General features: G+C 39.7%; 54 protein-coding genes (2 of these 54 only partly in view). 7 read left to right on the plus strand and 47 right to left on the minus strand.

Annotation, left to right across the window (positions count from 1 at the left end; all coding sequences use genetic code 11):
* From secA to NST59_RS16470, 22 genes are all read right to left on the minus strand, one after another.
* Positions 1-1,506: the 5' portion of a preprotein translocase subunit SecA gene (secA, locus tag NST59_RS16365; protein WP_034281086.1), read on the minus strand. Its footprint begins 1,020 nt before the window's first position; only the first 1,506 of its 2,526 coding nucleotides appear in the window; it begins with the start codon at positions 1,504-1,506; its stop codon lies beyond the left edge, outside the window.
* Positions 1,507-1,704: 198 nt separating this feature from the next.
* Positions 1,705-2,268, minus strand: coding sequence for a ribosome hibernation-promoting factor, HPF/YfiA family (hpf, locus tag NST59_RS16370; RefSeq protein ID WP_024423608.1), 564 nt, complete (start codon positions 2,266-2,268; stop codon positions 1,705-1,707).
* 188 nt (positions 2,269-2,456) lie between these two features.
* The gene (locus NST59_RS16375) at positions 2,457-4,142 is read right to left on the minus strand and encodes a methyl-accepting chemotaxis protein (protein WP_341040824.1); all 1,686 of its coding nucleotides are present in this window, start codon (positions 4,140-4,142) and stop codon (positions 2,457-2,459) included.
* A gap of 33 nt (positions 4,143-4,175) precedes the next feature.
* Positions 4,176-4,556 carry a hypothetical protein gene (locus tag NST59_RS16380; RefSeq protein ID WP_039181775.1) on the minus strand — a complete coding sequence of 127 codons (381 nt, stop codon included), beginning with the start codon at positions 4,554-4,556 and terminating at the stop codon, positions 4,176-4,178.
* Positions 4,557-4,569: 13 nt separating this feature from the next.
* A complete protein-coding gene (locus NST59_RS16385; protein WP_126682362.1) occupies positions 4,570-4,911 on the minus strand; it encodes a flagellar protein FliT in 342 nt (113 codons plus the stop codon).
* Positions 4,908-5,312 (minus strand): flagellar export chaperone FliS, encoded by a 405-nt coding sequence (fliS, locus tag NST59_RS16390; RefSeq protein ID WP_024423612.1) that lies wholly within the window; start codon positions 5,310-5,312, stop codon positions 4,908-4,910. Before fliS ends, NST59_RS16385 begins: the two co-directional genes overlap by 4 nt.
* A 17-nt stretch (positions 5,313-5,329) precedes the next feature.
* On the minus strand, positions 5,330-6,859 hold the full coding sequence (locus NST59_RS16395; RefSeq protein ID WP_126682363.1) for a flagellar hook-associated protein 2: 1,530 nt from the start codon (positions 6,857-6,859) through the stop codon (positions 5,330-5,332).
* 20 nt (positions 6,860-6,879) lie between these two features.
* On the minus strand, positions 6,880-7,221 hold the full coding sequence (flaG, locus tag NST59_RS16400; RefSeq protein ID WP_039181788.1) for a flagellar protein FlaG: 342 nt from the start codon (positions 7,219-7,221) through the stop codon (positions 6,880-6,882).
* A 161-nt stretch (positions 7,222-7,382) separates the two neighbouring features.
* On the minus strand, positions 7,383-7,607 hold the full coding sequence (gene csrA, locus NST59_RS16405; protein ID WP_008360181.1) for a carbon storage regulator CsrA: 225 nt from the start codon (positions 7,605-7,607) through the stop codon (positions 7,383-7,385).
* Positions 7,601-8,035: a flagellar assembly protein FliW gene (gene fliW / locus NST59_RS16410; protein WP_041088051.1), complete on the minus strand. Its 435-nt coding sequence runs from the start codon at positions 8,033-8,035 to the stop codon at positions 7,601-7,603. The genes csrA and fliW overlap by 7 nt, the downstream gene beginning before the upstream one ends.
* Positions 8,036-8,062: 27 nt before the next feature.
* A complete protein-coding gene (locus NST59_RS16415) occupies positions 8,063-8,641 on the minus strand; it encodes a DUF6470 family protein (protein WP_095409672.1) in 579 nt (192 codons plus the stop codon).
* A gap of 46 nt (positions 8,642-8,687) precedes the next feature.
* Complete coding sequence (gene flgL, locus NST59_RS16420) at positions 8,688-9,596, minus strand: flagellar hook-associated protein FlgL (RefSeq protein WP_041088047.1); 909 nt, start codon at positions 9,594-9,596, stop codon at positions 8,688-8,690.
* A gap of 9 nt (positions 9,597-9,605) precedes the next feature.
* The gene (gene flgK, locus NST59_RS16425) at positions 9,606-11,126 is read right to left on the minus strand and encodes a flagellar hook-associated protein FlgK (RefSeq protein WP_126682364.1); all 1,521 of its coding nucleotides are present in this window, start codon (positions 11,124-11,126) and stop codon (positions 9,606-9,608) included.
* 15 nt (positions 11,127-11,141) lie between these two features.
* Positions 11,142-11,624, minus strand: a complete 483-nt coding sequence (locus tag NST59_RS16430) for a flagellar protein FlgN (protein WP_024423619.1) — start codon at positions 11,622-11,624, stop codon at positions 11,142-11,144.
* A gap of 18 nt (positions 11,625-11,642) precedes the next feature.
* Positions 11,643-11,906, minus strand: coding sequence for a flagellar biosynthesis anti-sigma factor FlgM (gene flgM, locus NST59_RS16435; protein WP_024423620.1), 264 nt, complete (start codon positions 11,904-11,906; stop codon positions 11,643-11,645).
* Positions 11,907-11,985: 79 nt separating this feature from the next.
* A complete protein-coding gene (locus tag NST59_RS16440) occupies positions 11,986-12,405 on the minus strand; it encodes a TIGR03826 family flagellar region protein (RefSeq protein ID WP_039181808.1) in 420 nt (139 codons plus the stop codon).
* 56 nt (positions 12,406-12,461) lie between these two features.
* Positions 12,462-13,148, minus strand: coding sequence for a ComF family protein (locus NST59_RS16445; RefSeq protein WP_064497978.1), 687 nt, complete (start codon positions 13,146-13,148; stop codon positions 12,462-12,464).
* Complete coding sequence (locus NST59_RS16450; RefSeq protein ID WP_039181811.1) at positions 13,145-13,438, minus strand: late competence development ComFB family protein; 294 nt, start codon at positions 13,436-13,438, stop codon at positions 13,145-13,147. The genes NST59_RS16445 and NST59_RS16450 overlap by 4 nt, the downstream gene beginning before the upstream one ends.
* Positions 13,439-13,487: 49 nt before the next feature.
* Positions 13,488-14,885 carry a DEAD/DEAH box helicase gene (locus NST59_RS16455; RefSeq protein ID WP_143252282.1) on the minus strand — a complete coding sequence of 466 codons (1,398 nt, stop codon included), beginning with the start codon at positions 14,883-14,885 and terminating at the stop codon, positions 13,488-13,490.
* Positions 14,886-15,005: 120 nt separating this feature from the next.
* Positions 15,006-15,848, minus strand: a complete 843-nt coding sequence (locus tag NST59_RS16460; protein WP_039181815.1) for a DegV family protein — start codon at positions 15,846-15,848, stop codon at positions 15,006-15,008.
* 216 nt (positions 15,849-16,064) lie between these two features.
* Positions 16,065-16,754 (minus strand): two-component system response regulator DegU, encoded by a 690-nt coding sequence (degU, locus tag NST59_RS16465; protein ID WP_008348273.1) that lies wholly within the window; start codon positions 16,752-16,754, stop codon positions 16,065-16,067.
* 64 nt (positions 16,755-16,818) lie between these two features.
* Positions 16,819-17,994: a sensor histidine kinase gene (locus NST59_RS16470; protein WP_003213166.1), complete on the minus strand. Its 1,176-nt coding sequence runs from the start codon at positions 17,992-17,994 to the stop codon at positions 16,819-16,821.
* 221 nt (positions 17,995-18,215) lie between these two features.
* Between NST59_RS16470 and NST59_RS16475 the strand changes: the two genes are divergently transcribed.
* On the plus strand, positions 18,216-18,884 hold the full coding sequence (locus tag NST59_RS16475) for a YigZ family protein (protein ID WP_012011434.1): 669 nt from the start codon (positions 18,216-18,218) through the stop codon (positions 18,882-18,884).
* Complete coding sequence (locus NST59_RS16480; protein WP_034623744.1) at positions 18,869-19,960, plus strand: LCP family protein; 1,092 nt, start codon at positions 18,869-18,871, stop codon at positions 19,958-19,960. Before NST59_RS16475 ends, NST59_RS16480 begins: the two co-directional genes overlap by 16 nt.
* 35 nt (positions 19,961-19,995) lie before the next feature.
* Here the strand turns inward: NST59_RS16480 and NST59_RS16485 are convergent, their stop codons facing one another.
* From NST59_RS16485 to NST59_RS16550, 14 genes are all read right to left on the minus strand, one after another.
* Complete coding sequence (locus NST59_RS16485; protein WP_034660156.1) at positions 19,996-21,063, minus strand: glycosyltransferase family 4 protein; 1,068 nt, start codon at positions 21,061-21,063, stop codon at positions 19,996-19,998.
* A 134-nt stretch (positions 21,064-21,197) separates the two neighbouring features.
* On the minus strand, positions 21,198-22,397 hold the full coding sequence (gene tuaH / locus NST59_RS16490) for a teichuronic acid biosynthesis protein TuaH (RefSeq protein WP_126682366.1): 1,200 nt from the start codon (positions 22,395-22,397) through the stop codon (positions 21,198-21,200).
* A gap of 17 nt (positions 22,398-22,414) precedes the next feature.
* The gene (gene tuaG / locus NST59_RS16495) at positions 22,415-23,170 is read right to left on the minus strand and encodes a teichuronic acid biosynthesis protein TuaG (RefSeq protein WP_047201879.1); all 756 of its coding nucleotides are present in this window, start codon (positions 23,168-23,170) and stop codon (positions 22,415-22,417) included.
* A 24-nt stretch (positions 23,171-23,194) separates the two neighbouring features.
* Positions 23,195-23,872, minus strand: coding sequence for a teichuronic acid biosynthesis protein TuaF (gene tuaF, locus NST59_RS16500; protein ID WP_047201880.1), 678 nt, complete (start codon positions 23,870-23,872; stop codon positions 23,195-23,197).
* Between the two features lie 72 nt (positions 23,873-23,944).
* Complete coding sequence (gene tuaE / locus NST59_RS16505) at positions 23,945-25,402, minus strand: teichuronic acid biosynthesis protein TuaE (RefSeq protein ID WP_341040826.1); 1,458 nt, start codon at positions 25,400-25,402, stop codon at positions 23,945-23,947.
* A gap of 39 nt (positions 25,403-25,441) precedes the next feature.
* Complete coding sequence (locus NST59_RS16510; protein ID WP_126682369.1) at positions 25,442-26,371, minus strand: NAD-dependent epimerase/dehydratase family protein; 930 nt, start codon at positions 26,369-26,371, stop codon at positions 25,442-25,444.
* Between the two features lie 14 nt (positions 26,372-26,385).
* Entirely contained in the window at positions 26,386-27,723 is a 1,338-nt protein-coding gene (tuaD, locus tag NST59_RS16515) for a UDP-glucose 6-dehydrogenase TuaD (protein ID WP_126682370.1), read from the minus strand.
* Between the two features lie 79 nt (positions 27,724-27,802).
* A complete protein-coding gene (gene tuaC, locus NST59_RS16520; protein ID WP_126682371.1) occupies positions 27,803-28,987 on the minus strand; it encodes a teichuronic acid biosynthesis protein TuaC in 1,185 nt (394 codons plus the stop codon).
* Complete coding sequence (gene tuaB, locus NST59_RS16525) at positions 28,984-30,435, minus strand: teichuronic acid biosynthesis protein TuaB (RefSeq protein WP_341040827.1); 1,452 nt, start codon at positions 30,433-30,435, stop codon at positions 28,984-28,986. The genes tuaC and tuaB overlap by 4 nt, the downstream gene beginning before the upstream one ends.
* An 18-nt stretch (positions 30,436-30,453) precedes the next feature.
* Positions 30,454-31,113, minus strand: a complete 660-nt coding sequence (locus NST59_RS16530) for a sugar transferase (RefSeq protein ID WP_034281119.1) — start codon at positions 31,111-31,113, stop codon at positions 30,454-30,456.
* 199 nt (positions 31,114-31,312) lie between these two features.
* Complete coding sequence (locus NST59_RS16535) at positions 31,313-31,912, minus strand: hypothetical protein (RefSeq protein WP_228280141.1); 600 nt, start codon at positions 31,910-31,912, stop codon at positions 31,313-31,315.
* 202 nt (positions 31,913-32,114) lie between these two features.
* Complete coding sequence (locus NST59_RS16540; RefSeq protein ID WP_039181847.1) at positions 32,115-33,605, minus strand: N-acetylmuramoyl-L-alanine amidase; 1,491 nt, start codon at positions 33,603-33,605, stop codon at positions 32,115-32,117.
* 23 nt (positions 33,606-33,628) lie between these two features.
* Positions 33,629-35,737 carry a SpoIID/LytB domain-containing protein gene (locus NST59_RS16545; protein WP_126682374.1) on the minus strand — a complete coding sequence of 703 codons (2,109 nt, stop codon included), beginning with the start codon at positions 35,735-35,737 and terminating at the stop codon, positions 33,629-33,631.
* 24 nt (positions 35,738-35,761) lie between these two features.
* Positions 35,762-36,085 carry a hypothetical protein gene (locus NST59_RS16550; protein ID WP_039181853.1) on the minus strand — a complete coding sequence of 108 codons (324 nt, stop codon included), beginning with the start codon at positions 36,083-36,085 and terminating at the stop codon, positions 35,762-35,764.
* 182 nt (positions 36,086-36,267) lie between these two features.
* Here NST59_RS16550 and tagU point away from each other — a divergent pair, with 182 nt between their 5' ends.
* Positions 36,268-37,188, plus strand: a complete 921-nt coding sequence (gene tagU / locus NST59_RS16555) for a polyisoprenyl-teichoic acid--peptidoglycan teichoic acid transferase TagU (protein WP_341040828.1) — start codon at positions 36,268-36,270, stop codon at positions 37,186-37,188.
* Positions 37,189-37,220: 32 nt separating this feature from the next.
* Here tagU and wecB read toward each other — a convergent pair whose 3' ends face one another.
* On the minus strand, positions 37,221-38,360 hold the full coding sequence (wecB, locus tag NST59_RS16560) for a non-hydrolyzing UDP-N-acetylglucosamine 2-epimerase (RefSeq protein WP_228280134.1): 1,140 nt from the start codon (positions 38,358-38,360) through the stop codon (positions 37,221-37,223).
* A 269-nt stretch (positions 38,361-38,629) separates the two neighbouring features.
* Between wecB and galU the strand changes: the two genes are divergently transcribed.
* Positions 38,630-39,511, plus strand: coding sequence for a UTP--glucose-1-phosphate uridylyltransferase GalU (gene galU / locus NST59_RS16565; RefSeq protein ID WP_008343198.1), 882 nt, complete (start codon positions 38,630-38,632; stop codon positions 39,509-39,511).
* 26 nt (positions 39,512-39,537) lie between these two features.
* Here galU and tagH read toward each other — a convergent pair whose 3' ends face one another.
* Both tagH and NST59_RS16575 read right to left on the minus strand, forming a co-directional pair.
* Positions 39,538-41,139, minus strand: coding sequence for a teichoic acids export ABC transporter ATP-binding subunit TagH (gene tagH / locus NST59_RS16570; protein ID WP_144491543.1), 1,602 nt, complete (start codon positions 41,137-41,139; stop codon positions 39,538-39,540).
* A 19-nt stretch (positions 41,140-41,158) separates the two neighbouring features.
* A complete protein-coding gene (locus NST59_RS16575) occupies positions 41,159-41,986 on the minus strand; it encodes an ABC transporter permease (RefSeq protein WP_034281130.1) in 828 nt (275 codons plus the stop codon).
* Positions 41,987-42,278: 292 nt separating this feature from the next.
* Between NST59_RS16575 and NST59_RS16580 the strand changes: the two genes are divergently transcribed.
* Entirely contained in the window at positions 42,279-44,816 is a 2,538-nt protein-coding gene (locus NST59_RS16580; RefSeq protein ID WP_144491544.1) for a glycosyltransferase, read from the plus strand.
* Positions 44,817-44,924: 108 nt separating this feature from the next.
* On the opposite strand, the gene NST59_RS16585 is transcribed toward NST59_RS16580, so the two are convergent.
* From NST59_RS16585 to tagD, 3 genes are all read right to left on the minus strand, one after another.
* A complete protein-coding gene (locus NST59_RS16585; protein ID WP_144491545.1) occupies positions 44,925-47,204 on the minus strand; it encodes a CDP-glycerol glycerophosphotransferase family protein in 2,280 nt (759 codons plus the stop codon).
* Positions 47,205-47,247: 43 nt separating this feature from the next.
* Complete coding sequence (locus NST59_RS16590; protein WP_126682378.1) at positions 47,248-48,714, minus strand: alpha-glucosyltransferase N-terminal domain-containing protein; 1,467 nt, start codon at positions 48,712-48,714, stop codon at positions 47,248-47,250.
* A 95-nt stretch (positions 48,715-48,809) separates the two neighbouring features.
* Entirely contained in the window at positions 48,810-49,199 is a 390-nt protein-coding gene (tagD, locus tag NST59_RS16595) for a glycerol-3-phosphate cytidylyltransferase (RefSeq protein ID WP_034281137.1), read from the minus strand.
* A 368-nt stretch (positions 49,200-49,567) separates the two neighbouring features.
* Here tagD and NST59_RS16600 point away from each other — a divergent pair, with 368 nt between their 5' ends.
* Together NST59_RS16600 and NST59_RS16605 are read left to right on the plus strand one after the other, a co-directional pair.
* On the plus strand, positions 49,568-50,338 hold the full coding sequence (locus NST59_RS16600; protein WP_039181899.1) for a WecB/TagA/CpsF family glycosyltransferase: 771 nt from the start codon (positions 49,568-49,570) through the stop codon (positions 50,336-50,338).
* 11 nt (positions 50,339-50,349) lie between these two features.
* Complete coding sequence (locus NST59_RS16605) at positions 50,350-51,540, plus strand: CDP-glycerol glycerophosphotransferase family protein (protein ID WP_281733646.1); 1,191 nt, start codon at positions 50,350-50,352, stop codon at positions 51,538-51,540.
* 17 nt (positions 51,541-51,557) lie between these two features.
* Here the strand turns inward: NST59_RS16605 and NST59_RS16610 are convergent, their stop codons facing one another.
* From NST59_RS16610 to NST59_RS16630, 5 genes are all read right to left on the minus strand, one after another.
* Positions 51,558-54,188: a glucosaminidase domain-containing protein gene (locus tag NST59_RS16610; protein ID WP_151284865.1), complete on the minus strand. Its 2,631-nt coding sequence runs from the start codon at positions 54,186-54,188 to the stop codon at positions 51,558-51,560.
* Between the two features lie 124 nt (positions 54,189-54,312).
* Complete coding sequence (gene manA / locus NST59_RS16615; RefSeq protein ID WP_058837516.1) at positions 54,313-55,263, minus strand: mannose-6-phosphate isomerase, class I; 951 nt, start codon at positions 55,261-55,263, stop codon at positions 54,313-54,315.
* 147 nt (positions 55,264-55,410) lie between these two features.
* Complete coding sequence (locus NST59_RS16620; RefSeq protein WP_041087976.1) at positions 55,411-56,232, minus strand: carbohydrate ABC transporter permease; 822 nt, start codon at positions 56,230-56,232, stop codon at positions 55,411-55,413.
* Positions 56,229-57,200: a carbohydrate ABC transporter permease gene (locus tag NST59_RS16625; RefSeq protein ID WP_180272448.1), complete on the minus strand. Its 972-nt coding sequence runs from the start codon at positions 57,198-57,200 to the stop codon at positions 56,229-56,231. Before NST59_RS16625 ends, NST59_RS16620 begins: the two co-directional genes overlap by 4 nt.
* Positions 57,201-57,255: 55 nt before the next feature.
* A protein-coding gene (locus tag NST59_RS16630) for an ABC transporter substrate-binding protein (RefSeq protein WP_039181911.1) crosses the window boundary here: on the minus strand, positions 57,256-57,671 show its final stretch. Its footprint extends 850 nt past the window's final position; 416 of the gene's 1,266 nt are visible here — the last part of the coding sequence; its start codon lies beyond the right edge, outside the window; it ends in the stop codon at positions 57,256-57,258.

A 57,671-nucleotide genomic window follows, 5' to 3' on the forward strand; every position in this document is an offset into this window, starting at 1 on the left:
AAGTTCTTTTACACCTTCTCCAAGCTTGATGTCAGTACCACGTCCTGCCATGTTTGTCGCAATGGTCACAGCACCTTTTTGACCAGCCTCTTCAATAATTTGTGCTTCACGCTCATGGTTTTTCGCGTTTAACACTTGATGAGGAATGCCTTTATTTTTAAGCAGCTTAGAAATAAGCTCAGATGTCTCAACTGCTACTGTTCCGACAAGAACTGGCTGTCCTGTCATATAGCGCTGCGCAACATCTTCAGCCACTGCTTTAAATTTACCATCCATTGTGCGGTAAATTAAATCAGGTCTGTCATCACGAACTACTGGTTGATTGGTCGGGATTGACACAACCTGCATGTTGTAAATGTTACGGAATTCTTCTTCTTCCGTTTTTGCTGTACCAGTCATACCAGATAACTTTTCATACATACGGAAGTAGTTCTGGAACGTAATTGTTGCTAGTGTCATGCTTTCGTTCTGCACTTCAAGACCTTCTTTTGCTTCGATGGCTTGATGCAGACCTTCACTATAACGGCGTCCTTTCATTAAACGTCCTGTGAAGGAGTCTACGATGACTACTTGGCCTTCTTCTACCACATAATCCACGTCTTTTTGCATCGCAACATGTGCTTTCAGTGCCTGAGCGATGTGATGGTTCAGCGCGACATGTTTAACATCAAACAGGTTCTCGATGCCAAATGCTTTTTCCGCCTTCGTCATTCCGCTTTCAGTCAGCTGCACACTTTTTGTTTTAATATCATACGTGAAATCATCTTCGATTTTTAATGTGCGGACAAATGCATTGGCTTGTACGTAAAGCTTTGTTGATTTCGCAGCTTGTCCAGAAATAATAAGAGGTGTTCTCGCTTCATCAATTAAAATGGAGTCAACCTCATCGATCACAGCATAATGAAGTGGTCTCTGAACCATCTGCTCTTTATAAAGCACCATGTTATCTCGTAAATAGTCAAAGCCGAGTTCATTGTTTGTTGAATACGTGATATCAGCGGCGTACGCTTCTCTTTTTTCATCTTTGTCTAAGCTGTTTAAGTTTAAGCCGACCGTTAAACCAAGGAATTCAAAAATTTTGCCCATTTCCTGCGCATCACGGCTTGCCAAATATTCGTTGACTGTCACGATGTGGACGCCTTTTCCAGAAAGAGCATTTAAGTAAACAGGCATTGTGGATGTCAATGTTTTCCCTTCACCTGTTTTCATTTCAGCGATGTTGCCTTCGTGAAGTGCGATCCCCCCCATAAGCTGCACCTTAAATGGGAACATTCCTGTTACGCGGCGGGAAGCCTCGCGAACCGTAGCAAATGCTTCAACCAACAGGTCATCCACGGATTGTCCTTTTTCAAGTTTTTCTTTAAATTCAATCGTTTTATTTCGTAAAGCCTCGTCAGATAATTTTTCAAAATCTTGAGCGAGAGCTTCGATTTCATTTGCCTTTTTTTCATATCGGCTGATCGTACGTTTCGTAGGATCAAACACTTTGTTTAAGATTCCAAGCATATAATAACGCTCCTCTATTTCATGCAATTTTTCGGCATGTCCAAAAGTTTGACAGGTCCATATTTACCTGCATTTATCATACCATACCTTCTTTCATTTCCAAAGAATTTGCCATAATTTCGCACAAAAAACCCGCCCCTTATGAAAGGAACGGGCTTACTTTATTTAGGTTGTTTTTGAATCAGCATCAACTGATATTTAAGCGTTTGGCTCAATGAGTCCATATTTACCGTCATTTCGGCGATAAACCACATTGGTCAAATTTGTCTCAGCATTTGTGAAAACGAAGAAACTATGACCTAACATGTTCATTTGGAGAATGGCCTCTTCGCTATCCATCGGCTTTAAGTTGAAACGTTTTTGTCTGACGATTTCTGTTTCATCAATCTCTTCGTCATCTTGAACTGCTACTTCAGCCGTACCATTTCCTCCAGCAAATAAGTGCTTTTTGGCACCTTGCTCGCGGAATTTACGGTTTACTTTTGTTTTGTGCTTTCTAATTTGACGTTCTAATTTACTGGCTGCTAGGTCTACTGCATTGTACATATCCTCATTATGCACCTCAGCTCGAAGTGCTAGATCAGTCATTGGAATGGTAACCTCAACTTTAGATTCTTGATCGTTGTAAAACTTCAAGTTCACGTTGACTGAAGCATCAACATCTGTCTCAAAATAACGCTCCAGCTTTCCAATTTTTTTCTCGACATGATCTCTTAGTGCAGGTGTTACGTCGATGTTTTCTCCTCTGACATTGTAATTCATGTAAAGAACGCCTCCTTTAAAATTAAGGATATGTAAACCTATTTCTACTTTTCCCTCCTTTTCTCCTGCTCAAACGTAAAAAAAATGTGAATATTTATTGAAATTTGTCGAATTTTGCGGTGCTTCAACTGTTTCTTGATAGGTGATGAATATATATTCGGCTGATTCTTGAAAAAGACCAGCGCACATTAAATGGTAAAAGATGAAATCGATGTTTTCAGCGATTGAGACAAGGATTTTAAATCCTCCGCAGCGGCTTTCATCTCTTCATTGGCCGCTAATGATTCTTCAACAGCAGCAGACATATACTCCGTCTCTTCTGAGTTCCGTTTCGCACCTTCTTCAATGACACCAACCGTTTGAGAAATTTCCTCTGTACTAGCAGAAATTTGTTCTGCAGTGGCTGACAGTTCTTCGGCTTTCATTGAAATATCACGAATAGATTCCAGGATTTCATGGAAGCTCTGTTCAGATAATTGTGATACTTTTACACCCTCTGCTACATCCCGCTCAACCTTCGTCATCGATTGCGATGACCTTTCTGTATCTTTGTTCACGTTCTCGAGTAATTGACTAATTTGATCTGTCAGTTGACTAGATTCTTCTGCCAGCTTCCTCACTTCATCTGCTACAACTGCAAAACCTCTTCCATGTTCTCCCGCTCTTGCTGCTTCTATGGCTGCGTTTAAAGCAAGTAAATTCGTCTGGTCAGCAATGGCATGGATATGACCTAACAGACCTTGAATGCCTGTAAACTGCGCTTGTACATTGGCCATTGTGGAATGGTGTTCATTCACAGACTCTTTAATAGAACTCATTTGTTTCACAAATTGTTGAATAAGAGCGGCACCCTCTTCAGCCTTTTCTGTCACTGAAATTGAGTGACCCGAAACATCGGACGTGTGTACAGCTGCATTTTGCATGCCAGTCGATACTTCTTGAATGGCAGAGGCGACTTTTCCGACCGCATCTGATTGTTCACGTGAAGCTTCGCTGACCTGTTCGATCGAGCTAGATGTCTGCTCACTAGACGATATCGTTTGACTGATGGTTTCCTCAAATTGAGCAGCAGAATCAGCAAGCTGTCTTGATCCGCTTTGCACCTGCAAAATAAGCTGACGCAAATGAGCCGTCATTTGATTAAAGGCTGTACCGAGCTGGCCAATCTCATTTTTAGAGGTCACTTCAATCTCTTCAAGGGTCAGGTCACCATCTGCCATCCTTCTTGCGGCATTTGTGACAGAAACAATTGGTTTTGTCATGCGATGAACGAATCTGACACCGATCACCAGAAAGCCAACAATAATCGCTGCACTGACCAAAATGAGTGTAAGCAATAATTGATTACTATCTTGATTGAGCTGATTGATTTTTTGATCACGTTGTTTTAGCTGGTTTTGAGCAAATTCTTTTGTAAAGGTATGTATTTCTTGTTCGATAGGTTGTAATTCTTGAGTGAGGCGGGTGTTGAATTCTTTTTGATTTTGCATATTTAATGAATTAAATAATCGATTCGTTGAGGTGTAGTAGAGATAATTTTTTTCTGAGATTTGATCTAATAGATTTTTTGCTTGTTTGACCGTACTTAATTTTGAAGCTTCTGTTGTTTTCTTATTAATATCTTCATATGTTTGCTCAATTTTCTGCAAATTTTCAGCATCTTGGACGACGACATATGTTTTGATCTGTGCTTCCTGCTTTTGCAGAAGCGCCTCTAATTCCAGCGAGGTCTGATAAAGCTTCACTTCCTTGCTTAATAACGCTTTATAGGATTGATCTGTTTTGTAATAGAGAAAGCTTGAGAATCCTAACATACTGACAAACAATACACATATGACAATAAGCCCAAATAAAAATTGATTTTTTAGTCTCATAATTTCCTCCGAATGGTCTGAATTGGACAAAAATTAATGAATGACATACGGCCTCATACAGGCATGTATTTCATCCATCCACTTTCTATATTCAGGTATAAAATATGATTTCAGGAATGATTGGAAGTGATTTGAAGGGAATGTATAGAAAGCTAGTATATCAAAACTTAAAAATATTTGATCAAACGAACGAATCGTTTTGGCAAAGTGTTCATTTTCAATAATTGAAAGCAGAAGGGGGTGTGTTGTGTCTAAATGAAAGAAGGCATGGATCAGATCATTAAAGATCCGATCCCCTTCTGTTTTGTCAAAATCCTTCTCAATTTCATCTAAATATTTTAGACTCTCTTCTATCGTGTATAGAAGTTCATAATATGTGGTTAATAAAATATAGTCATTTGAACGATACGCCACAGGTCTCACCTATTTATTTCCGTTTATCGTAATATACGCCGTCACTTGTTATGGGCTGGTATGGATTTTGATAATTCAGCTGTTTTGTTTTCTTTTTTTGAATGGCTTGAATATCTGCTTTTATCCCATTTTGGATAACCGTTAATTGCTTCGCCATCTGTTGATCTGTTTGTATGATTTCTCGGATTTTCTCTTTTTCTTGATCCGTCAATTCATGCTTTATATCTCTCATTAATTCGTCTCTCTCAATTAAAAAGGCATCAAAGTCTTCAACCAGTGTCTCACTTTGTGGATTTTCCGCTATTTCTGCTGCCATTTTTAATGTTTGATCACGCAGCTGGTCCACAATACTCATAGAGAGCCCCCGATAGAGTGGTGACGGCCTTTTCGATCGGTTTGAATGACTTCCTTCCACGCATCACGGAAATCAGTTACGTACTCTTCTACTTCATTCAATATCTCTTCGTCATTTTGAAGATTAGCTTCTATCAGTCTGCGATAAATGTAATCATACATACTTGCCATACTCTTTGATACGTCATAGGAACGATTTAAGGTGACATTTAATTCTTGAATGATGTTTTGAGCCTTTTTCAGGTTCAAGTTTCTCGTTTCTGCATCCTCTTTTTGAATGGCATGCTTCGCTATTCTGATGAACTTTAAGCAGCCTTCATAAAGCATAAGCGTCAACTCGGCAGGTGTTGCGGTCTCAATAGAATTTTTCTGATAGGCGGCATAAGGGTTCTGTATTGCCATATGTTATAAACCTCCAATTATTGTCCAAGCAGTTGAGAAAGGTAGCCAGATTGGTTGTTTAGCTTTTGAATTGCACTATCCATGGCGTTAAACTTTTTGTAGTAACGGGCTTCAACCATTTTTAAACGATCTTGGAATGTACTCATTCGTTTTGTCAAAGAATCAAGGTCCTTACCAAGTCCGTATTCCTTTAATTCCATTGTTGTGCTTCCCGCCTTTGTTTGAATGCTCTTCGTGAAGGCAGTTAAGGAATTTTTGACACGATAAATGATTCCTTGTTCTTGATATTGCTGCTGTGCTTTGTCTTTATCTTTTGAATCCACATTTAAACTACCCGAGATAAACATTTGTCTGACTTTCTCCGGGTCTTCTTCAATGGCTTTTCTTAATTTCTCTACTCCATTTATATCTTTACTAAATTCCAGCTTTCCGCCATCTTTATACTTGGATGATGTCTCAATACCGATTTGTGTGAGTTGGATTTTATTCGCATCACTTGTCGTAATATTAGCATACAAATCACTTCTTATTTTAGAGGCACCAGATCGTAAAATGGAATCACTTCTCAGCAAGCCAGACTTCGCAGTCGTTTCCCATAGCTCTATTTCTTTTTCAGACATCCCTTTTTTCTCTTCAGCCGTTAATGGTTGATAGTCTCTGTTTTTCTTTTCATTGACTTTACCATTAATCTGCTCAACGAGCTCATTGTATTTATCAACAAATTGTTTAATTTTGTCATAGATTGCATCCACATCTGTTGAAACGTTTAAGCTGACAGGCTGATCCGTTGTTCCTTTAAGTTCGTACGTAATATCAGCCTGTGTGAATGTATTGTTGTTATTTTCCATTTTCAGACCATTAATCTCGTATTGCGCTTTCTGTCCTTGAGTGGTCGCAACTAATTTGTTATCTCCATCTACTTGGAAGCCTAATTGCGTTAAAAATGAAGCTGAATTGCCATCAGCTGCTTTAATACTGACACCCTCACCAGTTGTCCGAGAAGTAAGAGCAATTGTATCCACGTAGTTAGTGCCATCAGAGATTTGGCCTTTGTAAGCCGTCACACCTAATTGCGCGCTGTTCAGCTTTTTCACGATGTCATCGATTGTATCGGAATCAGAGGTATTGATCGTCACCATTTTCGGTTTTGTTGAATCTGGCGTCGTCACTTCAAACGTAAACGTGCCATTTGCTGGTGTAAATCCAGATGTACCAGAGGATTTGAAGACAGAAGCTGTCGCTAGTTGAGTGACATGAATAGAGCCAGAGGTCGCATTTGTTGACCCAGTTGCTGTGACAGCAGATTCATTAGAGCTTGTTACCTTTTTTGCGCCATATGTACTTGGACGCGTTAAGTTTAAACTGTTGATCAAATCATCTAATTCTTTGATTTTCGAGTTAACCTCGCGATAGCTGTCTCTTTGCCATTCAAGTGTTTGTTTCTGGCGTGTCATTTTATCAAGTGGTGCCTGCTCCGTTTTCATCAGCTTTGATACGATTTCATCAATATCGAACACATTTGAAAATCCAGTAATACGATTGACCATTGTTTATGTTCTCCCTTCATTTACATTCTTTTATCTACAAATAAACCGACAATTTCTGTCATTGCCGCATAGAAATCAAGCCATTCCTTGGAAGGAATTTCTCTAATAACTTCTTCTGTTTGGTTATCTACGACTTTGACATAATATTCATTGAGTTTTTCATGTAATTCAAATTGAAGATGAAATTGAGTAGGCTCAATCAGCTTGTTTGCGCCTTGAAGCGTTTTTTCAATTTCTTCTTTTGAAACAGCCCTGCCATTTGCTTGTGAGTCAGAGTTTACATTGTCATTCTGGTTATTAGAAACACGGGTTTGAAATGCATCGATAATTGGCTCTAGCGATGTCAACTTACCAACAGACATAGTTATTCAGCTCCTGTGCTTTAATCTATCTTTTATATCGGCTTTGAATTTGCAAATTAAATATAGATGGACCGATTTGTTAAAGTTTCCTATAGATCATGAACATCTGTATCGGAACACGTTCACACGGAGAAGGACAGCTGAATGCAATAAAAAAATCCTCACTTTTTTTGTGAGGATAATTGAGAGAGGAGATCTAAGGATAAGCTTGCAGCACGATTGTTCTCTTCTTGAATAGACAGGTACACTTCTTTCCTGTGAATATCGATGTGCTTAGGAGCCTCAATCCCGACTTTCACTTGATCGCCCTCGATTGAAATAATCTTGACTTCAATATCATCGCCTATTTGAATTGACTGGTTTAATTTACGAGACAGCACTAACATGAGGATGCCACCTCTAACAAATGTTTTGTATGATAGGCTGAATCATGCAAAATCACCTGCTTGGCTTTCATGTTTTTCCGGTTCACAATAATAGGCGCTCTTAAATTAGCTGTTGTTTTTTCAATAGATGATTCCATTGTTAAAATAACCATTACTTCCACATCATTGGCATCTTCTACTTCCAGAATGTCTACAACCGTTTCGTCTAAATCAAATTCGTATTGATTGAAGAATAAAAACGGACTGCTGACGATAAAGCCTAATGCTGCGTTTTTCAATGATTGAAGAACTAAAAACGGAGATTCTTCTGATAAAGGCAAAATGACAAACTGTTTTTGATCCAGAAATCCTGGTATCCCGTTAGAGAAGTTGATGATTTGCTCCTCTTTGATTGTCACTTCACCATGGTATTTTGTTTGAATGATCATAATTCACGACCTTTTCGTTTTTCTTAACTATACCTTATCACCATTTTGGCCCGTTTCGTCAACTTCTATTTTTAATTCTGGGTATTGTAACATATCAATATTGACCTTACCTGGCTGGTAGTTAACGATTGGTTTATGAGGTGTTGCCTCTATGATAGCTTTTTGCGGCTCCACATCAATTTGAAGCTCAGAAGGCTGATAGTGAATTTTCACACTAAAGAATGAAGGTATCACACCAATGGTGAATTGTTTTGCTGGAGGACTGCCGTTGATCTTGGCAAATTCAGCAATCGCATTTCCACCATTCTCGATCTTGATAAGTTCACTTCCTTCTTCCGCTCTTCGGCCCATTCCTTCTCCAACAGCCCGCTTCCCCTCAGCTGCCCATTCCTCAGAACGTCTAAAAATCGACTTGATGTCCATATCGGCAAATGCCTCGGTTTGATCAATGGTTAATTTCGACGGTGTCCTTTTGATATCCATGACAGCGCGCGGCTGCTGAATCTCAAGGTCCGCTCGTGGCTGCTCTACTTCTTGCCTAGAAGGAGTTGTCGACATTTGAAGCTTTGCATAGGTTTGCTGCATTAACAATCTAGGGATTTGCATATATTCACCTCCATGATGCAAAAAAGCACCCTACGGATGCTTTTTATTATCTTAAGAAATCAACAAGGGATGGCTGAATGACTTTAGCTGTTGTCGCTAAAGCAGCTCTATTCACCGTCTCTTGTTGAAGAAGATCAAGAATTGCCTTTTCACTTTCAACATCTTCATTATCTGATTTAGCATTTTTCAATACTTGGTATTGTGAAGTCAAACGACTTCCTACTAAGTCAACACGATTCGAACGCGCTCCTAGGTCAGATCGCTCAGCACTCATCACTTCTTTAAACTGATCGATACTTCCTAATGCATCATCAGAATTCGCGAATGTTCCATTTTTCAATGAATTTTCTAAATCAGTCAGCATTTCAATGACATTTTGACCGTTGGCCTGTCCACCAAACGCTGAGATTGGATTTGAGTTTACATTTAAAGTAATCCCATCAGAAATATTCGCTTGAACAGCATTCGCATCTGTATAATTTTCGAAGTTAAATGTATACGTTCCGTCTGCATTCTCAACAACTGGTTTAACATTTGTATTTGTCCCATTAAATACGAACTTACCTAGCATTTGAGTGTTCATTGCATCGATGATTTGATTCTTCATCTGACCAATTTCCACTCCGATAGCTGCTAAATCTTCTGGCTGCTTTGTTCCGTTTGCCGCATCAAGCACTTTATCTCGTATATTTGACATAATATCAATAATTTCAGTGACACTTGTTTCAGATGTATCAATCCAGTTTTGTGCTTCATTTAAGTTATTTTTATACTGTTCATTTCGAAACAAGGCAGTACTATATTGAAGGCTTTTTACTGCTGCAACAGGATCATCAGACGTATTCGTGAAACGTCTTCCTGTTTGTGCCTGCTCATTAATTTTAGAAAGTTTTTCGTAACTTTTACTAATATTTCGAAGTGAGTTTTGAGAAATCATACCTTGTGTGACTCGCATCCGTTATCCCTACCTTCCTACGACACCCATGCCGTTTATTACCTTATCCAGTACTTCATCTTGTAATGTCATAATTCTCGCAGCCGCATTATATGCATGCTGGAATTGGATCATATTCGTCATTTCTTCATCGATGGAGACAGCGCTAGTCGACATTCTACGTTCATTGGCTGAATTGACAAGAGCAGCTGAACTGCTTTCAAGCGTCATGTTCTTTTTCCCTTGTACCCCCATCTCAGCAATAACATTTTGGTAATAATCCTGAATGGTCGTTGTATTTCCGCCGATTGGTAATTTTAAGTCTTGTATATTAGCTAATTTCGTAGCATTCGAACCGTCACCTTGAGTTTGATTGAGAGATGCTGCAATATTATCTGTTGATGCTAAAATGACATCGCTCACTTTAATACGAGCTGCCAAACCTTTATTCAACTCATTGTTATTCTCGATATCAAAAAAGTCCTGTCCACTTGCACCAGTTAACGTGTACCCCTGTTTATGTACATCGTTAAATGTATCCATGAATACTTTTGCTACTTCATCCAGCTCTGCAAGCATATCTGGATACATGCCTTTTTCAGCACCGTTTGACATGTAGCCATAAGCCTCAACAAGTGCTTTTACTTTACCGTTTACTTGTAATTGATCCGCTGCAATAGTTGTTGTTCCGAATTGAAGTGAGTTAACAAGTCCCGTAGTATTATCGTAAGAGATTTGCAGTTCAGACTTTTCATTTGTAATACCATTCAAAATGTTTCCAGCAGATTGTCCATTTGCACCGATAATATCGATGTTGACAGTTCCTTCAGCAATTTTAAGTGCATTACCGCCAGGTGGATTGTAGCTGACCTTAATATCAACAAGTGAGGATAATTGATCTACCAAAGTATCACGTGTATCATAAAGATCATTTGGAAGATATCCATTTGGCTCAACTGCTGCAATCTGTTTGTTCACTTCATCTATTTGAGATAAAAGAGTGTTTACATCTTTGGCAGTTGAATCGAGTTCCGTTTTCAAATTCTTTTGTACCGTTGTTAAAGAAGAATTGAGCAGACGGAATTGGTCAACTAGAGCCTGTGCACTTGTTTTAACAACTGTACGTGCAGAAGCTGTATCAGCATTTTTTGTTTCTGATAAGACCTGTAATGATTTCCATAGGTTATCAAAAGCTCTGTTCAAGCCTTCATCCGTCAAATCATTCATAACCCCTTCCATCTGTGAAAGGGCATCTGACTTCGTTGAGTAGTAAGACAAGTTGTTGTTATGATCTCTATATTGTAGATCTAAAAAGCTATCTCGAATTCTTTCAACCGTTCCAACTTGTACACCTGTCCCCATTTGACCATACGTCTTTCCATCATAAACAGAAAGGACTGGATAAGGATTTTCTGCTTTAAAGGTCACTCTTTGTCTTGAGTAGCCTTCCGTATTTGCATTGGAGACGTTGTTTGATGTGACATAAAGCCCTGCACGCTGGGCTGTGATTCCTCTTTTTGCCGTTTCTAGTCCCATGAATGTAGAACCCATTGGTATCCTCCTTGTTTACGCCTTTGAATCAAACAAAGCCCTTTGCTGTTTAGGCTTTGAACTCTCAAGACCATTTTGTCCGTAATTCATATTTTCTTTATTGGGGTTAACGAGATCGAATGTCAGTGAAATAAATTGAAGTGACTGCTGAATAAGCTGCTTGTTCAGTTCATTTACATCTTTTAGTTCCACCATGATGTCATTTAGTTTCTCATATAATGAAATGAGCTCTTCTTGATCTGTACCTTCAGCCTTTTCGATACATGCAGTGATGGTTGGTGATTGATCACTTTGTAAAAATTGAACGGTCGCTTCAATTCGTTTTTCTTCTAATTGAGAAATGGCCTGAATATACTTTTGCTCTAAATTCAGAACCTCTGAAAGAGCATCAATCTCATTGCTTTTCAGCATTTCTGTTTTATCCTTAGACAACTTTAATAGCTGTTCATGCAATCCATAGAGACGATGCAGTTCTTCAATAATTATTTTAACTGACATTCACGCTGCTCCCTTTTGTTATTGTTGTTTATAAAAATTCAGCATTTTATCTGCAATGCCTTTTGTATCTACTTGATATGTTCCGGCTTCAATGCTTTTTTTAATTTGGTCAATTTTATCTTGACGTTCTCTCATAATATTCGGCACCTTTTGCATTTCGATTGCCTTTTTAGAAATTTCGACTTTATCAGTTGATTTCGCTTGATTCGATTGCAACGTTTGTTTCTCATATGTTTTCTTGTAAGGATTTACTGGTTGTGTTCCATATCGATTAATTTTCACGGGATTCCTCTCGCTTTCCGTTACAGTCTGTCTTGATTCTATCCATTTTATCGACCAAACTGCAACTTAGTTTAGGGAATCAGTCGTTTTTAGGATTAATGGCATAATAGGTGTCTTTTTTCCTAGATTCAATCTCCCTTTTACGCTCTTCTTCTTGGTTCATTTGGCTGATTTGCGAATGAATATCCTGTTCACATTGGCTACATAGCTTGTTTTTCCTGATCGCTTTGCCACATCTTTCACAAGGATAATTAATATTCGGAAATTGACTAATTTGCAGTCTTTTCAAACGAATAAATTTCAAGATTAATTCTTCATCAACCTCAGTTGCATCTACTATTTCAGCGATGGTTGATTGTCTATTACTTTGTTTTCTTAAGAATTTATATACGATATCAAAAGAACGTTCTTCTTCTTCATAGCATTTGTTACAAACCGTTTGGATGGTGGTTTTTAAAAATAGCTGATTACATTGTGGACAGTTTGCCAATTGATTCATAACCAAAACCCCTTACGTTATTTTCTTTTCTTATTATCGGTTAATTATCATGATTTTTAACTACGTATCAACGTAAAAGAAGAAACACTTTTGGCACCTGCGTCTTTTAAAATTCTTGCTGCATCATAAATGGTTGCTCCCGTTGTATAGATATCATCAACTAATATAATATCCCTTTGAACAATCACATCTGTATGCTTTATTTGAAACAATCCTTTTTGATCTAGGCGTTCATTTTTCTTTTTTTTGGACTGCTTACTTTGATGTATTTTCACGAGTGGCTGCAATATTGGCTTACCTATCAAGGAAGCGATGATGACGGACTGATTAAATCCTCTTTCTGTTAGTCTTTCATGACTTAAAGGGATCGGAATCAGCAGTGGTTCTTTTATGCTGAAGGAATGTTTAAATGCTGCTTGTACATCTCGTTTAAACAGCTCAACTAAAGCCGTATCACCCCGAAATTTAAAGCGGGCAAGGACATCTTTCATCAACTCATTGTAAGTATAAACTGACCTATTTTTCACAAGAACTTTAGTAGAATCAGGGCGTTCATTCCATCTATCGCAGTCCTGGCACATTTGGTCATTTGACTGCGCCCTTCCACACGTTGGACAAATAGGACGCTCAATCTTTACTAAGTCATTCTTACATGCTACACAAAGACGATCATCATTTAATAGTAGGAATGATTTCCAGGTAAAAGCCGGCACAAAATGTCCCTCACAAATTTGGCAATTCAATTGTTTTTCTTGTTCAGCAGCAGACGATTTTCACACCTTGGAAATGCGGAGACCTTGGAAGCTGCTTCTGTCAGAATAACTAGCATAGCAGTATTCTTCTGTTTATCCACCATCTCAGATTTACTGTAAGATATTTTATCGATGTCTGTTATATATTGTGGTTTCACTTGATTCAGTGAAATTGCTAATACATCTTCCATACACTTTTCACAATGACAAATCATGTTTAATTGGTTGAGATATTGATAGAGAATTTCCTTGAGTAGTATTTCTTTTGCATTGAGTAGCATATTTTGTCTCTCCTGCCATTTGTGTATTGTGAATATAATGTACCATGATTTAGTTGAACCCACACTGTTTTTCAGAAAACTCATTTGCAGCCGTATCATTCATTTTAACGATATGCTTCTTTGCTTGTTTCATACTTCTCGTTAAACCAAAATGAAAAAGGAAAACGTCTCCTGTACAATAATCCGGGTGTCTGCCTACTCTTCCAGAAATCTGAACAAGTGCACTCTCTGTAAAAATAGTAGATTCCGAACCTAATACCCCCACTTGAACATTTGGAATGGTTACGCCTCTTTCTAGAATAGTGGTTGTAACTAGTACATCGTATACGTAATCTCTAAAGTGCTGAACCTTTTGTTTCCTATCTGGATCATCGGCAGACACTCCCTCCACGTTTAAGGAGTGTTCTCGAAGAATTTTCGTTACCTTCTTCATGGTAGCAATTGAAGGAACAAAAAGTAATACTCTTCTTTTATTTGCAATATGTCTCTGCATCCAATTCATCACTTTACGGGGCAGCTGATTCTTTTTTAATTTCTTTTTCCAATGTCCAATCCAATGAAAGGTCGGTACGGGTAATGGTTGTTTATGAAAACGCAGAGGAATTTTTATCGCTTCCAGTTTTCCACTAGAAACCTCTCTCGTCATTTTTTTAGAGGGTGTCGCACTTAAATAAATCCTAACCCCTCCGTTCTTTCTCATCGCCTTTAGAACAGCAAATTGGAGACGTTCATCCATTGAATAAGGAAAGGCATCGACTTCATCTACAATGACCACATCAAATGCATTTTTGTACCTCATCAGCTGATGGGTTGTGGCGATCACTAGCGGTGCAATCTGAAACCTTTGAGAACTGCCTCCATAAAGTACGGCTATTGTCATCCCTTGAAATGCTTTTCTAAGTCGTGGTTCGAGTTCAAGCACAACATCTGTTCTAGGGGTCGCAATACAGACACTCATTCCTTGATTTAACGCATATTCGATTCCGTGAAAAAGCACCTCCGTTTTCCCTGCCCCGCAAACCGCCCAAACAAGCAGATCAAATTTGCTTTTGATAGCTTCAATCATTTTTTCTGACGCTCTTTTTTGTCCTTTAGACAGCTCTCCCTGCCATGTTAATTCAGCTCGATATGTTTCTACTTTTTGTGGACCTGTCCATTCATAAAGAAACCCACATTCAGTTGCTTTTCCCATCATGATGCATGACCTACAGTACACACAATCCTTTTGACACACTTCACATGGAGAGTGAGCAAAGTACCGCTTGTGTGATACACCGCACCGGCAGCATGTAAAACCATTTGCTTTCCTCTCAATCGCAGGTGTTCGATTGACTAAGCCCTTCTCCTCCAGCCAATCCAATTTGTACTGTGGGCACCTTGTTTCGGCGGTGAGCAAATGGCGTGAATGCAGCTGCCGCATTAGTTCCATTGCTTTGTCCATATTCAACTTAACCAAACACCTTTCAATTGATGTTTGCCTATTATGCGCAAAGACATGACCTTTCGTCCAACGGGTAAAATAGAAAAACAAAACCCCTTTTCCATAAGAAAAGAGGTTTTTTAGGAATTATCTAATCACCCAGCCAAGAGCTAAAGAGCCTTCACCTAGATGGGTGCCGATCACGGCACCAAAGTAGCTTTTATAAAATTCAACATGAGGATATTTTTCTGATAAGTGCGCAATTAATTCTTCTGCTTCTTCTTCTCTATTACCATGTATCAGTGTTGCTCTCATCGGAACACCACGTGATGCATCTTCATCAAATAATTCAAAAATACGTGAAATGGCTTTTTTACGTGTGCGAATCTTCTCAAAAGGGACAATTAGCTTGTTGTCAAAATGCAGAATAGGCTTTACCTTTAAGAGGCTTCCAATAAAAGCCTGTGCACCATTTAATCTGCCGCCTCTTTGCAAATGAGTTAAATCGTCTACCATAAAATACGCCCGCTGACTTTCTTTCAGGTAATTTAGATGTGCTAACACTTCTTCTAAAGAAGCACCTTCTTGGATTTTTTCAGCAGCTTCTAACACATAAAAACCTTGTGCCATACAGCTTGTTTCTGTATCAAACGGGTAAATATCAATCCCTTCAACTAGATCATTCGCTGAGGCAGCACTATTATACGTTCCACTAATTCCACTTGAAAGGTGAATACTAATCACGGCGTCGTATGTTTCACTTAGTTTTTCATATAAGGCTATTAATTCACCAAAAGCAGGCTGAGAGGTTGTTGGAAGATCTTTGTGTTTTTTGATTTCTTCATAATATGTCTTCCAGTCCATTTCTATTTCTTCACGGTATGATTCACTGCCAAAGATGACGTTGAGGGGGATCATATGAATATTATATTTATCACGTAGCTCTTGTGGTAGATAAGCAGTACTGTCTGTTACAACGGCTATTTTCATTCTTAAATACCTTCCTTATTCGTTAAGTTACTCTTTTTTATTTTAAAAGAATGATCATTTTTTCATTAGATTTATAATAGTAATCAAAAAAGCCTGCCTAATCAATAGGCAAGCCCGCTATATCCGAAAAAGACTCCTTACCCTGTCTATCATTTCCCTCCAGCTAAAATGTGAGAGAACAAAAAACAGGCGAAAAAGGAGTACTTGTCCGGAACATTATCTCATTTCTACCCAGCCGTTTTTAATTGCTACAACAACAGCTTGTGTACGGTCGTTTACATTCATTTTTTGCAAAATGTTACTCACGTGGTTTTTGACTGTTTTCTCACTAATAAAGAGCGATTCACCAATTCCTCTGTTGCTCTTTCCGTCAGCTAACATTTGAAGAACTTCGCATTCACGTCTAGTTAAGATATGAAGTGGTCTGCGAATTTCAGGATATACCTCGTGCTGTGGATGTGCTGAAACGCCGCTAGTTGCTAGGCGTCGGAATTCATTTACTAAATTATGAGTGACTTTCGGATGTAAATAAGAGCCTCCGTCAGCTACAACTTTCACTGCTTCGATGAGTGTGTCTGCATCCATTTCTTTTAACAGGTAGCCTCTCGCTCCTGTTTTCAATGCATGTGTTACATAGTTTTCATCATCATGAATAGATAGAATAATGACTTTTGATTCGGGATAAAGCTCAACAAGCTGCTTTGTAGCTTCAACACCATTTACATTCGGCATATTAATGTCCATAATGACAACATCCGGATGATAGTGTTCTACGATACGTGCAGCTTCGTCACCGTCGTCTCCTTCTGCAACTACTTCAAAAGTAGGTTCAAAATCTAAAATCCGTTTGACACCTTCACGGAATAATTGGTGGTCATCAATAATTACAATATTTACTTTAGTCACAAGCTACGCCTCCCCATGTTTATTGTTCTACACCTGAACTTTATGGTCAATATGTCTTTTGACTCTATTTTACAATTTTATTTTGCAATGTTAGCGGCACGCGAATCATGATGAATGTCCCTAGACCTATTTTTGAGTCTATGGTCATTTTACCTTCCAGTAAGTCTACGCGTTCTTTCATGCCAAGTAAACCGAAGGATTTGTTTTTGTTTGTTTTCACATCTTTCATATCAAAGCCTTTTCCATCGTCTTTAATAATTAAGGTCACAAAGTCTTTCGTTACTTCTACTTTGACAGAGATTTCTTCAGCTTCTGAATGCTTTAATGAATTTGTGACAGCTTCTTGGGCTAGTCTAAACAGTGCTACTTCAAATTGAGAAGCAATTCTTTCGCTTTCTGTATCACCTAGGCATTGGAACGTAATTTTGGTTTTCCCATCATATTCTTCAATTGTGTTTAAGTATTTTCTTAGTGTTGGAATCAGACCCAAATCATCTAAAGCCATCGGTCTTAAATCATAAATGATTCTTCTTACTTCGTACAGTGCATTTCGCACATTTTGTCTGAGACTTCTAATTTCTTTAAAGCCTTCTTCTGTACCGCGGTCTCTAAAAATCCGTTCAATTAATTCGGAACGCATCATCACGTTTGCCAGCATTTGAGCAGGGCCGTCATGAATTTCCCGAGACACTCTTTTGCGTTCTTCTTCTTGGGCTTCAATAATTCTGAGCCCAAAATCTTGTTTTGCCTGAGCATCTTCAAGTAAAACGCCGACCTGGCGTAAATCCTGGTTGAGATAGTTGAGAACAACTGTAATCTGACTCACAAGGGTTTCAGAGCGTTCTATGACGTCTTGCAAGCTTAGTAATCGTCTTTCCAGATCGTCTCTTCTTTCTCTCAGCTGCTTCTCGCGCTGCTGAATCATGGTGAGTTCCACCTGCAAGTTATGTGCTTTTTCGTAGGCCTCCCGTATTTCTTCTTCGCTGAATTTGTTGAAGTTTCTGCTGACCTCAGATAAGCGATTTCTAGCATGTCTTGTATGGACTTCCAGCTTATCCCCAAAATCAATTACTTCGTTTACTTGTTGCTTGATTTGCTTCAGCTCTTCTACTAGGCTTTCATATTGTTGACGGGACTGTTCGCCTATTCTAAATACTTCGTCCTTGCTGCCATCAACTGTACTTAGCATTTTCATGATGATTGAATCCAATAATTTCGGATCCATTTTGGGTGTTGTCATGGCTTTTCCCTCCCGTAACAGTGATGTCATCTTTTTTTATTATAAATGTCATTGATCTGCATTTTATGTCGAATTATAATGAAAGAATGCGTATAAATCTTGAAGTTTTTATGACGACCCTTTTTCCGCTCCTATCATCATAACAAAATACGCTGTAAAATTCTAAAACCAATGCAAATTTTCACTAGTCTTACAATTTGCTTGTCAGGAGGGTATGTCTTTTGCTGAATCGCTATCTTACAGTAAAAAGTCGTGGCGAGCATGAGATCGTCATTGAAAAATCACGTTTTATTTGTCATATACAGCGTGCTGTCTCAGAAGAAGAAGCACAAGCATTTATACAATCCATTAAAAAACAACATTGGAATGCTACACATAACTGTTCAGCCTATCTCATTGGTGAACATGACCTCATTCAAAAAGCGAATGATGATGGTGAACCAAGTGGTACAGCAGGTGTCCCAATGCTTGAAGTGCTAAAAAAACGGAAGCTGAAAGATACAGTCGTTGTGGTCACTCGTTATTTCGGCGGTATCAAGCTAGGTGCCGGTGGATTGATTCGTGCCTACGGAAAATCTGTATCAGAAGCTATCAACCATGTTGGAATGGTAGAGCGCTGTTTAATGCGTACAATGCACACAACAATAGATTATACATGGCTTGGAAAGGTAGAGAATGAGCTTAGAGCCTCATCTTTTCAGCTAAAAGAAATCCATTATGCAGAAGATGTTATTTTTGAGACATATGTCGAAGAAACACAAACAGAGCAGTTCATTGAGTGGATGACTGAGCTGACAAATGGAAAGAGTGTTACAAAAGAAGGCGAATTGATTTATTTAGAAAAGGACATTGGTCCGATAAAGGAGACAGATGAATGGCACAACGAGTAAAAGTGCGTGTACGAAAGAAAAAGAGTAAGAAGAAGAGAATTATCAAACGTATTCTGGTCTTATTTTTGCTACTTATCATCTGCATGGGCGGATTCGCAGTATATAAAATCGTCAATACTCTTCAAGCTGCTGACAAAACATATGATGAACTAAACCGTGGAGAGAAATCGAATCTTCGTGATGCTGTCATTGATATTAAGAAAAAACCTTTCTCTGTATTATTTGTCGGAATTGAGGATTATGCCACAAAGGGTGATCATGGCCGTTCAGATTCACTCATTGTCGCAACGATTAACCCTCAAGACAAAACGATGAAAATGGTTAGTATTCCTCGTGACACACGCGTACAGCTTGCAAGTGATACAACAGGAAGTAAAGAAAAGATTAATGCAGCATTTGCTAAAGGTGGTAAAGACGAAACGATCGAAACTGTCGAACAATTCTTGCATATTCCGATTGATAAGTATGCAACCGTTGATTTCGACGGATTCAAGGATGTCATTGATGAAGTCGGCGGAATTGATATCGATGTTCCATTTGACTTCAATGAAAAAAGTGATGTTAAAAAATCGAAAAAGATTTACTTCAAAAAAGGCAATATGCATTTAAACGGGGAAGAAGCACTTGCTTACGCACGGATGAGAAAACAAGATCCACGCGGTGATTTCGGACGTAACGATCGTCAGAAACAAATTTTACGTGCAATGATTGATCAAATGGCGAAGCCAAATAACATTGCGAACGTCGATAACATCGCTAAAGAGGTCAGTGATCACATTACGACCAATTTCCGTATCACAGAAGGTCTTGCGCTTCAGCAAATCTACAGCGGATTTAAAGGAGACGACACAGAAACACTTTCTATTAAGGGATCAGACCTTTATTTAGGGCCAAATCGCACGTATTACTTTGAGCCAGATCCGACCAATTTAGCTAACGTCCAAAATGAATTACGGACGCATTTAAAGCTTCCTACTGAATCTTCAACTGAAACAGATTCACAAACCAATCCATCCTCTGGTGAAACAGGGTCAAGTGATACAACTAACTCATCGACCAGCACACCTGGACAATAATAAAAACAGCCCAGTTCCTAGGAACGGGCTGTTTTTTACTGCCTTTTGACCATTCGTTTATAAAATTTCGTAAATGGTTTAAATTCTTCATTCACCAAGCCTGTGACTTCTGCAATCACTTGCATGAACATGACCAGTAAAAAGATAATAATCAGTGATAACCAAATGGTGGCGCTTGTCAGCAAAATCGCACTTAGACTAAAGACTAAGCCAATCATATAAATCACGATGACAGCCATGCGATGGGACAAGCCAAAGGCCATCAGTCTATGATGAATATGAGATTTGTCAGGTGCTGAGATTGGCTGTTTGTTTAATATTCGTCTAATGATGGCAAAGGTGGTATCGAAAATAGGGACACCTAAGATGATCACTGGGACAACTACACTAAACAAAGTGACACTTTTGTATAGCCCTAATAGTGACAGTACCGAAATCATATAGCCTAAAAAAAGCGAACCGGTGTCACCCATAAAAATTTTCGCCGGATGAAAGTTGTAAAAAAGAAAGCCGATGGTACTGCCAATGACAACAAGGGATAAAGAAAGAATCAAAATTTTATCAGCTGAAAATGCCATCACGGCAATGGTTGATAAACCGATGACAGAAATACCGGCAGCCAGTCCATCAAGGCCGTCAATTAAATTAATGGCATTTGTGATTCCGACAATCCATAACACGGTTAGGGGATATGCCATCCAGCCTAACTCAATTCGATCTGTTAAGAAAGGAACAGAGAAAAAGTCCATTTTTAAGCCTGTGCTTACAATCAGACAAGCAACAAGAACTTGTACGAGAAATTTGAATTTTGCACTTAAATTATATTTATCATCAAATATACCTAGAATGACGATAAGTACGGCACCAACTGAAATTGCTGTAATTTTATTATGTAGAAACAGCCCGCCTGCTAATGCTCCAGCCGCTACCCCAATAAAAATTGCCAAACCGCCCATTCGAGGCATTACTTTATCATGAACTTTTCGTTTATTCGGCTGGTCCACTGCACCAATCTTAATTGCAAACTTTTTGACGATTGGTGTCACAATTAAAACTGTAGCCAGAGAGACAAAAAACGCTAATAAGGCGCGTTCGTAATCCATAGGTCAGTCTCCTTCTAAATTGAAATCTGTATTTTGTATATTGGCCGCTCTTTCCATTATACAATTGAATAGAGGATGATCACAAGCTTCCCCTGTGAAGAAGAAACAAATAAAAACGCACAATCCCTGATGAATTATGCGTTTTCTTTAATATTCGTTAGTTCCACCATGTTTGTGAACAGCGCGTGCCAATCTTTTTTCTTCGCACGGCTTTGTCTTAGATGTCTATAATCCATATCGTCTTTTTTGCTGATCACTTTTTGGCAGGCTTCTACGAAGAGTGCAGGATCTTCGCCCTCTAAATATTCATACACATCATTCTCTTTTAGCCTTTCCGTTGACGGAAGATTTAAACCGACAACCGGTATTCCTGCGGCTAAAAATTCATATAGCTTGAGCGGGAACACGGCTTGATTGTAAGGAGATTGTTTGTATGGCATCATGCCTACATCAATCAGCTTCATATACGCAGGCACTTCTTCTGGTGCAACAGCACCTGTCCAAATCACATTTGGCAGTTTAAGTGCATGCTGAAAAGATGGATCACCATTTGTTCCATCCGGACCGACAAATAAAAATGTCCAATCAGGCTGCATGCGGGCAGCTTCTGCTATCATGTCAAAATCCAGCTTCGGCTTGATGCCTCCAATAAAACCAAGAACAGTTCCTTCTCTTCCTCCCAGCACATCCTCCTTACATGGAAGATTGCTTTTGGCAAACACATCGTACTCAACGCCATTTTCCACTGTAAAGACATCTTTCGGTTCACCCATGAGACGTTTTTTAATTTGATCGTGCAAGTATTGAGAAGAGCATGTAATGCTGTGTGCGTATTTGATGATTCGATTTTCTGCTTTCACAATGACACGCTGCCTCATATAAGAAAGCAAATTATTTTTGCCGCTTATCGGCTCTCCCCACAGGTCACTGCAGTCATAGACAATATGTTTCCATTCAAATAAAGAAGATAAGAGCGGAAAGCCCGGAAACGTATACCATAAGCAAACAGCGATTCCCTTCTTTTCTTCCTGCCGCAAATGCTCAAGAAGTGGGGACAATTTATGAATATAGAACATGTCTTGATATCGGCCAAAGCGAAAAAATTTGCTCTTAAGCACATCAGGAATGGTCAATTGCTTCATTCGATCGGTTATGGGCTGAAAGGGAGCTTTATGACGGGATACAGATGGGCATACCCAGATGACCTCTTTCGTTTCTGGATCAGATGCTAGAAATTCCGCCAGTCGATGCCGTCTGTACCTCAAGCCGTCCTGTCCCCATTCTCCCGTCGCTACGATAACATGTATGATCGAGTCTGCTTTCACCTTTATCACCTTTTTTCCCTTCTGTTTTATAAGCGCTTCTTCACAGCATTTGTCGCATAGTGCATAAAACACCAAGATGCTTTGACAAAATGAAGCTGCTCAATTTCTCTGTAGACGAACCACGTTTTTTTCGCTGCTTTCCACTTGTTACTAGAGATCGAGTTCCCAACGATGCGGTATTCACTGAGCGGTTCACTCATACCATAGGCTGTAAATCCTCTTTTTAATATGGACAGCCACGTTGCTAAATCCTGTCTTGTGCGGATGTTCGGCATTTCTATATGTCCGATCTTCTGTACATCAAGCATCACCGTTAAACAGCCGATAATGGTATTTTTCAAAGCTTCATCATAAGTTAATCTTGCTGGTGCAGTGACGGTTTTTTCTAATGGTTCTCCATTTTCTGCGATAATATCATATGCCGTGAATGTAAAGGCATAATCGTTTGTCAGCATGAAGTCTACCTGCTTTTCGAGCTTCGTCTCTTTCCACTTATCATCGCTGTCTAAAAAAGCAATAAAGCGGCCTTTTGCCTTTTTGATGGCTGTATTTCTAGCGATGGCGGCTCCCCCATTTTTCTCTAAATAAATGACGTTGATTCTGTCGTCTGCTTCACTTAAGTCCCCAAGCAGCTTCCTTGTTCCATCTGTTGAACAATCATCTGCGATGATCAGTTCCCAATTGGAATAAGTTTGGGCAAGGACGGAATGAACTGTATCCGTTAAATAACGTTCCGCATTATAGGCCGGTGTAATGATTGATACTAACGGTTGATTGTTCACCTAAGACTCATCTCCAGTTCATCATTAAGATTCTTTGAACACTTCGGGCAAGACCACAAACATGAGCGAGATACTAAAGCCAATGACAAGTCCAAGCAGTGCACGTTTTTTCGCTGACATGCCTTTATTGCCTTCATCAAGAACTTGAGCAGGATCCACAATCTTCGCCTGCTTCATTCCAAGCTTTGTAGACTCCAATTCATATAGGAATCGTTCTTTATCTACTTTGGAATCGTTGCTGACAGATTCGTCTTTTAAAGCAGATAATCTACTTTCAATCACCTGCTGCCTTTTTGTAAATAATGCTTTGTCTTGCTTCAGAAATGTATCTGACACCTGCTTCACGACAGCTAAAGCATGATCCTTCTCAGCATCTGTGAAGGACAGCTGTAATTGTGTATCTGATTGATTGGTGAGGATGAGGCGGCTTTTCACATCCTGCCTTTCTTCTTCTTTGATGTCACTGAGTGCTTCATTCAAAAATGCATCGCTTTTTAATAGAGATGTCACTTCAGCTATATTGTTATACACTCCGTCATCATATTTACCAAGCGTGAGAGTAACAGCAGCTGTGTAACTAGACTGCTGCGTTGTTCCTTTGGCAAAAAAGAATCCAAAAGCGCCTAATACGACAGGCAGCAGCACGAGCCATACGATATACTTTTTGATTCGCTTCCCTATTCTAGATATGAAACCAGACATGTTCATTCTCCCAACATTGACGTATTTGCTTTTTCACTAGTGTAGCCATACCAGCGCAGCATCACACACGGTTTACCAAGTCTTAAACCGCTGTTTGTTTTTCAACATATTCACCGCTGCGATCACGAGTCCTAAAAAGACCCAGTGGAAATATAAATTCGAGACAGAACTAGGACTGATACTTGAAACGAGAAAGCTCAGCATGGCAGCGAACAAACCTTCAATGATCATTTTTGCTGATCTTGTGTCAGCCCATTGATATTGTTTATACAGCGTGAACATGAGATAAGCGTAGACGGAGATATAGCCCAGCATGACCGCAAATCCAAAGTTCGTCATCACTTCCAGCAGCCAATTGTGCACTTCAACCACTTGATCTGTATCAAAGATTGAAAAGTGGGCTAAGTAGTAAGACACATTCCCCGCTCCGACACCAAATCCGTATGAATCCGTAAAGAAATGCCATGCATTTTTGATCAAATTCGCTCTCGCAATGTTGGATGGGAGTGGTTCACTAAAAGAATGCGCGACCTGAGAAGCGAGAAACAAGTCATAAAAGACTGAATAAATCTTGGCTGAAAAAACAACGATACAGATGACACCAAGTCCGCCTGCTGCGATGAGTGACCACTTTCTGAGAAAGCGCGGCATGAGCAGCCACACATAGATGGCGACTCCTGCAAATATGCCAAGCAGGCTCGCGCGGGATTCTGTTAACAAAATGAGATACAGTGCTGCAATGGCGCCAAATAATCCAAATGCTTTGATATAACCATTTTTCATTTGTCGCATACACGCTAAATATAAGAAAAAGCTAATCGATAAAAACGTCGCAAAATCATTTTGATTAAAAAAGACAGCTGTAGGATAGTGCTGTTTATACGCCGGCCCAAGATATAATGAAGTATTCGGTAAATGGTTCAAAGTAAAGTGATTATAAAACCCTATCCCCATGACAAATACAGTCATGACGAGCCAAATGCTATAAAAGGTGACCACTTGATCCATTCGCTGGATGTACATGACCACAAGAAAGACAAACCCCACCCCCATCGCAAGCAGGGACATATATTTGAGACCGTCTGTCACCGAATGAGCCCACAGCAGTGAGATGAGCCCATAAAGAAACCATGCAGCGAAAAAACCAAGAATCCCTTTTACACGAATCTGCTGCCACTGCGATATGTACGTCCCCTTATCTCTCATCCGCCATATGAATAATGCAAAGGCAGCAATGAGCATAATACGGTAGAGAAAAAGACTAAAGAACCCAGCACTAATTGAAAAGAAAGCGTTGTTGAGAAAGGTCATTGCAATTAAAAGATAAATGGCTGACATGAACACTTGCTCACCGTTCATGTATAGCTTCATTAACACGAGAAAAGCCGTCAGGATCAAAAGCAGGACCGGAATAGCGACGATCTTTTTTAACCCGATGGGCTGCGCAGACGCCATTTGTACAAGTCCTACCCCTGCTGCAAATAATATACATCCGATCATGATTTGCCATGCTGTTTGTTTCACGCTCATACCCATTTTCCTCCTAAGCAACCCATCCGATTTGAGGGATTAAGCCTTGACTTCCTGTTTATAGTAGGAAATGGTACGAGCCAAACCTTCCTGTAAACTCACAACAGGCTCCCAAGCTAAGACTTGTTTCGTTTCCTCATTTGCTAATGTACTATGCACGATATCTCCTGCACGCTGCGGTTTGTAAATCGGTTCAAGCTGTGATCTTGTTACCCGTTTCATCGTTTGAAACAGTTCATTCACAGTGATGGAATGACCACACGAAATATTTAAACAAACGTTTGATTGGGCTGTTAATGCCGCAACATTCGCTGCCGCTAGATCACCCACATAGATAAAGTCTCTTGTTTGTTCCCCATCTCCAAAGATAAAAGGGGCCTCATCCTTTGCAAACTTATCAGAGAAAATAGAGACAACACCGCCTTCGCCAAGTGCGTCTTGGCGCGGACCATATACATTGCTGTACCTAAGAATACAATAGTCCACATCATAAAGTGATTTTGCTATTTCTAAATACCGCTCTACTGTCAGTTTTGCTAAGCCATAAGGTGAACCAGGCTTCAGCCGGTGAGCGGTGTCTACTGGCAGATACACCGGGTCTCCATAGACAGCTGCTGATGAGGCAAAGATGACTTTTTCCACTCCTGCTTCAGCCGCAGCTTTCATGACGTGCAGAGATCCTTTGACATTGACCTCTTCGTCAAAAACGAAATCCTGAACGGAAATGGCTACACTTACTTGTGCTGCAAGATGAATAATATAATCCGGCGCGATTTGTTTGATCAAATCAATCGTCGCTGGCTTTGTGACATCTGCCTCTATGCATTGCACGGAAAGATGGGCAATATTTTCTCGAGATCCAGTTGAAAAGTTATCAAGAATGATGGGCTCATAGCCTTTTTCTAGTAAAGCCTCTACCGTATGTGATCCAATAAATCCGCTTCCCCCAGTAACCAATACTTTCTTCATCCAAGCTCCCCCTGTTATTGTGCCTTCGATACCAATTCTGCTTCCCATACACTTGGGCGGCCGATAGACTGGTAAATAAATCCTCTCTCTTTCATTTCTGCTGGATCAAACAAATTCCTTCCATCAATTACAATTGGCGAACGAAGCAGCTGCTTGATCTGATCTTTATCCATCTTCTGTACGTCGTCCCATTCTGTTAGAATGAGACAGGCATCCGTATCTTTTACTGTTTCATACAGGTCATTGCTGAAAACCGCCTGCGGACCAAGCTCCCGCTCAGCTTCCATATAAGCAATCGGATCATAGGCTTTTACAAAAGCACCTAGCTCTCTCAGCATTGGGATAATATCTAATGCAGGTGCGGAACGCATATCATTCGTATTCGGTTTGAATGCAAGACCTAAGACAGAAATGGTTTTTCCTTTAATATCACCGAACACACTCATCAGTTTGCTGACAAGGTGGGCTCTTTGGTTGTTGTTCGTTTCAATGACAGATTCGATCAGCTTGAACCGATACCCGGATGTTTCGGCAATTTTGAGAAGAGCCATTGTGTCTTTCGGAAAACAAGAACCCCCAAATCCAATGCCTGCTTTTAAAAATTTATGCCCGATGCGGCTGTCTAATCCAACTCCTTCACTGACTTTTTCAACGTCAGCGCCTACCCTTTCGCAAATATTTGCAATGTCATTAATGAAAGAGATTTTTGTGGCAAGCATGGCATTTGCAGCATACTTAATCATTTCAGCACTTTCTAAGTTGGTCTCCACAACCTCTGTTTGAAACGGATCATGCAGCCTTTTGATGGTAGTGGAAGCATGAGTGCTTGTTGAACCAATGACCGCCCGCTCCATATTCATCGTGTCTTGAATTGCAGAGCCTTCTCGGAGAAACTCTGGATTGGATACGACGTCAAAGGGATATTTGCTGCGCGATGCCTTTTCCACAATGGCTTGAACGAGACGGCCTGTTCCAACGGGCACTGTGCTTTTATTGACGATGATTTTATAGCCATTCAGGTGTTCACCGATCGTTTGAGCGACGGCTTTCACATACGTTAAATCTGCTTCCCCTTGTGGTGTCATCGGTGTCCCTACAGCAATATAGATAATCTCTGATTCCCTAATAGCGGCAGGAATATTCGTTGTAAAAAACAGTCTTCCTTCTTCTGTATTCTTTTCAATCAATTCCTTTAAACCTGGTTCATAAATGGGAACGACACCACTTTTTAAGCTGTTGATTTTTGATTCATCGATGTCACAGCAGATGACACGATTTCCGATATCAGCAAAACAAGTACCCGATACTAACCCGACATACCCTGTTCCAATCACAGCAATTTTCTTCAACATTTTTCATCCTCTCAGTAAAAGCATATTGTCCGTTCCAAGCTGTTTATCTATCTATCATTCTTTGCACATTTCATCTTGTTTAAACGATGGATGTTGATTGATTGAGCACCTTCTCATATTGCTGAATGAGGTGCTTCGCATTATGTTCTGATGAATATTCTGTATGAACCATTTCATGAAGATCGCTTTTCACTTGCTCATTCCATCTGTTTTCATAAAGGCAGGCGTGAATCGCCTCTTTCAACTGACTCGCCGAACGTGGTTCAACGAGCAGGTGTTGATAGGTAGAAAATAAGGATGGGAGACCGCCAACCCGTGTTGCAATGACAGGTACTTTTAAAGCGAGCGCTTCTAGAACGACGGTTGGCATTCCTTCACTGTAGGAAGGGAGTGCAAACAGATCAGCTGCCATTAAGTAGTCTCTTACCTGCTCATTCGGCACCTGCCCTGGAAGTATGATAGATGCTCCCGCCCGTTCCGTGAGCTCCTTTGCAAGGGGGCCTTTTCCGACAAAGACTGCTTTCACACCATCCATGCTGCTGACAGCATCAGCTAATTCAAGCAAGCCCTTCTCTTTCACTAAACGCCCGACGAAAACAACGAGCTTATCTTGAAGCGGTAAACCTAAGTGCTTTCTGATGCCTTTTTGATCTTCTTCCGTTCTTGAAAATGATTGGAGCGGTATACCAAGCGGAAGACATTTTGCTTCTACCTTCGTCATATCATTTGTCTTTTTAGCGAGCTCCTCACTCACCGTCAGAACAACAGACGCCTGCTTCACCGCCGTTTCAAAGGCTGCCTGTGCCCCTTTGCTATAGCTCGGATATACGTTCACATCACTGCCGTGTAAGGTCAGAAGATAAGGGATTTGCGTTTCTTTCTGAATGACAGCCGCCGCTCCGCCAGACGGCATGGCAAAGTGCGCATGGATGAAATCTGGTGACAGCTGATGATGCTGCATTGCCCGGAGAACGGAAGCCGCTATTCGTTTACTCGGCTGTGCCCATTTCAGCTGTCCAGGGAGCGCTCGATAAGACGGTCTGTAAACTGTCACTCCGTTCCGCACTTCCTGTTCAGGCAGCTCTTTTTTCTGCCTATAGGATGCCTTGAGCATCCGTAAAACCGGCGGATTCTCTGGATTAGGACAAATGACAGTCACTTCTATTCCTTGTTTGAGCAGCTCCTGGACTTGCGTTTCATGAAATACGCCCTCACTCGGATGTTTTTCACTAGGATATACACTTGTCAGCCATAGTACCTTCATGACGAACGACCTCTTCTCAATAATTTGCCTGCAGCCTGGGGATACATTTTGATGAGCAACAAGCCATACAATGCAGCACTGACACAAACAGTCAGAAGTAATTGAAGTGAAATATCTGCTGATGTCAGCTTCATTCCTTGATGTAAAGCTATCGCACAGATCGCCATAAGCAGTGTCATGATAGCAGGCTTTCCAAGTGATTTTAAATACACCTTCATATCAAGCTGAATGACATATGCCATGAGCCATCTACCGACAATAAAGTTGAGCAGGCTGACACCTGAGTAAATCCAAGCTACTGTGAGCAGACTGCCTGTCATGACACCTGCATATAATGAGTAGCCATACACGATGAGCATCCCCGTATCCCAATAAAAGGCTAAGTCCGCTCTCCCTTTTGCAAGAAGTATGGAACCGTTTGGATTCATCAACACACGCAGCAGGCCGACAATGCACAATATATTTAAAACCGGAACCGCTACTAGCCATTTCTCTCCAAACACGACTTCTATAAAACTGTCTGATACGGCAGCAAGGCCGATTAATAATGGAAAACTAACCAATGCGAGCATATTTGTCATACTGAGGAAGCCCTCACGCAGCATGGAGTGATCACGCTGACTTTTTGCGAAAACTGGGAAAGCCACTCTCGTCACAATCGGATTTATCTTCAGTACGGGTATCGTCACAATTTGATACGCCAAGCTGTAAATACCTAACGCCTCCGCTCCAAGAAATCGGCCGATTAAAATCATGTCGATGTTTGATCCTGCTCGGTTGACCAGTCTGGATGCGAGCTGGAATGCACCGAATGAGAAAAATTCCTTCACCTCTCCTAATGCAAAAACAGGTGCTGGACGCCACTTCTTCCAATAAGCCGCTGCATACATGAGACCTTTTCCTGATTGCAGCAGCACTTGAGAAATGACATAGGCGATAATCGGATTCATGAAGAAGGCGAAAACGAGTAAAACGAGCAGCGATATGATGGTCGCAATAGCTTCAATGGTGCTTAATGTTTTAAAGGCTAAGTCTTTTTGCATCATATACTGGTACTGCTGGCCAATCGGTGCAATCAGAAACATGATCGATAATAGCTTGAGCAGACCCTCTAGCTCTGGCCGGTTATAAAAAGCGGCTATCATTGGGCTTAGCAGGATGAGCAGACAAAACAAGATAATCCCTGTGAGCAAGTTGATCCAATATAATGTAGATAATTGACGTTCTGTCGTTTGTTCCTTTTGAATGATCGCTGCCCCAATTCCTAGATCAAGTAAAATCTGCGTAAATATTGTGACAGTTGTGATCATGCCAACGAGTCCAAATTCCTTGAGTGACATCACATTCCCTAAAAAGGCGAACTGTGCAATTTGGATGATGGTGATGATCAATGCGGACAAGCTTGTCCATTTTGCCCCGCCTAGCATGCGTTTTTTTATACTTGCCATTTCTCTTCCCTACTTTACTTATCTGGCTCCGTCACCAGTCATGATGACTTTTAACGTTTTTACCATAATCTTCGTGTCGAGAGAAAATGTCAAGTTTTGAATATACTGTAAGTCATGTGTTAATTTTTCACTTGGACTCATTTCATATCCGCCATTTACTTGAGCAAGACCTGTCAGCCCCGGCTTTACTGCCAATCTTTTTGTGAAGCCTGGAATCGTCCGATTAAATTCTGCGGTAAACATCGGTCTTTCCGGACGAGGACCTACGATACTCATTTCTCCTTTTAACACGTTGATAAATTGCGGAAGTTCATCAATTCTTGTTTTACGGATGAATGCCCCCACTTTGGTGATACGCGGGTCATTTTTTTGAGCCCATTTTGCTCCTCCGCTTTCTGCGTCAGTTCTCATCGATCTGAGCTTCCATAATTTAAAGTAAACACCGTCTTTCCCGACCCTTTCCTGCATATAAAAGGCTGGCCCTGGTGTTTCCAGCTTAATCAAAAGAGCAAACAGCAAAATGATTGGCGTACTCAACATCAATCCGATGAACGAGAACATTAAATCTATGAAACGTTTTGCAAATAAATAACGAACCATATGTTCTGTTAAGGCAAAAGAGTGATTTCGTCTCACTTCATATTCTCTGTAAAGATTCATCGCTTTCTCTGCACTCACTGACCTGCACCTCACCATTCAAAGTAGTTGTTGTGTAAAGAGATGTTCTATGAAAGTCAGTTTAGCAGAGCAACATTAAGCAAATGTAAATGGGTTGTTAAGTCTTGTAAAACTGTGTTAAGAATGTGCACTTATATCAAGTTATGCCCTTTTCAACGTAAAAAAGACCCGCAATTCTGCGGGTCTCCGGGTCTTTTCTTTATTTTGCTTTTACAGATTCGATCGTTTTCAATCGAAGTGTTCCATTTGCATCTTTTGTATAGGTTACTTTTACTTTTGATTCTTCTTTTAAGCTGTTCACTTGTTTAGAAAAGGTATTTCCGAATTGAATCGCTACTTCTTTTCCATCAATGTTGACAGCAATTGTATGTCCATCAGCCAAACCGACATATGTGCCTTCTTTGGTGACTTCATTTTTCTTACTAGTTGTTGATTCTTTCTTTGTTTTAGAGTCAGATTTTGAGTCAGTTTTTGATTGGTCTTTAGCAGGTTCTTCTTTTGTAATTTCTTTGCTTGAGCTGTCTTTTGCTTCTTCATCAGATTGACCTGCTGGTTCTTCTGTTTGAGCAGCTGTTTCTTTGCTTTGATCATCTGATTTTTCATTTTTTGATGATTGATCATCTTCTGATTTTTCGTCTGCAGCCTTATCTTTGTTTTGATCGGTTGCTTCAGTTGTTTCTTTTTGACTGTCATCCTTTTTGTTATCGCTTGATTGATTTGTTGTGCCGCACGCTGTGAGCAATACTCCTAGAAGCAATACTAGAAACGGCATTGTGATTAATTTTTTCAAGATCGTCACCTCTTCATGATTTGTCGGTTTGCTGAAGATTTATGCGTAAACCATTCACCTTCTATGTTTCAATTATAACAAACATAGCCAAAAATGAAATGTATTTTTAACTTGACAATGTTTCTTCGTGGACTTTTAAAAAAAGGCTGCCGAGTTCTTACTCGAGCAGCCTAAGAGGAGTATCTGAGGCACCCCTCAGGTTTGTGTTTTCTTATCTAAAATAACCTGACACACCGCTTGAAATACCTGACGCTAAACGATCTTTATACGTAGCAGATTTCAAGATGTTTGAATCAACTGGACTAGAAACAAAACCAGTTTCTAAAAGAACACTCGGCATCTTAGAATATTTAATGACGTAGAAGCCAGCTGTTTTCACACCACGGTCTCTTGTCCCTAGTGCACTAACCATTTTTGGCTGGATGTTTTGCGCCAGCTTCAGGCTGTTTGCAGCCGCATATGTTTTGTCATAGTATGTTTCTGTTCCATTTGCACTGCTGTTATCATTTGAGTTCGCATGGACACTAATGAAGATATCCGCTTTCGCATTGGCACCTTTGCTCACTCGTGTTTGAAGACTATCAAATGTGTCTGATGTTCTTGACATGGTCACAAGTGCACCAGCGTTGTTTAATTTCGTATTTAAACGCTTTGCTACGTCTAAATTCAAATTCTTTTCATATAATCCGTAACCTACAGCTCCTGAATCATGCGCGCCATGACCTGGATCAATGAATACTTTTTTCCCAACAGCCGGGTTTTTCAGCTGGTTTACAACAGTTGGAGTGACAGTATTTGTACTGCCTACAACAGTAAATTTAGTGATTTTCTTGCTGCTCACTGTTGCTCTTGTTACTTTTGGCAGCGTCTTTTCATTCGTTAGAAGCAATGCTTTGTTTTGCTTCGCCGCAATGCCAGCAGCAGAAGATGAAGTGGCATAGCCAAATCCTCTTCCTACATAGGTATTATTGACGCTCATATTGTATTTTTTCACAATATTTGCCGCGACATCATAACGAGTCGATCCTTTGATTCGTGTTGGAGACTTCAATTGGTTATAAGCTGCTTTTGTGACGTAGTTCTCTCCGCCGACTACAATGGTTTGTTTGACATTGCTTGCTTTTGCAACAGAAGCGATTTCAGAACGAAGTCCCTTTTTATCTGTGTATAGAATCGGGAATCCTTTTTGAGCGGCTACAGGTGCAATTGCAATCCCATGTGCATAGAAAGAACCCTCAACGACAACGACGCCTGCTGGCTTTTTCATTTTTTTCGCGATATTAGCAGATAGCTCATATCGGTTTTTTCCTGAAATACGCTGTGTGGAGATGCCCATTTTCTTCACTTGATTGACCACGTTGTTTGACACACTTGATGTGCTGCCTAAAACGATCACCGTTTTTGTTTTTAATGAAGTTAAGGCTTTCTTTGTATCACCCGAAAGGCTTTTACTGTTTGTGTAAAGAACTGGTCCATTTTTTTGATGTGCAAGTGGAATTCCTGCTGTTGCATCTGCATACGCAGTTTTCCCTACTAAAACGACTGTACTTGCAGTTCCCCATCCTTTTTTCGCTACGTTTGCCGCTACAGCATATCTGCTACCGCCATCAATTCGTGAGACTGAATTGTCTGCCAAAGCTGTTGGAACGATAACGAAAATAGCGATGAGGCTGAGGATGGCTGTTTTCATCAATGAGCGCATCTTCTATGTCCTCCTTTTACCCTTTAATAGTTTGTTAGTTTTGTACCTGGATAGTAGAACGAGAGTATGGAAGAATATGAGTTTCCAGATTCAGCTCTCGCTTTGGCTCCGTATTGGCTCATACCAATGCCGTGGCCATATCCTTTTCCTGAAATCGTGAAGTCATTTGTGTTGTTTTTGACTGACGCAAACGTGCTTTTCACTTTTGTTGCGCCCATGACTGATCGAAACTCGGTCATCTTCATACTTGCCGTTGTGCTTTTGTTCACCGAATATGTGCCTGTTTTGTTTTTCAGATGGTATGTCAGTTTGATCGATACCGTCTTCGCACGCTGGCCTTTTGTTTTCCCTGAGAACGTCAGGCTTGAGATGGATGCGATTTTCATATCAGATGCAGCAGTTTCTTTGTTTTTAAGCAGCCATGATTTCAGGCCAGCAAGGTCAGCTGCATTTGTCTCTTTTGCCTTAGACCATTGAGATGCTGCTGTGCTAGCAGTCAATGTCGTGCTCAGTTGTTTTTTAGAGAGTTTCAGTGTCCATGGATTGACTGGATCTTTTGGATCCTTTTTGGCCACTAAGTATGGCAGTGCATTTCCCCATACTTCTTCACTTGCCTCTGTATAACCGCCATTGCTAGAGTAATAGGTTGCTGAAATGAGTTGATTGTTGTATTTCAGAACCTTTCCTTTTGTGGCATCGACAGCTTTTGTCGAATTTGTGTACCAGTTATATCCTCCATAGACTTGGAAGGCTGTTGTATCAGGGACGACTTTTCCAATACTTTTCACAGAATACGTTCTAGCGGCAACTGCCTGTGCTTTTAACGCTTCAACATTCCAGCTTGCAGGCATTTCATTAGGCACTACGCCTTTTAGATAGTCTTCAAATGGAATATTTTCGAGAGTCGGCCTGATATACCCTGATTCAATTGCAAAGTTTACGCTGCCTAAATACGGCTTTCCTGCAATTTGAAGGACATTTTTTGTTGAATATTTCTCAGGAACAACTCTTACTGTGCTATACGTTTTTATGCCTTTTAATGAAATTTTTCCGTTAGAAATATTCAATTGGTAGTTTTGATTTTTTTTCAGATAAACTTGTTTGGCTAAGGAATTTTTCAAGCTATCTTTAATCGCACTTGTGCTGCCCGCAAGATGATAAGCATATGTACCTTTTTCCTTCAACAGTGCTTTTAAAGACGCTGTGACAGAATCGGGTTTCACATACACAACGGTACTGTTAGATTTTGCAGCCAATTGCGACAGCGGCATAGCATAAATATAGCTCGAAGCTTTCGCCAAATAAACTTTATCTGCATTAATATTTAATTTCTTTATAATATTCACAGATAATTCATAGCGATTGGCACCGCTGATTCTTGTCACCTGTGAGGTTTTTTTGATTTGATTTTCAACTTTTTGTCCAGTACTTTTCGTACTGCCGATGATGATCACTTTACTTGGCATTCTATAAGACGGAATGGAATCTTTTTTTGTTAACAGGATAGGGTATCCCTTTCTCGATGCATAGGATGCAATGGCAATCCCATTCATAAATGAGTTCCCGCCGACAACGACAGCTTGCTTATAGTTACCCATTTCTTTAGCGATTTTTTGGGAGATTTCAAACTTGTCTTTTCCACTAATACGTCTGACTTTGCCATACTTTTTAATAGATTTCTCAGCAGCTGTTGAAATGCTTTTCGTATTTCCGACAATCAGAATGTTATCCGGCTTCATTTTCTTCAGCTGGTTTTCTGTTGTTTTCGTCAGTTTTTCAATATTCGTATACAAAATAGGTGCGCCCAATTTGTATGCTAACGGTGATACAGAAATAGCATGATCAAATGCATCACGACTGACAATGACAACAGTTGAAGGATTTTTCCAGCCAGCAGATGCAATGCTATTGGCTACTTCATAGCGATTTTTGCCGTCATATCTTTTCGTCACAGCAACATTTGATCCTGATAGCTTGTATTCCCCAGTTGTTGAGATATCCATGCTTGTTTTGTTTCCGATATAATTAGACAATTTCACTGAAATTGCCGAGCTTGCCATGGCAGACTGAAAGGGTGCGACTAGTAGAGTCAGTATCATGAGAACGATTAGTGTAACGCCTGTTTTCTTCAATTTTGTTCATCCCGCCCATCTTTTTTACTTCTGTTTTTCAATCTTCTGGATTTCCTTTTGACCACTGTCATTAATAAAGTAAGAGATTTCTACTGTGTCTCCTGGTTTAAATTCATTTAACACATCTTTAAAATTATCCGTAAATTCATAACTTAAGGTTGTATTCACTTTTTTCACTTCGACTGTATGTGCATCAGCCATTCCAATAAATTCAGCTTTCTCTTCCAGCACCTGAGGAGTTGAACTGCTTGTCTTGTTTTCTCCTGTGGACTGCTCAGCCGTTCCACATGCAGTGAGCACGATACCTAGTAGCAGTATTAAGAACGGTAAAACGACGATTTTCTTCATTTTTTTCACCTCATGTCTTTGTATCGTCTTATAACTTATTATTTTAAGGTAAATTTAAGGTTTTTTGAAACCTTTTTTTTGTTACAACGTCTATATCTAGGTTCAGAGTAAAAAAATAACTTGTTTATCAAGATTCGTAAACCTATAATCATGGAAGAATCATAGAAAAGGTGAGGGACATTATGAGAGCTGAAAGAAAAAGAAAGAAGAAAAAGGTTCTTTGGATTGTTTTATCGATTATTGGCTTATTCGTATTAGCAACTGGCGGATACGCATATCATCTTTGGAACACAGCAGCATCGACCGTCGCAGGCATTCAGGAGAATTTAAAGAAGTCAGATAAGCGTGACAAAGATGTCGATTTAAATAAGAAAGACCCGATTTCTATTTTAGTCATGGGTGTCGATGAACGAAAAAATGACCGAGGCCGTGCAGATACATTAATATACATGACAGTAAATCCGAAAACGAAAACGACCGAGATGGTGAGTATCCCGCGTGATACGTATACGAAAATTGTCGGAAAAGGCACAATGGATAAAATCAACCATTCCTACGCATTCGGCGGTACACAAATGGCAGCAGATACTGTAGAGGAACTGCTTGATGTACCTGTTGATTACTTCGTTAAAGTCAATATGGAAAGCTTTAAGGATATTGTCGATACACTTGGCGGCATTACGGTGAACAGCACGTTTGCATTTAGCTATGATGGCCACTCATTTGGTACAGGAGAGATTAACCTGAACGGGGATCAAGCCCTTGCCTATACGAGAATGAGAAAGCAAGATCCAAAAGGTGATTTCGGACGTCAGCAAAGACAGCGCCAAGTTATTGAAGGCATCATTGCAAAAGGTGCCAACATTTCATCTATTACGAAATTCGGCGATATGTTCAAAGTCGTGGAAAATAATATGAAGACAAACATGTCATTTGACGATATATGGACGATGATGAATGATTATCGTGATGCAAGACAGCATGTGGAGCAGCACGAGTTGAAAGGATCAGGCGCACGTATCAATAACATTTATTACTACCAGCTTGATGACAGCAGTCTGGCTAAAGTGAAGAAGGAATTGAAGGAAAGTCTAGAGCAGTAAAAAGAAGACTACAGAAATGTAGTCTTCTTTTTTTATGATTGAAATGGAACTGGTTTTTCTTCGCTTAATCCAAAACGATGGAGAAGCTCTTCGACAATTCGTTTTGACGCTTGTCCATCACCATATGGATTAGACGCCTTCGACATGTTGTCGTACTCTTTCTGATCGACTAGCAGCTGTTTTGCCATATTGTAGATGGTCTCTTCATCTGTACCCGCGAGCTTAAGCGTACCAGCTTTCACACCTTCAGGGCGTTCTGTTGTATCGCGCAGCACTAGTACTGGCTTCCCTAGAGAAGGCGCCTCCTCTTGTACACCGCCAGAATCCGTTAATATAAAGTGTGAGGCAGCAGCGAAGTTATGGAAATCAACAACTTCAAGCGGCTCAATTAAGTGCACACGATCAAGATCACTGAATTCTGTCTGAGCCGCATCACGAACAGCAGGGTTTAAATGTACAGGATATACAACCTGAACATCTTCAAACTCTTCTACAATACGTCTAATCGCTCTAAACATGTTTTTCATCGGCTGGCCGAGATTTTCTCTGCGATGAGCCGTTAACAAAATCATTTTATCTGTTCCTATTTTCTCTAAAATAGGGTGTTGATACTGCTCTGTAACCGTTGTTTGCAATGCATCAATCGCTGTATTCCCCGTCACACAAATCGTCTCTTCTTTTTTATTTTCAATTAAAAGATTCTGTTTCGCCTCATTTGTTGGAGCAAAATGAATATCGGCAATCGTGCCTGTCATTTGTCGGTTCAATTCCTCAGGGAACGGCGAGTATTTATTGTGTGTTCTTAAACCCGCTTCAACGTGACCGACAGAAATTTGGTGGTAGAATGCGGCCAAGCTTCCTGCAAAGGTTGTAGTGGTGTCTCCATGAACAAGGACAATATCAGGCTTTTCCTCTTGGAATAATTGATCTAGTTTCAAAAGTGCATTTGATGTGATTTCAGATAATGTCTGGCGTTCTTTCATAATATTTAAATCATGATCTGGTTGAATGTTAAAGGCTTTCAACACTTGATCAAGCATTTGCCGATGCTGTGCAGTCACAGTGACTGAGGATTTGATTTGCGGATGTCTTTTTAGCTCAAGGACAAGGGGTGCCATTTTAATCGCTTCAGGCCTCGTCCCGAATACAGTCATTACATGTAATGTTTTCAATAGTCGATGCCTCTTTCCTTCTCATTTATCATAAGTGTATTATACAAAAGAATAGAAACGAATCCTAATCATTCTATTTTCAATTTTTACATCGCCTTTACTCTTTTCAACATAAAAATTTACACAAACTCTTTACAATAGATATTGAATCAGATCATGCATTTATCGTAAATCATTTGTCATTTCTATCATTTGTAAGTTACACTTTATGAAAGATGAAAAATGAAGTCAAATCATTTTTTCTATATGTAAGGAAGGTGCAAAGTTCATTGAAAAAAGTACGTAAAGCCATTATACCAGCTGCAGGTCTCGGAACACGTTTCCTCCCTGCAACAAAAGCAATGCCTAAAGAAATGCTTCCAATCGTTGATAAACCTACCATTCAATATATTATTGAAGAAGCTGTTGAATCAGGAATCGAAGACATTATTATCGTCACTGGAAAAGGGAAAAGAGCCATTGAGGATCATTTTGATTTTGCACCAGAGTTAGAGCGCAATCTTGAGGAAAAGGGAAAGAGTGAGCTTTTAGAGAAAGTGAGAAAATCCTCTAACATTGCTGACATCCATTACATACGTCAAAAAGAGCCAAAAGGACTCGGTCACGCCGTTTGGTGCGCACGTAACTTTATCGGTGATGAGCCTTTTGCTGTTTTATTAGGTGATGACATTGTTCAAGCCGAAACACCTGGGCTTCGCCAGCTGATGGATGAATACGAAAAAACCCTTTCATCTGTCATCGGGGTTCAGCAAGTAGCAGACAGCGATACGCATCGCTACGGGATCATCGACCCTCTAACACAAGAAGGGCGCCGCTATCAAGTCAAAAACTTTGTTGAAAAGCCGCCGCAAGGAACAGCACCATCGAACCTAGCCATCTTAGGGCGCTATATTTTCACACCAGAGATCTTTATGTACCTCGATCAGCAAGAAATTGGTGCAGGCGGAGAAATTCAGCTGACAGATGCCATTCAAAAGCTGAATGACATCCAGCGCGTATTTGCCTATGATTTCGAAGGGAAACGATACGATGTCGGCGAGAAGCAAGGCTTCATTGAAACAACGCTTGAGTTTGCTCTTCAGGATGAAGAATTAAAAAAGAAACTCATTCCATTTATGAAACAGCTTCTCGAAAAAGAAGAAGTGAACTAAAAAAGCTGCCGACATCGGCAGCTTTTTTAATTCATGACTGAAATAGTCAGTGTATGCTGTTCATTATCAATGACAAACAGATTGTTTTCGCCCTTCACTGCGAATTTCGTTTGTTTCTCATTCATCCAGACATTCTGTTCTGTCAACCCAAGTGTGGAAGGAGAGATCGGCATAATCTCGCGAAACACAATGGTGTTTGCCTGACCATTTTGAATGACATAGTCAGTTTTCTCTGTGGTCAATCGTTCAATCGTATCTCCTTGATCACTTTTGATCGAGCTCAGCGTCTGCATTCTTTGTTTTAGCACAGATTCTTCTTTTCCAAGGAAAGAAAGTAGATACTCATATGAACCTGCTGATGCAGGCGATACATATGAATTAAACTGTCCTGGTCCAATGGATAATGACTTTAAATCCTCTGCATTTTGAAGCGCATCAGGTTTAACAAAATACTTTTCTGATGCTGTTTTAATTTGAACGGTTTTTTTATTTTCAGCCACAGCCTGTACTGCTTGTCCAAATGGCAAAGTGACATCAGCCTTTTTTTTCATGGCTTGGTCTTTGTAAACCTTAAGTGGGTCAGCCGTGACAATCATCTGTTGATCCACCTTTTTCATATCGGGCGCCCCCTTCGTCTGCGGGTTCTTTGACTGAGGCGCTTCTGCCTTATCTGATGAAATTACACCAAATGTCGCAAGTGTACGAAGCGGGCGATCTGAAAACATTGATAAGGCAAGCAAAATCGTTAAGGCCGCTAAAACTGTCACTTGAAATGCGGGTCCGAACAATGAGCGCCGTTTTCCGTTCTCTTGATAACGAGACACCTTTTCTGTCTTTTGTACGCCTTTTCTGCCTTCCTTATGTTCCATTTGATATTTTTGTTTCTCTTTCTTGGAAAGCTTGTTAAACCAATCAACAAACTCCTTATACTCTTTCACGACCTTTTTCGTATCATCAAACATACGAAGTTCACCATAATGCATCCAAGCCACCCGATCACAAATTTTTTGGATTTGGCTAATAGAATGACTGACAAAAAAGATCGTCTTTCCTTGTTCTTTGAATTCTGTAATGCGGTCCACACATTTTTGATAGAAGGTTTGGTCTCCAACAGACAGTGCTTCATCAATAATAAGGATATCTGGATCGATATGTGCTGAAATGGCAAAACCAAGACGGGATTTCATTCCGCTTGAATAGCTCTTTACAGGCTGGTCAATAAAGTCACCAATATCCGCAAACTCTACGATTTTTTCATAAAGTTCGTCTATCTCTTTATTCGTCAGTCCCATCATTAAGCACTTTAAACGAATGTTGTCTTTTCCGCTTAATTGGTTGTTCAGCCCTGCTGCAATGGCAATTAGCGATGGCTGGCCGTCCATATCAATTTCACCACTTGTCGGTGGAATGATTTTCGCTAGAAGGTTCGACATTGTCGATTTCCCAGATCCGTTAATCCCCACAAAACCAATGGTCTCGCCTTCATATACATCAAAGGACACATCACGAACAGCAAAGAAACCTTTTTCATTTTTATTAGGTAAAAACAGTCCTTTAATCTTATCCGACTGTTTTTTATATAGGACGTATTGCTTGGATACGTTTCGAAACGAAACCTTTAGTTTCATCGTATAATCTCCTTACTTTTTAAAGAAAATCGACAAATTTATCCCTAAATTTCATATGAAGCAATGAACCGACTGTTAAAAGAAGAAGCGTAATCAGCCAAAAATAAAGTGTGTATTTGACATCATGGAAGAACCATTCTCCCTTTAACAAACTATTTCTAAAACCATCAATAATGTAGAAAAGAGGATTCAATCTTAATATGTCCCCAATCCACGCTTTGTCTCCAGTGAGCTTTTCTGAGATATTCCAAAAAATCGGCAGCAAAAAGAAAAGTAATCTTGTCACAGATTGTAAAAGAAATTGATAGTCTCTCACGAGTACACTAATCGTGGAATTAAACAAACTAAACGAAAACATAAACGCGATCATACAAATAAGATAGTATATATATTGCAGCCAATGCGCGTCAGGGTATATGCCATAGGAAATCAGCACAATCAGATAGACACCCATCATAACAAAGTAGCTGAACAAGTTGGACATAATCACCACAGAAGGCAGCGCACTAATCGGAAAATTCATTTTCGATACCATATTAATGCGTTTAAACACACTGTTTGATCCATCAAGAATCGTCGGACTAATGAAGAACCAAGGGATTAAACCGGCAAGCATCCAGATGATAAATGGAACCTCCATGTCTCCAATGGCAATTGGCTGTCCTCCGCGAATACCCATACCGAAAACAAACCAGTATGCCAGCATCTGCATTAATGGATTTAAAAACTGCCATAAAACACCCAAATAATTCATCTGATATTTTGATTTTGTTTCATAAACAGCAAGTCGCATAATCAGCGGAAGTGAGCTGATCTGCTCTCTTAATATTGTAAACAATGCGTTCATTCTAATCTTCCTTAGATATTAGTTTTTGGGATTGCCTCTTTAAAAAAATCACCGCTCATAATTGTAACAGATGTTGAGAAATATTTCACTTTTCAAATCGAATGAGTATATTAAATAGTAGGGAAATTTGATCAAAACAAACACTGGTATATTCAGCTATTCTAGGTTACTAATTACCTTATTATATCATTGCTTTATAATTGCCATTAGAATATAATTATCAGGATAATTGCATTTCCAAAATAAATATCATTTTCCTATTATATATATTACATGAAGGGGCTTAACATTAATGAGAATCAAGCAATTCAAAAAAATCGTTACAAGAAAGATTAAATTTATTTTAGATCCACTAATTGAATTTTCCAGAGATTCGCGACTTCGTATTAGAAGTAAATACACCTCCTATTTAGAGAAAAACCCAGTAAGAAGTAATTATATTCTATATGAAGCTTATCATGGCAAAAGTATTTCTGGAAATTGTTATGCAATTTTTCTAGGCTTGATGAAAGATAGTACTTTTAAAGATTTACATCATGTTTGGGTCATTAATGATTTTAATGATCCAATGATTGCAGAATTAAAGCAGAAAACTTCTAATATTTCCTTTGTTAAAGTTGATAGTAACGAATATCTAAAATATTTAGCAACTTCTAAATATTTAGTTAATGATACGTCATTTCCTTTTTATTTTATTAAAAGAGACGAGCAAGTTTATATTAATACATGGCATGGAACTCCTTTAAAAACTTTAGGGAAGGATCTTAATAAAAGATCAATGTCTGGTCATAAAAATATCCAAAGAAATTTGCTTCATTGTGATTACCTTATTAGCCCGAATACTTTTACGTATGAAAAGTTACTAAAATCAAATGATGTATTTGGGATATTTGCCGGGAAAATTGCAAATATCGGTTATCCTAGAGTAGATTTAACATTAAACACTAGCAGTGAAAGTGTGAAAGAAAGATTAGACTTACCTTTTAATAAAAAAATTGTTCTTTATGCTCCAACATGGAGAGGAACAATAGGTGCCGAAGAGGATACTTGCTATACATTGCATAGTGAAGTTGTGAAAATTCAGCAGGCGCTTGGTGATGATTACTTAGTACTTTTAAAATCCCATTACTTTTCTTATAAATTTTTTAAACAGAGCGGTCTTGAACATCTTTGTGTTCCAAACTGGATTGATACAAATGAACTTTTATCGGCTATAGACATTTTAATTACAGATTATTCAAGTATCTTTTTCGATTTCCTACCTTTAAAAAGACCTGTCTTTTTCTATATGCCTGACTTACGTGAATATGAATCAGAGAGAGGTTTTTATATAGATATAACCAAACTTCCAGGACCTATCTGTGAAAGTATAATTGATTTAATTGACAGCCTAGGCCAACTAAACAGTTTAAATAACTTCAATAAACAATTTGAAAGTCAATACAATGAGTTTTTAGATGAATACTGCTCTTATGATGACGGAAATGCTACTGATCGACTCATTGACATAATATTCAAAGGGAAAAATCAAGATGAATTAATCAAGGTTGAAAGCAATAAACAAAAATTACTTTTTTATTGTGGGGGCTTCTACAATAATGGTATAACCGTTTCAGCGACTAATTTATTTGATCAGATTGATTACAACAAATATGAAGTTGTCGTCATTGATAACTCAAATTATCATAAGGATAAATGGATGAACATACAAAAACTTCATCCTAATGTTCATATTATTTATAGACCAGGTTTTGTTAATAGAACATTAATAGAAACATATAAACAGAATCTAATTTTCCGCCGTGGTATATACAATAACAAAATGTTAAAATACACTCCAGTAAACTCATACAAAAGAGAATTAAAGAGAATTATTGGTAATACGAAGTTTGATGTGGGAATAGACTTTGGAGGATATAACAAATTTTGGACCCTTCTCTTAGCATTCGGAGATTTTAAAGTCAAAAGTATTTTCCTACATGCTGACATGATGAAAGAGTATAACAAGAAAGTGAACCACAAATATAAACATCGCGGTAACCTAAAAGTAATTTTCTCACTGTACAAGTTCTTCGATAGAATTGTTTCAGTTGCCGAATCGACTAACATAGAAAATCACTTGAATTTAAGCCCTTATATTCCTAATGCTTTAGAGAAAATGGTTTTTGTTAATAATGTAATCTCGCCTAACAAAGTACTTCAAATGAAAGAAAATAAAGAGATTATAGAATTTAATAATGAGAGATATTTAATTACTTATCAAAATGATAAAAACGAATCCATCGGTCTTAATTTATCCGGGATACCACTTCCAAATAAGGAGTATATCAACTTTATAACAATAGGAAGATTATCTCCTGAAAAAGGGCAAAAGAAATTAATTTCTGCTTTTTCACAATTACACAAACAATACCCAAAAGCTGTATTGTATATAGTGGGTGAAGGGCCTTTAAAAAGAGAATTAAAAGATCACACAAAAAAATTACATCTAGAACATTGCGTGTTTTTTGTTGGACAACTCGAAAATCCATTTTCTTTACTAGATGAATGTGATTGTTTTGTCTTATCATCAGATTATGAAGGACAAGGTTTGGTTCTCATGGAAGCAATGATTCTAAAAAAACCAATTATAGCTACCGATGTAACTGGAGTGCATTCCGTCTTAGAGGGTGGATACGGATTATTAGTTGATAATAATGAAACTGCGCTATTTAATGGTATGTCTGATTTTATCCAGAATAGTATGGAACAAAAATCCTTTGATTATGAAAAGTATAATAGCGAGGCGCTAGATCTCTTCTACAAAAATGTCTGTACAAAAACTAATTAATCACTTATATACAGAATAAATTATATGTATTTAAAAACACCTTTGGATAATGGTCAAGTATTGAACTTGATACCTTCCAAAGGTGTTTTTCTATCTATAAGAAAACAATTAAAAGCGTTCCGAATTAAAAACTACTTCAACCACCCGCTTCGATGACTCTCCGCTCTCTAAGTAACAGAATTTCTCATAAAACGGTGCAAATGATTCTGGTAGTGTAAAGGTCGGCTGTTCTGTTTCTCTTATCCAGTCAATAACACTTGCTGTTTCTTTCACAAGCGGTCCAGGTGCTTCTTGTTCAAAGTCGAAGTAGAAGCCTCTGAGCTTGTCTCGATAGGTTTCAATGTCTGGCACATAGAACAGCATCGGACGTTTGAGGTTTGCATAATCAAAGAACACAGATGAGTAATCTGTGATGAGCAGATCTGAAATCATATAAAGGTCTCTAATGTCTTCGTAATGAGAGAAGTCATAGGCAAAGCCTTCATATGGTCCTAAATCAAAGTTTTCAGCAACTAGATAGTGCATACGCAGAATGATAATATATTCATCTCCGATAGCAGCTCTCAGCTCATGCAGATCAAGGTCTAAATCAAATTTGTACTGCCCTTTTTTATAAAATTGATCGTCTCTCCATGTCGGTGCGTATAAGATCAATTTTTTATCGAGCGGCAGGTTCATTTTTTGTTTCAGTGCTCTCATCGTTTCTTCATTGTTTTGATTGTGAAGGAAGTCATTTCTCGGATATCCTGACTCAATCATGGTCTTTTGAAATTGGAACGCACGTGTAAAGATTTCAGTCGAGTAGGCATTAGGAGAGATGAGATAATCCCAATTCGATGCTTCTTTCGTGAAATTCTTTTTGTATTTCTTCGTATTTGTTCCAGGCATATGCACCTCGTCCATGTCCATTGCCAGTCGTTTTAACGGAGTACCATGCCAAGTCTGCAAGTATGTTGTGTGATCTGGCTTTGGAACCCATAGCGGCAGACGGCTGTTTACGACCCAGTACTCGGCTCTTGCCATCGCAAAAATCCATTTCAATGACAGACGATTGATATAATAGATGCCTTTTTCCTTAAACGGTGCTTCATGACCCTTTTTAACGCTCCAGATCAGCGTATATTCAGGGTGATTTTCTTTCATATACTCATAAATACCACGCGGATTACAACTGAATTGTTTTCCGTTAAAGCTTTCAAAAACAACGGTTTTCTTTTTCACAGACAGCTTACTCGCCAGTTTAAAGGTCGTTTTAAACGTTCTTGTCACAAGGCGGTTACGGACTTTTTTGATTTTACCGATCTTCTTTTTGAATTTCTTCCACTTGCTTTTGACGTAATACTTGGCACGTGTTTTCATGGTGTAGTCATTAATACGGATGCCAAGCGTTTGTCTTTTTTTCTTTCGGTACACTTCATATCGAATCGGTACATCGTTTCGCTTATGAATTTGAACAAGTCCTTTGAGTTTGTTCGAGCGGTCTCCAAGTACTAAAGAAGTGGTTGTTAATGTTTCCTCTACTCCGTTCACATCGCAGATAAATTCAAGATAGAAGCGATATACAAGGCGTCTGTTCAAGGAATAGGTCAATTCCTCTAAAGGAACTTCTGCTAAAAATTGATAAAGCTGTGGTACCTGTTGATCATCACGGTATTCGATCACTTCATCTTTTATATGGGTGATATTGACCGGAAAACGATGTTCAATTGGTTCTTCACCATTTTTCTTCAATAGAAGTTTTGCTTCTTTGATCTCATATGGATGTTCTGCACTTAGAACACCTGCATACCCGGATAAAGATAACATACATCCTTTGTTGAGCTCGATTTGATTGAATTTCACAACCTTTAGCTCACGCTTGATTTTCAAAGAAGCATTCCCTTTGTCTGTGCGGTATGGAATGATATACAGCATGGCGTCTTTATTTTCTAAAAAAGTCAGCTCAGGCTTTTCTACTTCCATTTTTAAACGGCGTTTATACTTTGACGTTTTCTCTTCAGATACATTATCTGTATTGATATCTGCTTCTTTTACTTCTTCTTCCTCTTCTTCGGAATCAGAATCATAAGTTGAGTCCTCAAGCTCGTCCTCATCCTCTTCTTGGTTTGTGCTTAAATAGTCCGTGACATACAAGTTATATGTCTGGCCTTGCTCTAACGCAAGCGGCAGCGATGATTCACTCAATACCAATTTGAATAGATTCTCTTCTTGATGAACAAGCGGAAGGAAAAGCTCTTGTTTTGATACTCTTTCCCTCATAAACAAATAAAATTCCCTATCTGTTAATGGCATGTCATCATCGATGCGAATCAGCATTTCTAGTTTCTCATGGTGATTTTTTAACCCTTCAACAACACTCTTCTTCTTATGAATTCCCTCTTCAATCATTAATCGTTAATCTCCTCTGTTCAGAAATCTTACCGTTATATGGCTATTTCACTTTCCAAGAATAGTTTCCTTGCTTCGTTTGATATGACCATCCATCGATGGACGATGGTTTATTCGTAAGCAGCTCGCCTTCTATTTCTAGACGCTGCAACACCTCTTGAAGTTCTTCTGTTTTAAAACGAATGTAAAAATCCACAAATTTCGTTTGGTTGATTTCAATGTTTTTCTTTGTTTGAAAATGGCCAATTGGGAAGCTGACTAAAAGGTTTTCATCGATTGTTTGAGAAATGATTTCAGCTCCATTCACTCGATCATATCCTGCAAAATCGATTTGCACATGATTCGCATGACTCATTTCATCTTTTAACTCAAGCTGAAGATGAAGAACGTGGTTCTCAGAGCTCAGATCACGCAAGATCCATTTTGTACAATCCACAATCCTTCTTAGTTCATCTTTACGCTCACGATTTTCGAGCATATGATGAAGTGCTGTATTCCAAACCGACATTTTATCAGAAGGTATCATATAAAAATAGGCTTGTTCTCCTAAAATCTTCTCGACATCTTCTTTATGCTTAGTATCCCCAAAGAACACGGCATCCACTTGCTGTTTTCTTATTTGTTTAAACAATTCTTCATATTGGGGTTTCAGCTGATGCTGCTCTTCCTCATAATGTGAGTCATGCACAAATGCAGCATAATAAGTTGTTTCAGGCTGCTCAATTTTAAACAAGTGGCGGTCTTGATCCCGGTCTTCTGTAATCATCAATTTCAAACGGTCATTTTGTGATTGAATGCTGGATAGCCATAATTGTTTAATATCCGTCTTTTTTGTAAATGTTTGAATTCCTGTTTTTTTATACCAATTAATATGCCGAACTGGATTCTTTTTTACATCTCCATGGTAGATGAACTCCATATAAATACTGCCATCGTCATTGATCAATTCCTCCAAGTATAGTGCACCTGTATGGGGAACAAAACTTTGTACTCTGCATAAAACGCCCTGCCAATTATATTCTTCCCTTTTCACCAATTGCCGCTCTTCATTATACTGTTCAATATAACAAATGGGAGATGAAGACCGTTCATATCTCGTCACCTGAATCTTGGATTCTTCTGCTGGAATTACGGCTTCATTGATCGAATGCGATGATTCACCGACAATAAATTCCGAGTAACGTCTTTTACTTCCGCTTTCCGGTAGAATATAGTGTTCATACACATTCAAGATCTCAACCTCAGGAGAAAAAATTTCTTCCATGCGGTGAATACGTTCCTTCATATTTACATCATAATTCAAAGTTAAAATTGCAGTACGTTTATGTGGATCAACTAATGGTTCTATTCTTGCCTTTAAAGACTTCGTTAAGCTCTCATCCTGTTTTGGTACATCGCCCATAATAAAGTAGTAGTCCATATCAGGCATGTCCACTGAGGCCATTGTTTCATGTTGTTCAGGTTGATCAAATGTGTCTTCAACTTTTTTCTTCATCCAATTTTGAAACAAAGGAAGCTCTCCTTCATAATATTGTTGACTTACTCATTGTATTTTACATGAAAAAGTACTTCTTACCAAAAGATAAGAAGTACTTTTTTGATCTATTAAAGTCCAGCAATTTCTTCTTTAATTTGGGTTGTCGAGATGCCTTCGGTTCTCTTCAAGTAAACGACTTCGCAATGTTCTTTTAAGAAATCGAACTTGCCTTCCCAGTCATCTCCCATCACAAACACATCAATATCATGCTCTTGCACATCATGGACTTTTTGATCCCAGCTGTTTTCTGGAATAACTTCGTCTACATAACGAATGGTTTCAAGAATCAGCTTTCTATGCTCGTAACTGTGATAAGCTTTTTTTGATTTTTGTAAATTAAACTCGTCTGTAGAGATGGCCACCACTAAGTAATCTCCAAGCTGCTTTGCACGTTCTAGCAGCTTAATGTGCCCCCAGTGTAATAAATCAAATGTACCGTAAGTAATAACTTTCTTCATTGCAAACATAAACTCCTTTCTTTCATCCTTATTCGTCTGCTTTAGGGCAGTAATGTTTATCCGTAATCCTATTATCATCGATCATTTTCTCGCTCTTCGGAACTTCATTATATCACAACGCCTATAAAAGGTTAAGAAAATGTAAAGACAAACTATTTCCAATTTATTGGGCGCAGGAGGAAAAGTCCGAGGAATCAATGTTTCACAGAGGATCGTCCATTTGAATTGATGAAAATGTCATGAAATTTAAAGGTTTGTAAAGTTATTGTTAATATTTCATGGAGCATCTGTGATAAAATGATGAGTAGGCGAAGAATGAATTTACAATGAACGTTCATAGATAACAAGTTAAAAAGGAGGTCTAAACAATGCAAACAGAAGTGGTCTCTAACCTTTCTTATGTAAACGGCGACTTAGATGAATTTATCAGCTATATGAACCAGCATCATATTTCTCAGAAAAGAGGCGCCATGATTGCAACTGTCAATCCAGAGATAGGCTATGCCGTCATGAAGGATCATGCGTACCATCAAGTCGTCTCATCTGCGGATTATGTACTGCCGGATGGCGTAGGCGTCGTGTTGATGTCTCGCATGACCCAAAGTCCGCTTAAGTCAAGAATTGCCGGCTTTGATGTCTTCATGTCTATGCTTGATCTAGCAAACAAGCAGTCTAAAAGAATCTTTTTATATGGTGCGAAAAAAGAAGTGCTTGAGGCTGTGAAACAGCGAATTGATACGGAATATCCAAATGTGGTCCTTGCCGGAAGCTGTGACGGCTATCAAGCTGATAAACGTTTCGTAGCGAAGCAAATCGCGCGCTCGAAACCTGATATGGTGTTCGTTGCATTAGGTTATCCAAACCAGGAGAACTTTATTTACGAATACCGCCATTTATTCCCGCAGGCTGTTTGCATCGGTTTAGGCGGAAGCTTTGATGTATTTAGCGGAACGGTGAAGCGTGCACCACGCTGGATGATTAAGACAAATACAGAATGGCTGTATAGATTGATTGTGAATCCATGGAGATGGAAACGAATGCTGAATATTCCTAAGTACGCTTTTGCCGTATTGAAGGAAAGCAAAGGGAAAAAACGTTACTATCCTGAGCAGGTAAAGGATCAGACGAAGCAGCTGTAAGAGACTGACAAATGATGAATATACGCTCAATGATGATTTCATGTTACGCAGCTTTTATTTCTTTCATTGGATGGCTGATGAGCGGCGTGAAACCGCGTGAAAACCAGGTGACGCTGCTTGTTTCGTTCCAAGAGAATGCGGCTGCTCTCATTCATACTTATCAACAACAGGCGAACATGACAATGAAGCTTACTGTCCTCTATACGAAGCATGCTTCTGCGATAGAAAAGGACGGGCCTCATCTGTCATTTCGCTATTTTCATGAAAAAAATCCTCTCCATCTCATTCAATGTATGTATACGATGTTTAAAAGCAAGGTTGTCGTGACGGATAATTACTTTCTCATGACGAGTGTGCTTAGAAAACGGCCTTCTACCACCTGTATTCAAGTATGGCATGCCAATGGCGCTTTGAAAAAGTTCGGGCTTGAAGATGCTTCAAATTCTGAACGAAGTCCCCGTGACATCGAGCGCTTCAAACGTGTCTATGCGTCTTTCGACTATATCGTAACAGGCTCAGATCACATGCGTGAGATTTTCAAGACCTCGTTTGGAGCCAATGATGAACGCTTTTTACCAACTGGTGTACCACTGACGGATCTGTACTATGAACAGCATCAGCCTTCCTTAAAGCTGAATGATATCCCAAAAGGGAAAAAGATCCTGCTCTATACACCGACCTATCGAGACTTTGCAATGGACAGTCTTGTCCTGCCTTTTTCAAAAGAGCAATTGCAAACTGAGCTGAATGGCGATTATATTCTGCTCGTCAAGCTTCATCCTGCAGTCAAACATTTAGCGAAAGCAGAAACAGACGGTGAATGGATATTTGATGTGTCCGATCAGCCGCTCTATCCATTGCTTTGTGATTGTGATGTCCTAGTGACAGATTATTCGTCGATTGTGTTTGAATATGCACTGCTCGAAAAGCCTGTCTTGTTCTTCACTTATGACTTAGACACTTATCGGGAGAAACGCGGCTTAGTTGATCGGTATGAAGACATCATTCCTGGAAAGGCTTGCGTCACACAGGACATGCTCTTGCAGGAGCTTTTACACCTAAACGGATCAACCAATAAAGAACGAATCAAAACCTTTGCTGAGGAATGGAACCAATATTCAAAGGGACAATCAAGTCAGCAGCTCCTTTCATTCATTGAACAGCAGCTGCTCTTACAAAAAAAACGTCCGGCTTCTCAATAGGAAGCACGGACGTTTTTTTATTTGTTATACACTGGGATATCGTAATACAGCGTATAGTCATCAAGCAGGTTATACAAACTATACATACGAGTGACTTGCTTAGAAGCCCAGCCAATATCTGTTGCATATTGATGAGTTGCTGTAGCAGACCAGCGCATTTTATAAATCGTATCTTGTTTGTATGTCGCATTATTGATGTAGCTGTTGCCAATGAATTTTGCCCCGCCAATAATCGCAGCCTCTGGTGTGAACCATTGCTGTTCATACGCATACTTTGCACCGAGATAATTCGGATTGCTGTCATATGCACCAATGCCATACATGTTATATACTTTCTTTCCATTAAACATTGTACCATTCGCTAGAATGGAACTTCCGTTACCCGTTTCAAGCAACGCATGAGAAATAAGATAAATTTCGTTGATATGATACGTTTTTGCTGCTGTAATAAAGGCTTGTCCTTTACCAGCAAGAATTCCTTTGCCTGCTAAAATCTTTGTATTGACCTCTGCCGGATTGAGATTCGCAGCTTCAGAGAGTTTCAGAAATTGAAAATAAGATTGCGTGCCTTCTGCAATATTGGCTGGATCGACATATTTTTGCACCTCTGCTGCACTTGCATTTCTCCAGCCGAGGTTGATCCTGATCCAGTTTCCTTCTTTTCCAAGCTGTTTCACTTTTGCTCCTTTATTCAGCTGTGCCACAATGTTGCTTGCAGAGCTCGAATCAGGTGTAGAACGGACATTTAAGCCATCCGTATTCACTGTCGATGTTGCTTGGTCTACATATGATGCATAGACATAGGCCGCACCATCTGTCTGTGGTGACACCTTCATTTGTTTGTTTACCATCTCATTGACAGTGAGGTTGTAGTTCGTTTGCATGACCATTGGGCCATTTTTAATTTTTACGGCTGTGGCAGTCCAGCCATATTGGCTTTTCACAAATGCAATGGCTTCATTTACAGTTGGTAATCCTGTAAATTGCTGCGTAATGTTGATTTTGTAAGTTGGTTTCGTTGTTGTTGTATACGCAGCGGTTTCATTCCGTTTTTTGAAAAATGCCATGCCTTGGTCACGCAGTGCAGCTGTTGAGATGGCACCTGTTTTGATCTGATATTGAGCATAATCGACTGCGCCTGTTTTTTGTGCAGCAGCCTTCATTTTTTGTTTCGTCAAATAGCTGAGTGCTTGATTCAGTTTTGTCTGATTCACTGTCGGCTCTGTCGTGATACGGTATTGCTTGACCACTTCTGTCAGCGTTTTTGTACTGCTGGCAATACCATTTTTCTTGATGATCTCTTGAGCCTGCTTCACTTTAGTTTGTTCATATACAGGTGTTGTCTTAAGACTATATGTTTTGCTGACAGCCTGTCCCTTGCTTGTCTTGATGCTGCTTGTCACCTTCTGCGTTTTTAAGTATGCGGCACCTTTATTCACTTTCGCTTGGTCCACTGCTTGATTGACGACGAGTCGATATGTGCTGTCTGATACCTTGCCTGTTTTTTTCGTTGTTGCAGATACTTTTTTCTTTTGGAAGAAAGCCGCTGCTTTTTTCGCTTGGTCATCTCCTAAAAGATTCCCTGTCACTACTTGATATGGCTGTGTAGAAGAAATCTTTTTGGACGTGTAGCGCCATTTCTTTTTCTTGAAAAAAGCTATCGTTTTTGCGTAAGCTGTATCGTTCAATTGATTGAGCTTTACGATATAATTTTTTGTTTTTCCCACTCGCTGCACAGTACCTGCAGCACCGGTTTGCTTCTTAATTTGAGCCGCAGCTGAAGCTGCTTGTTTGTTGTCTTTGAAATAGCCTGATTCCAAGCTGTAGACATTTTTTAAGGCTCCTGTCTTTTGAATCTTCCCGCTGATTTTTGCTTCTTTTTGCAGCTGAGTAAGGAGTGTCTGTGCTTTCGACTGGTTCGCTTGTGCAGCGGATGTGACGATGTAATACGGCTTACCCGCTGTTACCGTTTGAAGCACTGGTTTTAAACCGGATGCCTTCTGAAAACCTTGCAGAATCGTATTCGCCTTACTTTGTCCAACAATACCGCTTGAAATCAGCTGATATACAGTGCCAGCTTTGTTTTCGGTTTGGTATGTACTGGTGACGCCTGCCTGCTTTTGCAACTCGGTTTGAATATTTTTCACTTTCGTTTCAGAATCAATGGTTCCTGATATGACCTGATAAGAAGGCCTACTTTGATTGATAACTTCATAGGAGCTATTGAGCCCAGATGTTTTTGTTAGCTCAAGTGAGAGCTTTTTCGCCTGATTTTCATCGTTAACTGGGTCAGATACGACCTTTTGTAAAGGAAGGCGGTCACCTACTGGAGACACCGTACCGCTCATGCCCACCTCTTTTTTTAATGCAGCTGCACTTGCACTCGCTGCTGCTTGTGACTCATATCCTGAGGCAGTGAGCTGATAGCTCGACGTATTTCCTGAGGTTTGATAAGTGGCTGTCCACTTTTTGTCCTTCTTCAGTGTTTCCACTGCTTTTTTCACTTCTGCTTCTGTTGTAAATACCTTTGTGGTGTTCATCGTATAAATGGATTGGTCGACATAGGAGGCTGCTTGCGCTTCTTTACCCGTGTGTAATGTCATACCAAAGGCAGCTGCGAGTAACATAATCTTGATGGTTTTTTTCACGTTCCCTGTCCCTCTCTTAACTTTGCATAATAGTCTACTAATCTCTTTATCGACAAAAACAAGTACTCTTTCAAGTCATTTATGCAATAGAAAAATAGAGGACCCTCTTGAAGTCCTCTTTGCCTTATATATGCGACACAATCAGTTCACAAGATCCTTCAATTGAGAAGCTTCCTGTTTCAGCCGGCAGAATAAAATGAGCGCCCTTTGGCAGTGGATATGTGTTTCCGTCATGCTCTAAAGACCCTTCTCCATCAATCACACTGCATAGCAAAAACGGATAATCCTGAGAAAGCTCTACTTTTTGATCAATTTCCCATTTATACACAGAGAAGTATTCTGCTTCAACAAATGTACGAATGGTCACTCCTCGGCGTGTTTCAACTGATTCATCTGCATAACCGTCTACATGAGGAACCGTCGTGACATCAATTGCTTGTGCAAAATGAAGTTCACGTTCGTTGCCATCCTGGTCTTTTCGTTCATAATCATATACGCGATAGGTTGTATCTGAGCTTTGCTGCGTTTCAAGGACAAGCGTTCCTTCGCAAAGTGCATGAATGGTACCGCTTGGCACATAATAAAAATCACCAGGCTTAATTTTCACCCGCCGCAAAAGACCTTCCCAATCTCCGCTATTCATCATGGTGACAAGCTCAGTTCTTGTTCTTGCATTGTGCCCATAGATCATTTCCGCTCCTTCTTTGCAGTCAATGATATACCAGCACTCTGTTTTTCCAAGCTCGCCATTTTCATGTCTTTCCGCATAATCATCATCTGGATGTACTTGAACAGACAAGTCTTGGTTTGCATCTAAAATTTTGGTTAACAGCGGGAAGCGATCGCCTTCTATCCCCCCGAACAATTCTCTATGATTGTCCCAAAGTTCGATCAGCGTTTTCCCTTTATATGGACCGTCTTGCACGACACTTGGTCCGTTTGGATGAGCAGAAATTGCCCAGCATTCTCCCGTTTGATCAGAAGGAATATCGTAGCCAAATTGATCCCTTAAGGCTGTACCTCCCCATATTCTTTCCTTCAATTCAGGCAGTAAAAAAATTGGTGACTGCTTCATTCAGGATGACTCCTCCCTTTGCTACCCTTTGATAATCCTTACCTAGCTTGATGAAAACTAGTAAGTCTCAACTTTTATTATGACGCTATCTAAAGAGAAGTCAATCCTTTCAGTACACCGAATGAAAACGATAACACAAAAATTGTTTTACCCTTTGACAGAGCCTGCAAGAAGCCCTTTGACAAAGTATTTTCCAAGAAGAATATAGACGAGTAGTGTCGGCAGCGCAGCCAATATCGCTCCTGCCATTTGGACGTTCCACTGCACAATTTGACTGCCTGATAGATTTTGCAAGGCAACCATCACCGGCTGATGCTCCGCAGTGGTCATCGTGACTGCAAATAAAAATTCATTCCACACATTTGTGAACTGCCAAATGGCGACCACAACAAACCCTGTGATCGAAAGCGGAAGAATCATATGTCTGAAAATCCCGATAAACCCTGCGCCATCCATTTTCGCCGATTCAATCATTTCATCTGGGATGCTCACATAGAAATTTCGGAACATGAGTGTTGTGATCGGAAGTCCATACACGACATGGACAAGCACAAGCCCTGGAATTGAATTATACAATCCGACTTCACGCAAAAATTGAATAAGTGGAATTAGAATACTTTGATATGGAATAAACATCCCAAAGAGCATCAGCGTAAAGACGACTTCTGATCCTTTGAAACGCCATTTTGATAATACATAGCCATTCATTGCACCTAATACAGCTGACAATAAAGTAGCAGGAATGACTAGATAAAGAGAATTCATTAAATTGGGTGCCAGCTTTTCAAACGCGATTTGATAGCTTGAAAAATCGATTGTGGATGGCAGCGACCACATTCGTTCAAGGGTGACTTCACCTAATGGCTTCAAGCTTGTGACGAGCATGACATAAACTGGCATCAAAAAAAATAGACTGCACAAAATCAATAAAGCATAAAGAACTGGACGGACAAACTGTCTGGCTGTCATGATGAAGCCCCCTTCCGGCTCGACAGGAGGTATGGCACGATAAAGACCGCAACAGAGATCAGCATGACAATCGCAATGGCGGCACCACCTGCATAATGGTTTCCTCTAAAGGTCATTTCAAACATATACACGCCCGGGACATCGGTGACAAAGTTCGCACCCGGTCCTGTCATCGAGTAAATCAAATCGAAAATCTTTAATGAAATATGAGCCATGATGATAACAACACTTGCAGTAATCGGTTTTAAAAGAGGAAAAATGATTTTCCAGTAAATCTGCCACTCCGATGCACCATCCATTCTAGCAGCCTCTCTTACTTCCTCTGGAATTCCTCGCAGACCCGCCAAATACATCGCCAGAGAGAAGCCTGTCATTTGCCAAACAGCTGCAATTACGACGGCAATCATGGCCGCAGGTACACCAAACTCAATTTTCCCCCAGACAAATCCGGCCAAAATGTTCGTATCCGTGTACCATTTAGGTTGGATACCGAGCGTTTTCAAAAATAAATTCACCCCTGTTGACGGGTTTAAAATCCATTGCCATACAACCCCTGTGACAACGAAGGAAAGGGCCATCGGAAAGAAGAATAAATTCCGAAAAAGAGATTCCCCCTTGATCTTCTGATCTAGTAAAATCGCAAGTGCAAGACCAGAGACAATGACAGCCCCAATAAAAAATAGAGTAAAAAAGACCGTGTTTCGAAGATCTGACTGAAAGCGGAAATCTTGAAACAGCATGGCATAATTGCGAAGACCTGCGAAAGAGAAATCAGGAACAAGCGTGGTCCAGTTTGATAATGACACATATCCTGTCCAGCCAATAAAGCCGTAAACAAAGATGAATAATAAAACCGCTGACGGGGCTAAAAAGAGCAGCGCCAGCAGCTGGTCTCCATTCCATTTTTTCCGCATACGTTTGACCTTGGGCATAGATGTTTTTGTCATCGGCGATGTGTCCATGCGCATGAAGCTACACTCCTTTTAAAAAAGAGGCGGTGCCTAGCCGCCGCCTCTTTCGTCTTTATTTCATTGCATCTTTTAAAGATGATACAAACTGACTGCTGTCTTTTTGTGTCACGAAGATATTGACGGCTTGATTCGCTTTCGTCACAAACCCTTCTTCAGCAGCTGAGCCATGAGCAAGAGACGGCGCCAGCTTAGACTCTTTAAATGCCTTCATCGCCGATTTTCCGTATTCATCATATTTTGATACGTCTGCATCCACACGTGCTGGAATCGATCCTTTTAGCGGATTAAACGCATCCTGTCCTTCCACAGATCCTAAAACAGATAAGAATTTCTTCACGTTTTCTGGCTGTTTCACACCCTTTGGCAGTCCGAATGTATCGGTGATCACCATAAAGCTTCCTTCCGTTCCAGGAGTCGCCGTGTATCCAAAGTCTTGATTGACCTTCAAATCAAGATCATTCACAAAGT

It is taken from the genome of Bacillus sp. FSL R5-0439 (assembly GCF_038008805.1).
GTDB lineage: Bacteria > Bacillota > Bacilli > Bacillales > Bacillaceae > Bacillus > Bacillus safensis.

Coding starts and splice junctions, on each gene's coding strand:
- tuaC (WP_126682371.1), bottom strand. CDS start 28,987: ATGAAGGTACTATGGCTGACAAGTGTATATCCTAGTGAAAAACATCCG.
- tagH (WP_144491543.1), bottom strand. CDS start 41,139: ATGAAACTAAAGGTTTCGTTTCGAAACGTATCCAAGCAATACGTCCTA.
- flgL (WP_041088047.1), bottom strand. CDS start 9,596: ATGCGAGTCACACAAGGTATGATTTCTCAAAACTCACTTCGAAATATT.
- NST59_RS16605 (WP_281733646.1), top strand. CDS start 50,350: ATGATGAATATACGCTCAATGATGATTTCATGTTACGCAGCTTTTATT.
- NST59_RS16510 (WP_126682369.1), bottom strand. CDS start 26,371: ATGAAGAAAGTATTGGTTACTGGGGGAAGCGGATTTATTGGATCACAT.
- hpf (WP_024423608.1), bottom strand. CDS start 2,268: ATGAATTACAATGTCAGAGGAGAAAACATCGACGTAACACCTGCACTA.
- NST59_RS16440 (WP_039181808.1), bottom strand. CDS start 12,405: ATGAATCAATTGGCAAACTGTCCACAATGTAATCAGCTATTTTTAAAA.
- NST59_RS16625 (WP_180272448.1), bottom strand. CDS start 57,200: ATGCGCATGGACACATCGCCGATGACAAAAACATCTATGCCCAAGGTC.
- fliS (WP_024423612.1), bottom strand. CDS start 5,312: ATGGCAATACAGAACCCTTATGCCGCCTATCAGAAAAATTCTATTGAG.
- NST59_RS16395 (WP_126682363.1), bottom strand. CDS start 6,859: ATGGTCAATCGTATTACTGGATTTTCAAATGTGTTCGATATTGATGAA.
- fliW (WP_041088051.1), bottom strand. CDS start 8,035: ATGATCATTCAAACAAAATACCATGGTGAAGTGACAATCAAAGAGGAG.
- NST59_RS16585 (WP_144491545.1), bottom strand. CDS start 47,204: ATGATTGAAGAGGGAATTCATAAGAAGAAGAGTGTTGTTGAAGGGTTA.
- tuaF (WP_047201880.1), bottom strand. CDS start 23,872: ATGTCTGGTTTCATATCTAGAATAGGGAAGCGAATCAAAAAGTATATC.
- NST59_RS16575 (WP_034281130.1), bottom strand. CDS start 41,986: ATGAACGCATTGTTTACAATATTAAGAGAGCAGATCAGCTCACTTCCG.
- NST59_RS16470 (WP_003213166.1), bottom strand. CDS start 17,994: ATGACAACACCCAAAATGGATCCGAAATTATTGGATTCAATCATCATG.
- tuaB (WP_341040827.1), bottom strand. CDS start 30,435: ATGGCAAGTATAAAAAAACGCATGCTAGGCGGGGCAAAATGGACAAGC.
- NST59_RS16460 (WP_039181815.1), bottom strand. CDS start 15,848: ATGAAAATAGCCGTTGTAACAGACAGTACTGCTTATCTACCACAAGAG.
- NST59_RS16430 (WP_024423619.1), bottom strand. CDS start 11,624: ATGTCAGTTAAAATAATTATTGAAGAACTGCATCGTCTCTATGGATTG.
- NST59_RS16480 (WP_034623744.1), top strand. CDS start 18,869: ATGGCACAACGAGTAAAAGTGCGTGTACGAAAGAAAAAGAGTAAGAAG.
- NST59_RS16415 (WP_095409672.1), bottom strand. CDS start 8,641: ATGCAAATCCCTAGATTGTTAATGCAGCAAACCTATGCAAAGCTTCAA.
- tagD (WP_034281137.1), bottom strand. CDS start 49,199: ATGAAGAAAGTTATTACTTACGGTACATTTGATTTATTACACTGGGGG.
- NST59_RS16385 (WP_126682362.1), bottom strand. CDS start 4,911: ATGAGTATTGTGGACCAGCTGCGTGATCAAACATTAAAAATGGCAGCA.
- NST59_RS16540 (WP_039181847.1), bottom strand. CDS start 33,605: ATGCGCTCATTGATGAAAACAGCCATCCTCAGCCTCATCGCTATTTTC.
- NST59_RS16485 (WP_034660156.1), bottom strand. CDS start 21,063: ATGGATTACGAACGCGCCTTATTAGCGTTTTTTGTCTCTCTGGCTACA.
- tuaD (WP_126682370.1), bottom strand. CDS start 27,723: ATGTTGAAGAAAATTGCTGTGATTGGAACAGGGTATGTCGGGTTAGTA.
- tagU (WP_341040828.1), top strand. CDS start 36,268: ATGAGAGCTGAAAGAAAAAGAAAGAAGAAAAAGGTTCTTTGGATTGTT.
- NST59_RS16620 (WP_041087976.1), bottom strand. CDS start 56,232: ATGACAGCCAGACAGTTTGTCCGTCCAGTTCTTTATGCTTTATTGATT.
- NST59_RS16550 (WP_039181853.1), bottom strand. CDS start 36,085: ATGAAGAAAATCGTCGTTTTACCGTTCTTAATACTGCTACTAGGTATC.
- NST59_RS16600 (WP_039181899.1), top strand. CDS start 49,568: ATGCAAACAGAAGTGGTCTCTAACCTTTCTTATGTAAACGGCGACTTA.
- NST59_RS16580 (WP_144491544.1), top strand. CDS start 42,279: ATGAGAATCAAGCAATTCAAAAAAATCGTTACAAGAAAGATTAAATTT.
- manA (WP_058837516.1), bottom strand. CDS start 55,263: ATGAAGCAGTCACCAATTTTTTTACTGCCTGAATTGAAGGAAAGAATA.
- csrA (WP_008360181.1), bottom strand. CDS start 7,607: ATGTTAGTGCTGTCTCGTAAATTAAACCAGTCAATTCAAATAGGCGAT.
- flaG (WP_039181788.1), bottom strand. CDS start 7,221: ATGTCTGTTGGTAAGTTGACATCGCTAGAGCCAATTATCGATGCATTT.
- tuaE (WP_341040826.1), bottom strand. CDS start 25,402: ATGAGCGTGAAACAAACAGCATGGCAAATCATGATCGGATGTATATTA.
- NST59_RS16375 (WP_341040824.1), bottom strand. CDS start 4,142: ATGAGACTAAAAAATCAATTTTTATTTGGGCTTATTGTCATATGTGTA.
- flgK (WP_126682364.1), bottom strand. CDS start 11,126: ATGGGTTCTACATTCATGGGACTAGAAACGGCAAAAAGAGGAATCACA.
- NST59_RS16450 (WP_039181811.1), bottom strand. CDS start 13,438: ATGCTACTCAATGCAAAAGAAATACTACTCAAGGAAATTCTCTATCAA.